General features: G+C 71.9%; 50 protein-coding genes and 2 pseudogenes (1 of these 52 cut by a window edge). 15 read left to right on the forward strand and 37 right to left on the reverse strand.

All coding sequences use genetic code 11. The features are described from left to right. Window positions 1-62 precede the first annotated feature (62 nt). Complete coding sequence (gene ribD, locus HPY23_RS06130) at window positions 63-1,148, forward strand: bifunctional diaminohydroxyphosphoribosylaminopyrimidine deaminase/5-amino-6-(5-phosphoribosylamino)uracil reductase RibD (protein WP_060849574.1); 1,086 nt, start codon at window positions 63-65, stop codon at window positions 1,146-1,148. After that, window positions 1,149-1,811: a riboflavin synthase gene (locus HPY23_RS06135; protein WP_060848753.1), complete on the forward strand. Its 663-nt coding sequence runs from the start codon at window positions 1,149-1,151 to the stop codon at window positions 1,809-1,811. It begins immediately after the preceding gene. Window positions 1,812-1,826: 15 nt separating this feature from the next. On the opposite strand, the gene HPY23_RS06140 is transcribed toward HPY23_RS06135, so the two are convergent. The 6 genes from HPY23_RS06140 to HPY23_RS06165 form a co-directional block, all read right to left on the reverse strand. Continuing rightward, window positions 1,827-2,183 carry a type 2 periplasmic-binding domain-containing protein gene (locus tag HPY23_RS06140; RefSeq protein ID WP_200601979.1) on the reverse strand — a complete coding sequence of 119 codons (357 nt, stop codon included), beginning with the start codon at window positions 2,181-2,183 and terminating at the stop codon, window positions 1,827-1,829. Between the two features lie 146 nt (window positions 2,184-2,329). Then, entirely contained in the window at window positions 2,330-3,337 is a 1,008-nt protein-coding gene (locus tag HPY23_RS06145) for a TRAP transporter substrate-binding protein (protein WP_091884455.1), read from the reverse strand. 115 nt (window positions 3,338-3,452) lie between these two features. After that, window positions 3,453-4,298, reverse strand: coding sequence for an HTD2 family dehydratase (locus tag HPY23_RS06150; RefSeq protein WP_091884453.1), 846 nt, complete (start codon window positions 4,296-4,298; stop codon window positions 3,453-3,455). A gap of 111 nt (window positions 4,299-4,409) precedes the next feature. After that, window positions 4,410-5,381, reverse strand: coding sequence for a cation diffusion facilitator family transporter (locus HPY23_RS06155; RefSeq protein WP_091884449.1), 972 nt, complete (start codon window positions 5,379-5,381; stop codon window positions 4,410-4,412). Between the two features lie 109 nt (window positions 5,382-5,490). Continuing rightward, window positions 5,491-6,309 carry an alpha/beta hydrolase gene (locus HPY23_RS06160; RefSeq protein ID WP_091884446.1) on the reverse strand — a complete coding sequence of 273 codons (819 nt, stop codon included), beginning with the start codon at window positions 6,307-6,309 and terminating at the stop codon, window positions 5,491-5,493. A 260-nt stretch (window positions 6,310-6,569) separates the two neighbouring features. Further along, the gene (locus HPY23_RS06165; RefSeq protein ID WP_091884444.1) at window positions 6,570-7,922 is read right to left on the reverse strand and encodes a dicarboxylate/amino acid:cation symporter; all 1,353 of its coding nucleotides are present in this window, start codon (window positions 7,920-7,922) and stop codon (window positions 6,570-6,572) included. Window positions 7,923-8,262: 340 nt separating this feature from the next. On the opposite strand from HPY23_RS06165, the gene HPY23_RS06170 reads away from it, so the two are divergent. Further along, window positions 8,263-10,143 carry a sensor histidine kinase gene (locus HPY23_RS06170; RefSeq protein ID WP_091884674.1) on the forward strand — a complete coding sequence of 627 codons (1,881 nt, stop codon included), beginning with the start codon at window positions 8,263-8,265 and terminating at the stop codon, window positions 10,141-10,143. Further along, entirely contained in the window at window positions 10,140-11,480 is a 1,341-nt protein-coding gene (locus tag HPY23_RS06175; RefSeq protein ID WP_091884441.1) for a sigma-54-dependent transcriptional regulator, read from the forward strand. Before HPY23_RS06170 ends, HPY23_RS06175 begins: the two co-directional genes overlap by 4 nt. Here the strand turns inward: HPY23_RS06175 and HPY23_RS06180 are convergent. From HPY23_RS06180 to HPY23_RS06220, 9 genes are all read right to left on the reverse strand, one after another. Further along, the gene (locus HPY23_RS06180) at window positions 11,371-12,243 is read right to left on the reverse strand and encodes a class I SAM-dependent methyltransferase (RefSeq protein WP_200601429.1); all 873 of its coding nucleotides are present in this window, start codon (window positions 12,241-12,243) and stop codon (window positions 11,371-11,373) included. The genes HPY23_RS06175 and HPY23_RS06180 overlap by 110 nt on opposite strands. A 131-nt stretch (window positions 12,244-12,374) precedes the next feature. Then, complete coding sequence (locus tag HPY23_RS06185; RefSeq protein WP_244537520.1) at window positions 12,375-13,001, reverse strand: AraC family ligand binding domain-containing protein; 627 nt, start codon at window positions 12,999-13,001, stop codon at window positions 12,375-12,377. A 237-nt stretch (window positions 13,002-13,238) separates the two neighbouring features. Beyond that, on the reverse strand, window positions 13,239-14,150 hold the full coding sequence (locus HPY23_RS06190) for an outer membrane protein (RefSeq protein WP_060848760.1): 912 nt from the start codon (window positions 14,148-14,150) through the stop codon (window positions 13,239-13,241). A 202-nt stretch (window positions 14,151-14,352) separates the two neighbouring features. Then, window positions 14,353-15,678 (reverse strand): bifunctional folylpolyglutamate synthase/dihydrofolate synthase, encoded by a 1,326-nt coding sequence (locus HPY23_RS06195; protein ID WP_091884434.1) that lies wholly within the window; start codon window positions 15,676-15,678, stop codon window positions 14,353-14,355. Window positions 15,679-15,828: 150 nt separating this feature from the next. Beyond that, entirely contained in the window at window positions 15,829-16,785 is a 957-nt protein-coding gene (gene accD / locus HPY23_RS06200) for an acetyl-CoA carboxylase, carboxyltransferase subunit beta (protein ID WP_091884432.1), read from the reverse strand. A 50-nt stretch (window positions 16,786-16,835) separates the two neighbouring features. Next, the gene (gene trpA, locus HPY23_RS06205) at window positions 16,836-17,666 is read right to left on the reverse strand and encodes a tryptophan synthase subunit alpha (protein ID WP_091884429.1); all 831 of its coding nucleotides are present in this window, start codon (window positions 17,664-17,666) and stop codon (window positions 16,836-16,838) included. Between the two features lie 163 nt (window positions 17,667-17,829). Next, window positions 17,830-18,282, reverse strand: a complete 453-nt coding sequence (locus HPY23_RS06210) for a GNAT family N-acetyltransferase (RefSeq protein ID WP_210344265.1) — start codon at window positions 18,280-18,282, stop codon at window positions 17,830-17,832. Window positions 18,283-18,646: 364 nt separating this feature from the next. Next, window positions 18,647-19,582 carry an ABC transporter ATP-binding protein gene (locus HPY23_RS06215; RefSeq protein ID WP_091884426.1) on the reverse strand — a complete coding sequence of 312 codons (936 nt, stop codon included), beginning with the start codon at window positions 19,580-19,582 and terminating at the stop codon, window positions 18,647-18,649. A gap of 20 nt (window positions 19,583-19,602) precedes the next feature. Next, window positions 19,603-19,911, reverse strand: coding sequence for a hypothetical protein (locus HPY23_RS06220; RefSeq protein WP_091884423.1), 309 nt, complete (start codon window positions 19,909-19,911; stop codon window positions 19,603-19,605). Window positions 19,912-20,109: 198 nt separating this feature from the next. On the opposite strand from HPY23_RS06220, the gene HPY23_RS06225 reads away from it, so the two are divergent. Further along, a complete protein-coding gene (locus HPY23_RS06225; protein WP_091884420.1) occupies window positions 20,110-20,481 on the forward strand; it encodes a DUF2293 domain-containing protein in 372 nt (123 codons plus the stop codon). 45 nt (window positions 20,482-20,526) lie between these two features. Beyond that, entirely contained in the window at window positions 20,527-22,713 is a 2,187-nt protein-coding gene (locus tag HPY23_RS06230; protein WP_060848767.1) for a primosomal protein N', read from the forward strand. A 217-nt stretch (window positions 22,714-22,930) separates the two neighbouring features. On the opposite strand, the gene HPY23_RS33995 is transcribed toward HPY23_RS06230, so the two are convergent. The 3 genes from HPY23_RS33995 to HPY23_RS06245 all read right to left on the reverse strand — a co-directional run bounded on the left by HPY23_RS33995 (window position 22,931) and on the right by HPY23_RS06245 (window position 26,974). Further along, window positions 22,931-23,170, reverse strand: a complete 240-nt coding sequence (locus HPY23_RS33995) for a nuclear transport factor 2 family protein (RefSeq protein WP_200601427.1) — start codon at window positions 23,168-23,170, stop codon at window positions 22,931-22,933. 83 nt (window positions 23,171-23,253) lie between these two features. Beyond that, entirely contained in the window at window positions 23,254-26,610 is a 3,357-nt protein-coding gene (locus HPY23_RS06240; RefSeq protein WP_091884415.1) for a S41 family peptidase, read from the reverse strand. Between the two features lie 67 nt (window positions 26,611-26,677). After that, a complete protein-coding gene (locus HPY23_RS06245) occupies window positions 26,678-26,974 on the reverse strand; it encodes a hypothetical protein (RefSeq protein WP_060848768.1) in 297 nt (98 codons plus the stop codon). 225 nt (window positions 26,975-27,199) lie between these two features. On the opposite strand from HPY23_RS06245, the gene HPY23_RS06250 reads away from it, so the two are divergent. Beyond that, a complete protein-coding gene (locus tag HPY23_RS06250) occupies window positions 27,200-28,138 on the forward strand; it encodes a pirin family protein (RefSeq protein ID WP_091884412.1) in 939 nt (312 codons plus the stop codon). 25 nt (window positions 28,139-28,163) lie between these two features. On the opposite strand, the gene HPY23_RS06255 is transcribed toward HPY23_RS06250, so the two are convergent. From HPY23_RS06255 to ubiE, 5 genes are all read right to left on the reverse strand, one after another. Next, the gene (locus HPY23_RS06255; protein ID WP_091884409.1) at window positions 28,164-29,345 is read right to left on the reverse strand and encodes a S1C family serine protease; all 1,182 of its coding nucleotides are present in this window, start codon (window positions 29,343-29,345) and stop codon (window positions 28,164-28,166) included. A gap of 31 nt (window positions 29,346-29,376) precedes the next feature. Beyond that, window positions 29,377-29,712, reverse strand: coding sequence for a hypothetical protein (locus HPY23_RS06260; protein ID WP_091884406.1), 336 nt, complete (start codon window positions 29,710-29,712; stop codon window positions 29,377-29,379). 423 nt (window positions 29,713-30,135) lie between these two features. Continuing rightward, entirely contained in the window at window positions 30,136-31,155 is a 1,020-nt protein-coding gene (locus HPY23_RS06265) for a hypothetical protein (RefSeq protein ID WP_091884403.1), read from the reverse strand. A 67-nt stretch (window positions 31,156-31,222) separates the two neighbouring features. Further along, window positions 31,223-32,773: a 2-polyprenylphenol 6-hydroxylase gene (ubiB, locus tag HPY23_RS06270; protein WP_091884400.1), complete on the reverse strand. Its 1,551-nt coding sequence runs from the start codon at window positions 32,771-32,773 to the stop codon at window positions 31,223-31,225. 10 nt (window positions 32,774-32,783) lie between these two features. Beyond that, window positions 32,784-33,542, reverse strand: coding sequence for a bifunctional demethylmenaquinone methyltransferase/2-methoxy-6-polyprenyl-1,4-benzoquinol methylase UbiE (gene ubiE / locus HPY23_RS06275; RefSeq protein ID WP_091884397.1), 759 nt, complete (start codon window positions 33,540-33,542; stop codon window positions 32,784-32,786). Between the two features lie 131 nt (window positions 33,543-33,673). Here ubiE and mutM point away from each other — a divergent pair, with 131 nt between their 5' ends. From mutM to HPY23_RS34005, 4 genes and pseudogenes are all read left to right on the forward strand, one after another. Beyond that, a complete protein-coding gene (mutM, locus tag HPY23_RS06280; RefSeq protein ID WP_091884394.1) occupies window positions 33,674-34,564 on the forward strand; it encodes a bifunctional DNA-formamidopyrimidine glycosylase/DNA-(apurinic or apyrimidinic site) lyase in 891 nt (296 codons plus the stop codon). Between the two features lie 20 nt (window positions 34,565-34,584). Further along, complete coding sequence (gene pip / locus HPY23_RS06285; RefSeq protein WP_091884391.1) at window positions 34,585-35,520, forward strand: prolyl aminopeptidase; 936 nt, start codon at window positions 34,585-34,587, stop codon at window positions 35,518-35,520. Window positions 35,521-36,163: 643 nt separating this feature from the next. Then, window positions 36,164-36,304: pseudogene (locus tag HPY23_RS34000) on the forward strand (hypothetical protein); the annotation flags it as partial. A 103-nt stretch (window positions 36,305-36,407) separates the two neighbouring features. Further along, a complete protein-coding gene (locus HPY23_RS34005; protein ID WP_353890302.1) occupies window positions 36,408-36,845 on the forward strand; it encodes a hypothetical protein in 438 nt (145 codons plus the stop codon). Between the two features lie 63 nt (window positions 36,846-36,908). On the opposite strand, the gene HPY23_RS06295 is transcribed toward HPY23_RS34005, so the two are convergent. From HPY23_RS06295 to HPY23_RS06320, 6 genes are all read right to left on the reverse strand, one after another. After that, on the reverse strand, window positions 36,909-37,358 hold the full coding sequence (locus HPY23_RS06295; protein ID WP_091884387.1) for a Zn-ribbon domain-containing OB-fold protein: 450 nt from the start codon (window positions 37,356-37,358) through the stop codon (window positions 36,909-36,911). 4 nt (window positions 37,359-37,362) lie between these two features. Continuing rightward, entirely contained in the window at window positions 37,363-38,529 is a 1,167-nt protein-coding gene (locus HPY23_RS06300; RefSeq protein ID WP_091884385.1) for a thiolase domain-containing protein, read from the reverse strand. Window positions 38,530-38,531: 2 nt separating this feature from the next. Next, window positions 38,532-39,446 carry an SDR family NAD(P)-dependent oxidoreductase gene (locus tag HPY23_RS06305; RefSeq protein WP_091884382.1) on the reverse strand — a complete coding sequence of 305 codons (915 nt, stop codon included), beginning with the start codon at window positions 39,444-39,446 and terminating at the stop codon, window positions 38,532-38,534. A gap of 16 nt (window positions 39,447-39,462) precedes the next feature. Then, entirely contained in the window at window positions 39,463-39,726 is a 264-nt protein-coding gene (locus HPY23_RS06310) for a hypothetical protein (RefSeq protein ID WP_139234915.1), read from the reverse strand. Beyond that, a complete protein-coding gene (locus HPY23_RS06315; RefSeq protein WP_329618835.1) occupies window positions 39,726-41,276 on the reverse strand; it encodes an acetyl-CoA acetyltransferase in 1,551 nt (516 codons plus the stop codon). Before HPY23_RS06315 ends, HPY23_RS06310 begins: the two co-directional genes overlap by 1 nt. 431 nt (window positions 41,277-41,707) lie before the next feature. After that, window positions 41,708-43,336: a long-chain-fatty-acid--CoA ligase gene (locus tag HPY23_RS06320; RefSeq protein ID WP_091884377.1), complete on the reverse strand. Its 1,629-nt coding sequence runs from the start codon at window positions 43,334-43,336 to the stop codon at window positions 41,708-41,710. A 192-nt stretch (window positions 43,337-43,528) separates the two neighbouring features. Between HPY23_RS06320 and HPY23_RS06325 the strand changes: the two genes are divergently transcribed. Then, window positions 43,529-44,017 (forward strand): MarR family winged helix-turn-helix transcriptional regulator, encoded by a 489-nt coding sequence (locus HPY23_RS06325; RefSeq protein WP_060850184.1) that lies wholly within the window; start codon window positions 43,529-43,531, stop codon window positions 44,015-44,017. 167 nt (window positions 44,018-44,184) lie between these two features. Beyond that, window positions 44,185-45,327 carry an aldose epimerase family protein gene (locus tag HPY23_RS06330; RefSeq protein WP_091884666.1) on the forward strand — a complete coding sequence of 381 codons (1,143 nt, stop codon included), beginning with the start codon at window positions 44,185-44,187 and terminating at the stop codon, window positions 45,325-45,327. 108 nt (window positions 45,328-45,435) lie between these two features. Here HPY23_RS06330 and HPY23_RS32870 read toward each other — a convergent pair. The 3 genes and pseudogenes from HPY23_RS32870 to HPY23_RS06340 form a co-directional block, all read right to left on the reverse strand. Next, a pseudogene (locus tag HPY23_RS32870) lies at window positions 45,436-45,837 on the reverse strand (FadR/GntR family transcriptional regulator); the annotation flags it as partial. 18 nt (window positions 45,838-45,855) lie between these two features. Further along, window positions 45,856-46,158, reverse strand: coding sequence for a FadR/GntR family transcriptional regulator (locus tag HPY23_RS32875; protein ID WP_244537519.1), 303 nt, complete (start codon window positions 46,156-46,158; stop codon window positions 45,856-45,858). Next, window positions 46,155-46,691, reverse strand: a complete 537-nt coding sequence (locus HPY23_RS06340) for a hypothetical protein (protein WP_060850186.1) — start codon at window positions 46,689-46,691, stop codon at window positions 46,155-46,157. The genes HPY23_RS32875 and HPY23_RS06340 overlap by 4 nt, the downstream gene beginning before the upstream one ends. Window positions 46,692-46,845: 154 nt before the next feature. Between HPY23_RS06340 and HPY23_RS06345 the strand changes: the two genes are divergently transcribed. Next, complete coding sequence (locus tag HPY23_RS06345) at window positions 46,846-48,228, forward strand: aminotransferase (RefSeq protein ID WP_091884374.1); 1,383 nt, start codon at window positions 46,846-46,848, stop codon at window positions 48,226-48,228. Window positions 48,229-48,677: 449 nt separating this feature from the next. Next, window positions 48,678-50,138 carry a methyl-accepting chemotaxis protein gene (locus tag HPY23_RS06350; RefSeq protein ID WP_091884371.1) on the forward strand — a complete coding sequence of 487 codons (1,461 nt, stop codon included), beginning with the start codon at window positions 48,678-48,680 and terminating at the stop codon, window positions 50,136-50,138. Window positions 50,139-50,303: 165 nt separating this feature from the next. Here the strand turns inward: HPY23_RS06350 and HPY23_RS06355 are convergent, their stop codons facing one another. The 5 genes from HPY23_RS06355 to rfbC all read right to left on the reverse strand — a co-directional run. Further along, on the reverse strand, window positions 50,304-51,836 hold the full coding sequence (locus HPY23_RS06355; protein ID WP_060850189.1) for an acyl-CoA carboxylase subunit beta: 1,533 nt from the start codon (window positions 51,834-51,836) through the stop codon (window positions 50,304-50,306). 346 nt (window positions 51,837-52,182) lie between these two features. After that, window positions 52,183-53,073, reverse strand: coding sequence for a glucose-1-phosphate thymidylyltransferase RfbA (gene rfbA, locus HPY23_RS06360; RefSeq protein ID WP_200601425.1), 891 nt, complete (start codon window positions 53,071-53,073; stop codon window positions 52,183-52,185). A 13-nt stretch (window positions 53,074-53,086) separates the two neighbouring features. Then, window positions 53,087-53,986, reverse strand: coding sequence for a dTDP-4-dehydrorhamnose reductase (gene rfbD / locus HPY23_RS06365; protein WP_091884366.1), 900 nt, complete (start codon window positions 53,984-53,986; stop codon window positions 53,087-53,089). A 4-nt stretch (window positions 53,987-53,990) separates the two neighbouring features. Then, entirely contained in the window at window positions 53,991-55,043 is a 1,053-nt protein-coding gene (rfbB, locus tag HPY23_RS06370) for a dTDP-glucose 4,6-dehydratase (protein ID WP_091884364.1), read from the reverse strand. Window positions 55,044-55,091: 48 nt separating this feature from the next. Further along, on the reverse strand, window positions 55,092-55,261 hold the 3' portion of the coding sequence (gene rfbC, locus HPY23_RS06375) for a dTDP-4-dehydrorhamnose 3,5-epimerase (RefSeq protein ID WP_091884361.1). It continues 385 nt past the right edge of the window; only the last 170 of its 555 coding nucleotides appear in the window; the start codon falls outside the window, past its right edge — the gene reads right to left on this strand; its stop codon occupies window positions 55,092-55,094.

Consider the following 55,261-nt stretch of genomic DNA (forward strand, 5'->3'; position numbering starts at 1 on the left):
CCCCGGAGCCGCGCGCCGTGAGCGCGCCGGACCCGACGCGCGAGGAGGCCGACCGGCGCTACATGCGCCTCGCCCTCGCCCTCGGCCGGCGCCATCTCGGCCGCGCTTGGCCGAACCCGTCGGTCGGGGCCGTGCTGGTCGGCGGTCCCCCGGGCGCCGAGCGGATCCTCGCCCAGGGCGTGACGCAGGCCGGCGGCCGCCCGCATGCCGAGCGCGTCGCGATCGCGGCGGCCGGCGAGGCCGCCCGCGGCGCCACCCTCTACGTCACCCTCGAGCCGTGCTCGCATCACGGCCGCACTTCGCCTTGCGCCGACGCCACCATCGAGGCGGGGATCGCCCGGGTGGTGAGCGCGATGGACGATCCCGATTCGCGGGTCGCCGGGCGCGGCCACGCCCGGCTGGCACAGGCGGGAATTGCGGTTTCGGTCGGGCTGCTCGGGGCCGAGGCGGCGCGCGACCAGCGCGGTCACGTCAGCCGGGTCGTCCGCGGCCGGCCGGCGCTCTTCCTCAAGCTCGCCCGTACGGCGGACGGCTACGCGGCGGGCGGGGAGGGGCGGCTGATGATCAGCGGTCCCCGCGCTACCGCGGAGATCCACCTGCAGCGGGCCCATTGCGACGCCATCATGGTCGGCGTCGGTACGGTGCTCGCCGACGATCCCCAGCTCACCGTGCGCCTGCCCGGGATGGCGGACCGCTCGCCACTGCGCATCGTCCTCGACCCCGCCCTGCGCACGCCGCCGAGCGCCGGCCTGGTGCGCACCAGCGCGGTCGTCCCGACCCTGATCCTGTGCGGTCCCGATGCCCCCGCCCTGGCGGAGGGCGCCCTCGTCGCCGCGGGCGCGGAGGTCGAGCGGGTGCCGGTGACGCCGGACGGCCGCATCGACCTGCCGGAGGCGATGCGGATCCTGGGCGCCCTCGGGCTGACCCGGATCTGCTCGGAGGGCGGGCCGACGCTCGCCGAGGCGCTCGCGCGCGAGAACCTCGTCGACGAGTGCCTCCTCGTCACCGGCGACCGCGCCCTCGGGCAGCCCGGCCTGCCGGCGGTCGGTCCGCACCTCGCCGCGCGCCTCGCCTCGCCGGACTTCCCGGTCGCCGAGGAGTACCGGATCGGCACCGATCTCTTCACCTGCCACGCACGGAGCCCCTAGATGTTCACCGGCCTCGTCTCGGATGTCGGCCGCGTGGCCGCGGTGTCCGGCGATTCGAAACTCAAGCGCATCGCCATCGACTGCGCCTACGACCCAGCCGGCATCCTGATCGGCGCCTCGATCGCCTGTGCGGGCCCCTGCCTCACTGCCGTCACGGTGACGCCGCGCGAGGGCGGCTGCACCTTCGAGGTCGACGCCGCCGCCGAGACCCTGGCGCGCACCACCGTCGGCACGTGGGCCCCGGGCATGCGGGTGAACCTGGAGCGCTCGCTCAAGATCGGCGACGAGCTCGGCGGCCACCTCGTCACCGGCCATGTCGATGGGCTGGCCGAGATCGTCGCCCGCGAGCCGGTGACCGGCCAGGCCGGCGACGCGTCCGGGGCGGGGGACAGTTGGGCGCCGAGCGAGCGCTTCGTGCTGCGGGCCCCGGCGGCGCTCGCCCGCTTCATCGCCGAGAAGGGGTCCGTCTGCCTCGACGGCACCTCGCTCACGGTCAACGGCGTCGCGGGCGACACCTTCACGGTGCTGCTGATCCCCCACACCCTCGCGGTCACCACCTGGGGCGAGCGCCGTGTCGGCGACCGGCTCAACCTCGAGGTCGACCTGATCGCCCGCTACGCGGCCCGGCTGACGGAGGCGCGGGCGGCGGTCGAGCCGGGCTGACCTCGGGCACGGGGTCTACGGGCCGCGCCATTCGCAGGCCGCGCCTGATTCGCTGCGGGTCACGAAGGACAGCGCGCCGCCTGTCGGCGAGGTGCTCGGCGGCGATGAAGTCCGGCCGCTCGGCGCTGCCGAGGCCGTCGAGCGGCCGGACTTCATCGCTGCCATCGGCGCGTCGGCATTGGTGACGCACACGCGACCCGACGGGACGATTGTCGCGTGCGCGCCGCCGGGACCGTCGAAATGCCGGACGCCCCGCAGCGCCCGGTAGGCGTCGCCGAGGCAGTGCCCGGGATCGAGATCGTCCGGGTGGGACGGCCGGCAATGGCAGGCGAGATCGGCGGGCGAAGCCACGACCGGGGCCGCGACGGGCATGCCCCGGCGCGAGACCAGCGCCAGATCCGGTGGCCCCGCGACCCGCAGCGCGGCGTCGAAGCCGGCGCCAGCGGGGTCCACCGCTGCCGCACCGCGCTCGACGACCGCCTGACGGGAACCATGAGGCGTGGTGTCGTGACGGGCGGCTACTGCGTCCCGCCCTTCGCCTCCTTCTGGAACTCGTCGATCACGTCCTTGCCGACGCGCTTGGCCATGTCGGCGGTGACCGGTTCCAGGGCCGCCTTCCAGGCCGCCTTCTCGTCGGGGGTGAGGGTGACGAAGGTGGTCTTGCCCGACTTCTTCATCTCCTCAAGCGCATCGGCATTGTCCTTGTCGGCGACCTGGTTGGCGTAGACGGTCGCCTCCGTCATCGCCTTGTCGAGCTCGGTGCGGATCTCGGCCGGCAGGCCGTCCCAGAACTTCTTGTTGGTGATCACCGCGTAGCCGATATAGCCGTGATCGGACAGGGTGATGAACTTCTGCACCTCGTGGTGTTTCTGGGTGAACATGTTCGAGGGGGTGTTCTCCGAGCCGTCGACGACGCCGGTCTGCATGCCCTGGTAGACCTCCGAGAAGGCCATCACCTGCGGGAGCGCGCCGAGCGCGCGGAACTGCGCCTCCAGCACCTTCGAGGACTGGATCCGCATCTTCAGGCCGCGGAAATCGGCCGGCATCCGCAACGGCTTGTTGGCGCTCATCACCTTGAAGCCGTTGTCCCAATAGGCGAGCCCGGTGATGCCCTTCGACTGCAGCTTGTCGAACAGCCGCTTGCCGAGCGCCCCGTCGGTGACACGGCGCAGGGCCGCCTTGTCGGGCAGGATGTAGGGCAGGTCGAAGACCTCGAATTCCTTGGCGCCGAGCGGGCCGAACTTCGCCAGCGACGGCGCCAGCATCTGCACCGCGCCGAGCTGCAGCGCCTCGACCTCCTCCTTGTCCTTGAACAGCTGCGAGTTCGGGTAGACCTCCACCTTCACCTTGCCGCCGGTATACTTTTCCGCCAGCTCCTTGAACTTGTCGGCGCCGCGGCCCTTCGGCGTGTCGGGCGCCACGACGTGGCTGAACTTGATCACGATCGGCGCCTGGGCCAGGGCGGCGCCCGACAGGAGCAGCAGGGCGGTGCCGGCCGCGAGCGCGCGGCGGGTCAGGGTCGGCATGGCGTTTCCTCGTCTTCGCGGTCTGTTTCGCGTTCTGGTTTGGTCGCGAGGCTGACAGTTCGGGCCCCGCGGCGCAATGCGCCGATCGCCTAACTCCCAGCCTCCGCCTCCATCCTCAGCCCTCGGCTTCCGCCTCCATGCACACCGCGCCGTCGACGGCGGTCCAGCCCTGGAACGCCTCGCCCTGGCCCTCGCGTCGCCCCGCCACCGCGAAGCGCGAGCCGGCGATCATCGGCGCGACGCCGCGGTAGCGGAACCGCGCCGGCACCCGGCCGAGGCGCAAAGCCGCGAGGTTGAGGAGCAGGCTCGCCTGCATCGGCCCGTGCACGACGAGGCCGGGATAGCCCTCGACCTGCGTGGCGTAGGGATGGTCGTAGTGGAAGCGATGACCGTTGAAGGTCATCGCGGAGTAGCGAAACAGCAGCACGGAATTCGCCTCGACCGACCAGGCTGCCTCGTCCTCGGCGGGAACGGGTTTCGCCGTCGGCGCGGCGTCGCCCGGACGGCTCGCCTCGCGGTAGACGATGTCCTGCCGGTCGCGGATCGCGAGGCCGCGCGCGGTCTCGTACTCGTGCCGCACGGTGACGAAGCACAGCGTACCGGTACGCCCGTGCTTCACCGCCACGTCCGAGACCGTCTCGCGCCGCACCACCCGGTCGCCGACCCGCAGCGGCGCCAGGGTCTCGATCTCGCCGCCGGCCCACATCCGCCGCGGCAGCGGCACCGGCGGCAGGAACCCGCCCTTCGCCGCGTGGCCGTCGGGCCCGAGCGCGTCGGCCGCCGGGGTCTCGGGGGCGAGGCACCAGTGCAGCGCCAGCGGCGCCTCGCCCGACGCCACCGGAGCGAGGTGGGGGGCGAGCGTCGCCCGGTACTCGGCGACGAGGCGCGGCGTCACGATGTCCTCGACCTCCCGGCCGCGCCCGATCCAGCCGCGCAGATGGTCGATATCGATCTCGGGCATCCGGCACTCTCCCGTCGTCGCCCGCCGTCCCGGGCCTGTTAGCCCTTATAGCGACGGCTCTTCGCGCCCGCACACCTGCCGTCTGAACCCCGTCCCGGGCCGGTGCGCCGCCTACACCACGTGGTCCGGCGCCAGCGCGCAGGCCGGTCCCCCGGCCAGCTCCACCTGGAGGGTGACGTGGGCGATGCCGAAGCGGCCGCGCAGGGTGGCGGCGCAGTCGTTGAGGAAGGCGTTGCCGGGGTGGCCCTCCGGCATCACCAGATGGGCGGTGAGCGCCGTCTCGGTGGTGCTCATCGGCCAGACGTGGAGGTCGTGGACTTCCGTCACGCCCGGCCGCTCGGCGAGGCAGCGGCGCACGTCCGCCGGGTCGATGCCCGGGGGCACGGCGTCGAGCGAGAGCACGACGCTGTCGCGCAGGAGGCCCCAGGTCCCGGCGACGATCACCGCCACGATGACGAGGCTGGTCAGCGGGTCGACCCAGGTCCAGCCGGTCCACAGGATGACGAGGCCCGCCACCACCACGCCGGCCGACACCGCGGCGTCGGCCAGCATGTGCAGGTAGGCGCCGCGGATGTTGAGGTCGCCCTTGCGGCCCGAGGCGAACAGCCAGGCGGTGACGCCGTTCACCGCGATGCCGATCAGCGCGACGATGGTCACGGTGAGGCCCGGGACCGGGGCGGGCTCCTGGAAGCGCTGCACCGCCTCCCAGGCGATGGCGCCGACCGCGACCAGCAGGAACACCGCGTTGAACAGGGCGGCGAGGATCGAGGACGAGCGCAGCCCGTAGGTGAACCGCGCCGTCGGCCGGCGCTGGCCGAGCGTCGCCGCCGCCCAGGCGACGATGAGGCCGAGCACGTCCGACAGGTTGTGGCCGGCATCGGCGAGCAGCGCCACCGAATCGGTGAGGAAGCCGTAGGCCCCCTCGATCAGCACGAACCCGGTGTTGAGCGCGATGCCGATCGCGAAGGCGCGGCCGAAGCTCGCCGGGGCGTGGACGTGGCCGGGGCCGTGGCGGTGCCCTGCGTGATCGTGGCCGTGATCGTGGTCGCCATGATCGTGCGCGTGGTCGTGGTGCTGGCCCATGCCCGGTTCCTGTTCCTCGCCCGGGCCGCCCTCGGGGCCCGCGCGGTCGTCGCGGCGCCGTTAGCTTTAGGGCGGGAAGGGCGGAGCGGCGAGCCCCGCCCGGGCAGGGTCACCCGGTCGCCAGCCGCAAGGCCGCCTCGGTCAGAGCCCCGTCCGGCCGGGCCATCTGGTCGAGCACCGTGAAGTGGTCGTCGCCGGCAAGCGGCAGGAGGTCGCCGGGGAGGCCGGTCCCGGCCCAGGCCGCCTGGTAGACGTGCGACTGCCGGCACAGCTCCGGCAGCTCGCCGGCGCCGTAGGCCACCGTGAGCGGACCGGCGCGACGCGGCAGGTGCCGGATCGGCGAGAGCGCCGCGACCTCGTCCGCGGTGAGGCGGAGCCCGTCGTCGAGCGTCGTGCGCCGGATCGGCGCGAGGTCGAAGACGCCGGAGACCGCCAGCCCCGCATCGACCTCCGGGCAGGCCATGGCGAGCGCCGCGAGGTGGCCGCCGGCCGACCAGCCCGAGACGACGAGGCGCGGCGGGCCCGCATGGGCGCGCAGGGCGGAGAGCGCCGCCGGGATCTCGGCGCAGAGCGCCGTCATCGTCGCCTCCGGGCAGAGGGTGTAGCCGATTGTCGCGACATCGAGGCCGCGGGCGAGCGGCCCCTCGGCCAGTGCCGCGAAGCCGGCCTTGTCGTTGCGCTGCCAGTAGCCGCCGTGGATGAAGGCGAGGAGCGGCGCTCCCGGCCGGCCGCAGCGGAAGAGGTCGAACCGCTGGCGCTCGCCCGCGCCGTACGGGATGTCGAGCTCGCCGGACCGCGCCGCGCGGAAGGCCGCGCTGCGCGTGCGCAGGGAGGCCATGAAGGCACTGCTGCCGGCCACCGCGCCGGAATTGTCGTAGGCCTTGCTCAAGGTCGCGCGGTCCATCCCGCGCCAGTCGCCGCCCGCCATCGTCGCCCTCCGAGAGAATCTCGAAACTCATCGAACGAGAAGAACACGTGTCTTTTCCCCACCCAGGACCTAATCTTGAGGTGCCGGTCCATCAACGATGGACCGACCTCGAAGGAGGTCGTGGGTGGGAGGACGCGCGTCGTTCCGGTCGGACAAGCTCTCGGCATGACGATACCCGGAAACGCGAAGGGGCGGCCCCGCGCCGCGCGCAGGGCCGCCCCCATCCGGAATCCGGGGTCGTGAGACCCCGGGATCGTGCGTTACTCGGCCGGCTGCAGGGTCGGCTGCAGGGGCGGGAGGACCTCCAGCGGCATCGGGTTGCCGTCGAGGGCGGCCTTCAGGCGGTCCATGTCGACCTCACCCTCCCAGCGGGCGACCACGATGCAGGCCACCGCGTTGCCGATGAAGTTGGTGAGCGCGCGGCATTCCGACATGAAGCGGTCGATGCCGAGGATCAGCGCCATGCCGACGACCGGCACGGAGGGAACCACCGCCAGCGTCGCGGCCAGCGTGATGAAGCCCGAGCCGGTGACGCCGGCCGCGCCCTTCGAGGAGAGCATCGCGACGAGGAGCAGCAGGGCCTGCTCGCCGTAGGAGAGGGGGGTGTCCGTCGCCTGGGCGATGAACAGGGCCGCCATGGTCATGTAGATGTTGGTGCCGTCGAGGTTGAACGAGTAGCCGGTCGGGACCACCAGGCCGACGACGGGCTTCGAGCAGCCGGCACGCTCCATCTTCTCGAGCAGCGAGGGCAGGGCCGACTCGGAGGACGAAGTGCCCAGCACGAGCAGCAGCTCCTCCTTGATGTAGCGGATCAGCTTGACGATCGAGAAGCCGTTGTAGCGGGCGACGAGACCGAGGACGCCGAAGACGAAGATCGCCGAGGTCAGGTAGAAGGCGCCGACCAGGTAGGCGAGGTTGGCGAGCGAGGCGATGCCGTACTTGCCGATGGTGAAGGCCATCGCGCCGAAGGCGCCGATCGGGGCGACCTTCATGATGATGTGGACGACGCCGAAGATCGCCTCGGACAGGATCTTGATGAAGTCGAGCACCGGCTTGCCGCGCTCGCCCAGGAAGGCGAGGCCGAAGCCGAACAGCACCGAGAAGAACAGAACCTGCAGGATCTCGCCGCCCGAGAACGCACCCACCGCCGTCGACGGGATGATGTTCATCAGGAAGTCGGTGATCGTCTGCGTCTTCGCCTTGTCGGCGTACATCGCGATCTGCTTGGGATCGAGCGACTTCGGATCGATGTGCATCCCCGCGCCCGGCTGGACGAGGTTGGCAATGACCAGGCCGACGATCAGCGCGAGCGTCGAGAATGTGAGGAAGTAGATCAGCGCCTTGCCGCCGACCCGGCCGACCTTCTCGAGGTTGGTCATGCCGGCGATGCCGGAGACCACGGTGAGGAAGATCACCGGGGCGATGATCATCTTGACGAGCTTGATGAAGGCGTCACCGAGCGGCTTCATGTCGGCGCCGAGCTGCGGGTAGAAGTGCCCGAGCGCGATGCCGATCGCGACGGCGACCAGGACCTGGAAGTACAGGGTCTTGTAGAGCGGCTTGGGGGCCGGCGGCGCGTGCGGCGCGGTCAGCGGGGACGGGATCGTAGCCATCGGACGTTCTCCCTATAATGGCTCGTTGAAAGGACGGGCGTTGGCGGCGGACCGCGGGATGCTCTTGCTGTTGCGCCTTGCGGCGGGTCTCTGGCCTTGCGGCGGGAACTTCGGCCTGGCGACAGGCCTGCCGCGCACCGGAAGGCTGCGGACGGACACACAATGGCAACCGGCGTGCCAGCCGGCGAAAAGCCGAAATTTTTTGTTAAACCCAACAGAATAAAAGAGTTTTCATGACACAGGGGGAAACCGCCCGCCGCACCGGTCCGGCGCGCCGCAACGGCGGGATGGAAACCGTGCGGAAATCCGCAACCGTCCGGGCGTGCCGCGCGGGGCGGCCGTGACCGGCTGGCGCGCCCTGCCGCGCTCGCCGGCGCTGCCCTGGCTCCTGGGGCTCGCCGCGGTGCTGGCCGCCGCGGTGCTGGCCGGCCGCCACGCCGAGCGGGCGGCGCTCGCGGACGTGCGGCGCTCGGCCACCGCGACGCTCGCGCTCCACGTCGCCGCCTTCCGCACCGAGATGCAGAAGCAGGGTTCGCTGCCGCTCGCGCTCGCCAGCGACCCGGAGATCGCCGCGGTGGTCGGCGCCTCGCCCGACCCGGCCCTCGTCGCCCGGGTCGACGACCGCCTCGCCGAGATCGCCCGGGCGTCGGGCGCGGCGGTCGTCTACGTCATCCGCCGGGACGGGCGGGCGGTCGCGGCGAGCAATGCCGGCGAGCCGGGCAGCTTCGTCGGGGCGATGTACGCCTTCCGGCCCTACTTCCAGCAGGCGCTCGCCGAGGGGGCCGGGCGCCAGTTCGCCCTCGGCACCGTCAGCGGCCGGCCCGGCCTCTATCTCAGCCGCCGGGTCGCCGGGCCCGGCGGGCAGACCGGGGTGGTGGTGGTCAAGGTCGAGTTCGACGCCATCGAGGCCGCCTGGCGAAAAGGGGCCGAGACCGGCGGCGAGACCGTGATGGTGACCGATCCCCGCGGCATCGTGCTGGTGGCGAGCGAGCCGGCCTGGCGCTTCGGAGCCCTGCGGCCGGTGCCCGACGACGAGCGCCGGCTGATCCGCGAGCGGCTGGAATTCGGCGAGGCGCCGCTCCAGGCGCTGCCGCTGCACCCGGCGGCCAACGGGACCCTGGTGCGGGTCGGCCACGGGGCCGAGCCGGCGCGCCTCGCCATGCCCCTCGACGCCGCGATCCCGGGCACCACCTGGCGACTCCACACCCTGACGCGGATCGGCGTGGCGGTGGCCCGCGAGCGGATCCAGGCCCAGGTCATCGCCGGCCTGATGGTCGGCCTCGCCTGCCTCGGCCTCGCCGAGATCGTCGGGCGCCGCCGGCGCCTGCGGGCGAGCCTCGCCGAGGCGGCGGCGCGGCGCACCGAGCTGGAGGCGCGGGTCCGCGAGCGGACCCGGGCGCTGACGGAGGCCAACCAGAAGCTCAAGGGCGAGATCGCCGAGCGCCGGCGGGCGGAGGCCGAGCGCCAGCGCCTCGGGCGCGAGCTCGCCCATGCGGGCCGCCTCGCCGCGCTCGGCCAGTTCGCCGCCAGCATGGCGCACGAGATCAACCAGCCGCTCGCGGCGATCCGCTCCTACGCCGACAATGCCGGCATCCTGATCCAGCGCGAGCGTCTGCCGGAGGCGAGCGAGAACCTCGCGGCGGTGGGCCGCCTGACCGAGCGCATCGCCGGCCTGACCCGCCAGCTCAAGGGCTTCGCCCGCAAGGCCTCGGGCCGGCGCGATCCGGTCGCGCTCGCCGGCGTGGTTCGGTCGAGCCTCGAGGTGGTGGATGGGCGGCTCGCCGGCATCGCCCTCGACCTCGCGCTGCCCGAACCCTCGCCCTATGTGCTGGGGGAGGGGCCGCGGGTGGAGCAGGTCGTCGTCAACCTGGTGCAGAACGCCCTCGACGCGGTCGCGGGCGTCGCCGATCCCCGCGTCACCGTGACGGTGCGGGTCGCGGGGGAGCGCGCGGTGCTGGAGGTGGGCGACAACGGCGGCGGCCTGCCCGACGGAGGCGCCCAGGTGTTCGACGCCTTCTTCACCACCAAGACCGGCGGCCTCGGCCTCGGCCTCGCCATCTCGCGCGGCATCGTCGAGGATTACGGCGGCAGCCTCTCGGCCGGCGCCTCGCCGCAGGGCGGGGCGCTGTTCCGGGTCGAGCTGCCGCTGGCCCCCACCCCGCCCGCCGGATCCGGGACGCCCGGACCCCGCAAACCCGCAACCGAGGGAACCGCCGCATGAGCGTGCCGTCCGACCGCGTGGTCTTCGTCGACGACGAGGAGGAGGTGCGCCGGGCCAACGGCCAGAGCCTCGACCTCGCGGGCTTTTCCGTCGAAACCCATGGCGACGCCGAATCGGCCCTGCGGGCGGTCCTCGCCGATCCGCCGGGGGTCGTCGTCACCGACGTGCGCCTGCCGGGCCTCGACGGGCTCGGGCTGTTCTCCGCCCTGCAGGAGGCCGATCCCGAGCTGCCGGTGATCCTGATCACCGGCCACGGCGACATCACCATGGCGGTGCGGGCGATGCGGGCCGGCGCCTACGACTTCCTGGCCAAGCCCTACCCGGCCGAGACGCTGGTCGCCTCGGTGCGGCGCGCGCTGGAGCGCCGCAAGCTGGTGATCGAGAACCGCTCCCTGCGTTCCCGCCTCGATGCCGCGGTGGCGGAGGACCCGGCCTTCCTCGGCGTCTCGCCGGCGATCACCCGCCTGCGCCAGTTCGTGCGCGAGGTGGCCGAGGCCGACGTCGACGTGATGGTGCTGGGCGAGACCGGCTCGGGCAAGGAGGTGGTGGCGAGCGCGCTCCACCGCTGGAGCCGGCGCGCCAAGGGCAACTTCGTCGCGATGAATTGCGGCGCGCTCCCCGACACCGTGGTCGAGAGCGAATTGTTCGGCCACGAGGCCGGCGCCTTCACGGGTGCGCTCAAGAAGCGGGTCGGGCGCATCGCGCATGCGGACGGCGGCACGCTGTTCCTCGACGAGATCGAGAGCATGGCGCTGACCATCCAGGTCAAGCTCCTGCGGGTGCTGCAGGAGCGGGTGGTGGAGCCGCTCGGCACCAACGCGGTCCAGCCCGTCGACATGCGGGTGGTGGCCGCGACCAAGATCGACCTCGGTCAAGCGGCTGCGCAAGGGACGTTCCGGGACGACCTCTACTACCGCCTGAACGTCGTCTCGGTGGCGATCCCGCCGTTGCGCGAGCGGCGCGAGGACGTGGCGTTGCTGTTCGAGCACTTCCTGCGCAAGGCCGCCGCCCGCTTCAACCGCGAGCCGCCGCCGGTCACCCCGTCGATCCGCGAGCACCTGAGCCGGCACGACTGGCCCGGCAACGTGCGCGAGCTCGGCCATTTCGCCGAGCGCTGCGCGCTCGGCCTCACCCCGGCCGGTCCGGCCCAGGCCGAGCCGGCGAAGGCGGCGACGCTCGCCGAGCAGATGGACCGCCACGAGCGCGGCCTGATCCGCGACGAGCTGATCATGGCCGGCGGCGATGTCCGGGTGGCGGCCGAGGCGCTCGGGACACCCCGAAAGACCCTCTACGACAAGATCGCCCGCCACGGCCTCGACCCGAACGACTATCGCTGAGGCTCAACCTCAGCTCGGCGGCACGAGAGCCGTGGCCTCGAAGAAGGTATAGGCGACGCTGCCCTCCGGCCCCGCCTCGCGGTCGAGCGCGGCGAGGCCCGCATCGAAGGCCGGCCCGGATCGCCTCCTCGCGGATGCCCGCGACCATCGCCGCGAAGGTGCGACGCACGAAGCCCGCGGCAAGGTCCGGCCGACTGCCATCGGCGTAGATTGGGCGCGGCCGGACCTCGATCTCCGGATCGCAGCCCGCCCTGCGTTGCAGCGCCACCTGGCATGCAATGGCGGCCCGCGCCGCCGTGTCCTCCGGATGCAGCAGGACCGATCCGTGATCGCCCTCGATCACCGTCAGGCTCCCGCCCGGCCGCACCACGCGGCGCAACTCGGCCAGGACCGCCGGGGGATCGGGAAGGTGCTCCAGCACGAAGCAGACGAAGGCATGATCGAAGCTCGCCCGCGGGAAGGGCAGGGCCCGGAGATCGGCCTGCCGCAGCGTCGGCACGGGCAGGCCGGCGGCCCGGATTCGCGTCTGCGCCTCCGCGAGAGAGGCCGCGGCGATGTCGACGCAGGTGAGCACCGCGTCGGGATTCTGCCGCAGGAGCGGGATCGTCTGGGCGCCGACGCCGCTGCCCGCCTCCAGCACCGTGCCGCCGGCGGGATAGCGGGCGCCGCGATGCAGCCGCGATTCCAGCGTCGCCGCCCGGTCGCACAGGCGCGCCTGTTCCGTCGCCGCGTAGCCGTGAACGTAGTCGTGGTCCCGTCCCATCCGCATCCTCCCGGTCGGGGACGATCCTCGCCCGGAGCGGCGACGGGGGTCTTGAACGCGATTGCGGCTTCAGGCGAGGGTGGCGCGGCAGCGGGCCGGCGTGACCCCGTACTGGCGGACGAAGGCGCGGGTCATGTGGCTCTGGTCGGCGCAGCCCGCCTCCGCCGCGGCCGCCGCCGGCCCGGATCCGGCCCGGATCCGGCCGCGAGGAGGCGGCGCGCCAGGCGGACGCGCTGCTGGCCCAGGTAGGCGTGCGGCGTCGTCCCCACCGCCCGGGCAGAGCCGCAAAGGAACTGGAAGCGGCTGACCCCCGACAGCCCGGCGAGTTCGGCGAGGGGCACGGGTCTCTTCGGGCGCCTCCTCCAGCCGTCGCAGCGCCCGGGCGGCGGCGGACCGCGGCGTGGAGCCGGGCGGCTGCCGAAGCGGGCAAACAGCGGTACGAGGACCCGGACGAGTTCCTGCTCGACCGCGAGGGGATCGGGCCGGTCCATCGCGAACAGTCCGAAGAGCCCGGTGACGCCCCTTGCGAGGGCTGGATCGCGGAGCGCCGGGCGGGCGAATTCGACACCCTTGCGTCGCTCGTCCGGGAGAAGGTCGGCGAGGCGGGACGGGTCGAGATAGGCCATCCGCAAGGCCCGGACGGCCGAGCGGACCGGCAAGCCGTCGTGGATCTCGCCCGGGTTGACGGTGATGATGTCGCCAGCCACCGCCTCGACGGCGCCGAGGCCGCTCCAGGAGCGGTGAGCGCCGGTCGCCACGACGCCGAAGCCGAAATGGTCGTGAGCGTGGCGCGGAAAGGCGCGGTCGGACGAGACCGAGACTGCCTCGAGGCCGGGCAGGCCGCTGCGGTGTTGCCGCGCCCTGTGCCGCTCGTCCTGCCTGCCGGCTTCCCCACCCGCGATCCGCCGGCAGAGTTATCCGCCGCCGGTGCCCAAACGCGAAGAGCCCGGCCGTGAGGCCGGGCTCCGCTCCGTCCGAGGACGGAAAGTCGGGTCTTAGTACGAGCCGAACTTGTAGTTCAGGCCGGCGCGGACGACCGCGAACTCGGTCTCGCGACGGTAGAGGTTGGCCGGACCGACCGACACGACGCCCGGCGAGAACACCGAGTACTGCGTGCCGTTGACGGTCTGGGCGAACACACCGTTGTTGCGGTTGCCCTGATCCAGGTTCACGTACAGGCCTTCGACCTTGAGGGTCACGGCCGACGAACGGAAGAAGTTCAGGAACGAGTCGGTGGGCAGAGCGTACTCGACGCCGCCGCCGACGGCCCAGCCGGTCTGGAAGGTGTCGCGCGAGCTGTTCGGCAGGCCGAAGTCGCGACCGCCACCCGAGCCGTAGGCGAAACCGCCGGTGGCGTACACGAGGGTGCGGTCCCAGGCGTAGCCGAGGCGGCCGCGCACGGTGCCGAAGAAGTCCAGGCCCGAGATGCCGTTCGGGTTGAAGACCAGGGTGCCCGGGTTGATGGCGCCGCCGGCGACGGTGGCGAAGGCGTACTGGTTGCGGCTGCGACCGAAGTCGACGTACTGGGCGTCGGCCTCGATGCCCACGACCACGCCCGAGCCCGGGGTGAACTGGTAGTTGTAGCCGATCTGGCCGCCGCCGACGAAGCCGTCGTTGCTGTTGCGGTTGCCGAAGGCGAGCACGCCGGTGGTCGGGGCGCCGGCGGCGGTCACGAACACGCTGCTGGCGGCGTTGACGCCGGCCGGCACGCCGACGACGGTGGGGGCGCGGGTGTCAGCGGTGTTGAAGCCGTAACCGGCGTTGAAACCGGCGTAGAAGCCGGTCCAGGTGAAGACCGGCACCGGGGTGAAGACCGGCGGCGGGGCGACGCGGCGCGGCAGGTCCGCGGCCGAAGCGGCGGCGGTCAGCGCGGTGAAGGCAGCGAAAGCACTCAGGAGTTTCTTCATGATGGTCCCCAGCAGGTTCCCCTATCGAAACCAAGCTAGACCATTTCCGTGGCGCGCGATGTAGCAGTTAGGTCACATCGGGGAGGCAACGACACGGCCGACGGCCGGGCTTCCGCGGGAAATGTCAAGCCTGCCGGCAAACGATCCAAGGGATCCACCGGGCGGCGGTGGCGCGGATGCGGGCAGGGACGAAGGTCCGGCATCACACCGGCGGCGTGCCGTTGGCGGCGAGCACCGCCCCGGCGAGGTAGAGCGAGCCGCAGATCAGCACCCGGGGCGGGCGCTCCCAGGCCCGGTCGCCGAGCGAGGCGAGCGCCGCCTCGAGGCTCGGGGCCGTCGCGGCCGTGAGGCCGGCCCGGCCGGCGATCTCCGCCACCTCCTCGGGCGGCCGCGCCGCCATTTGGCTGGCGAGGGGCACCGCCACCAGGAAGCGGGCGAGCCCGCTGAAATTGGCCAGGAACCCTTCCGCGTCCTTGGTGCCGAGCAGCGCCGAGACGAGGACCAGGGGCGCGTCGCCCCGCTCCTGCAGGTCGGCCATCGCGGCGGCGAGGATGCGCCCGCCATCGACGTTGTGGCCGCCGTCGAGCCAGAGTTCCGAGCCCGGCGGCAGCAGGCCGGCGAGACGGCCCTGGCGCAGGCGCTGGAGCCGGCCCGGCCACTCGACGGCGGAAAGCCCGGCCTCGAACGCCTCGGTGCCGATGTCGCCGAAGCCCGCGGCGCGCAAGGCCGCGATCGCCGTACCGGCATTGACGATCTGGTGGCGCCCGGCGAGCTTCGGCCGCGGCAGGTCGAGGAGCCCGTCCTCGTCCTGGTAGACCAGCCGGCCGCGCTCCTCGTGGGCGGAGAAATCCTGGTTGCCGACGAGGATCGGCGTGGCGCCGACCGCCTCGGCCCGGGCGCAGAGCACCGCGTCGGCCTGGGCGTAGTCCTGCGGGGCGATCACCGCCGGGCAGCCGCGCTTGAAGATGCCGGCCTTCTCGCCCGCCACCGCCTCGACGGTGTCGCCGAGATACTCGGCATGGTCGCGGCCGATCGGCGTCACCACGGCGCAGGCCGGCCGGTCGATGACGTTGGTGGCGTCGACTCGGCCGCCGAGCCCGACCTCGAGCAGCAGCACGTCGGCGGGCGCCTCGGAGAACAGCAGCAGGGCCGCCGCGGTGGTGATCTCGAACACCGTGATGGGGGCGCCGGCATTCACCGCCTCGCAGCGGGCGAAGGCTTCGGCCAGCCGGTCCTCGGGCACGAAGCGGCCGCCGCCGACGGCGCCGAGCCGGATGCGCTCGTGGAAGCGCACGAGGTGGGGCGAGGTGTAGACGTGGGCCGAGAGGCCGCCGGCCTCCAGGATCGCCCGCATGGTGGCGATGGTCGAGCCCTTGCCGTTGGTGCCGGCGACGTGGATCACCGGCGGCAGCCGCCGCTCCGGGTGGCCCAGCGCCGCGAGCAGGCGCTCGATCCGTCCGAGCGACAAATCGATGGTGCGCGGATGCAGGGCCAGGAAGCGCGCCATCAAGGCGTCGGAGGATTCCATCGGGGTGTTCCGCGGGGTCTTCCATCCGGCCCGCCGCCGGTGCGGCGGGCGCGGGAGGGGATCATACGACGACCGGGCGAGCGGACGGCAAGGCCGAGATCGGCCCCCGCGCGGCATATAGCGGGAGCGCGATCCGGGGATGGGCCCGGATCAGGCCGGGACGGCGCGGGATTCGGGCTTCGGCTCGGCCTTCGACTCGGGCCTGGCCTCGGCCTTCGGCTCGGGCACCGCCTCGGCCGGGGCCGCGACCGGGACCTGCATCAGGAGCCCGCACAGGCCCGCGATGGTCGTCTTCATCTCGCGGCGGTGGACGACCTGGTCCACCATGCCGTGCTCCTTCAGGTACTCGGCGCGCTGGAAGCCGTCGGGCAGCTTCTCGCGGATGGTCTGCTCGATCACCCGCGGGCCGGCAAAGCCGATGAGCGCACCCGGCTCGGCGAGGTGGACATCGCCGAGCATGGCGTAGGAGGCGGTGACGCCGCCGGTGGTCGGGTTGGTCAGCACCACGACGTAGGGCAGGCGGGCGTTGTTCAGCCGGCGCACCGCCACCGTGGTGCGGGGCATCTGCATCAGCGACAGGATGCCCTCCTGCATCCGCGCCCCGCCCGAGGCCGCGAACAGCACGTAGGGCGTGCGCTTCTCGAGCGCCGTCTCGGCGCCGCGCACGAAGGCCTCGCCGGCCGCCATGCCGAGCGAGCCGCCCATGAAGCCGAAATCCTGCACCGCCAGCGTCATCGGCAGGCCGGCGACGCGGCCGTACCCGACCTTGAAGGCGTCGGTCATGCCGGTCTTGGCCCGGGCGTCCTTCAGCCGGTCGGCGTAGCGCTTCTCGTCGCGGAACTTCAGCGGATCGGCCGGCGCGTCGGGCAGCGGCACGTCGAGCCACGTGCCCTGGTCGAACATCAGCTTCAGGCGCTGCTGGGCGGTGATGCGCAGGTGGTGCTCCGAGCCGGGAATCACCCAGCCGTTGGCCTCCACCTCCTTGTGGAAGACCATCTGGCCGGTCTCCGGGCATTTCACCCAGAGGTTCTCCGGCGTCTCGCGCTTGAACAGCGTCTTGATCTTCGGGCGCACGACCTCGGAGATCCAGTTCATCGCCTCGACCATGATCGCTCCTCGGTCGTCGGAATCGTATCGGTTCTAGATGGGGACGCGGCTCAGCCGGCGCGACCGGCGCGCACCCCGGCCGCGAGTTCGCGCACCAGCGCCGTCACCGCCTCGACCGCGGCCGCGCCACCCCGGCCCTCACCGTCGAGGGTGCGGGCGAGCGTGTCGACGATCGCCGAGCCCACCACCACGCCATCGGCATAGCGGGCGATCGAGGCGGCGTGCTCGCCGGTCTTGACGCCGAAGCCGACCACCACCGGCAGGTCGGTGTGGCGGCGGATGCGCTCGACCGCGCCGCCGACCACGCCGAAATCCGGGGTCGCGGTGCCGGTGATGCCGGTGATCGAGACGTAGTAGACGAAGCCCGAGGTGTTCGCGAGCACGGCGGGCAGGCGCGCCTCGTCGGTGGTCGGCGTGGCGAGCCGGATGAAGGCGAGGCCGGCCTCGAGCGTCGGAAGACAGAGCTCGTCGTCCTCCTCCGGCGGCAGGTCGACGACGATCAGCCCGTCGATGCCGGCCGCCTTGGCCTCGTCGAGAAAGCGGGCGACGCCGTAGATGTAGATCGGGTTGTAGTAGCCCATCAGGATCACCGGCGTACCGGCATTCTCGGCCCGGAAGCGGCGCACCAGCTCCAGGGTGCCGGCGAGCGTCTGGCCGATCTTCAGGGCGCGCAGGCCCGCCGCCTGGATCGCCGGGCCGTCCGCCATCGGGTCGGTGAACGGCAGGCCGAACTCGACGATGTCGGCGCCGGCCTCCGGCAGGGCGCGCAGCACCTGAAGCGAGGTATCGGGGTCGGGATCGCCCGCCATCACGTAGGTGACGAGGGCGGCGCGGTTCTCCGCACGGCAGCGGGCGAAGGTATCGGCGAGACGGGTGGTCATGCGATCTCTCAGGCCTCCGGGAGCGGCGGCCAGCGTGTCGATCACGCGCGGGCTCGGGGCGGGGCGAAGCCGTCGCGCTACACCATTGGGGAGCCGAGGTGAAGCCGGCCCGGCGCGGCGGCGCGGCCGCGTGGGCCGTCGGGCCACCCGGCGCGGGCGTGCCTCACGCGAGGGCCAGGCGATAAAACCGGGTGTCGATGGCCATTCTGGGAAAGGCGGATGGCAGCGTATCCGCCGCGACGGCATGAAAGCCGTTCTTGTCGTAGAAGCGGTGCGCGGCCAGGAACTTCTCGGTCGTGCCGAGATAGATCTCGCGCAGGCCTTGCACCCTGGCGTCATCGATCAAGCGATGCAGCAGGGCCTGGGCGACGCCGTGCTCGCGCCCGCGAAAATCGGACTCCACGAACATCTTGCGAAGGGCGCCCTGCCGCGCACCGATATCCTTCAGGCCGAGGGTACCAACGAGCCGGCCGTCGATCTCCGCGACCAGGAAGGCCCCGCGCCCGACCTGATAGAAGCCTGGGATATCGTGCAGATCGGGCTGGTCGTCTTCGGTGATCGCGAACCCGAACTCGTCCCGCTGGATCGGGAGGATGATCCCGATGACGGCCCGCATGTCCTCGGGACTGAAGTTGCGAATCCGAAGCGCGTTCACGATTGCGAAATCTCCTCTGTGTCGATCGGGCCGGAGGAGCGTCGTCTTCCGCAGGGAATGGATGGACGTCCTGAGCTCGCGAACCGCTTGAGCATAGGACCTACGCAGCGTCAAAGCCTATTCGACACACGCCATGGTTCAGCGGATGATGTTGCCTCCACGCGCAACCCCATCCTGAGTTGTTAGTCGATTGAAAATCGACTGACCTCGAAGGAGGGCTCGTGTGGGACAAAATCCCCTGCTCAAGTCAAGCGGGCTCGCACACGGTCGCCGTTCGCGCCGCAAGTCTTTTATACCCCGCGCGACGCCGCATCGTCCCCCTCATTCAGGAGGCGTGGCGGGCCGCGGCGATGCGCAGGGATGCGAGCGTGACGCTTCCGTCCTCGGCGAGACCGATGCGCTCCGCCTCGCCCGCGAGCAGCAGCCCGAGGGCATCCTTGAGAGTTGCCCCGCCGGGCAGGCGTGGGGCGCCGTCCGGCACCCGTTCCGCCAGCCGGGCCGTCGTCGCCGGGATCAGGGAGAGGCGCCGCAGCCACCGATCGGCGCCCATGAAGCGCTCCGCGAAGGCGTCGGCGGGCGCGGCGAGGAGTGTTTCCGGGGGAGCGACCTGGACGAGGCGCCCCTCGCGCATCAGCGCCACCGTGTCGCCCATCCGCACCGCCTCGTCGAGGTCGTGGGTGACCATCAGCACGGTCTTCTTCAGGCGGGCCAGGATGCCCCGGACCTCGTCCTGTAGGCGGGCGCGGGCCACGGGATCGACGGCGCCGAAGGGCTCGTCCATCAGCAGCACCGGCGGGTCGGCGGCGAGCGCCCGGGCGACGCCGACGCGCTGGCGCTGGCCGCCCGAGAGCGCGTCGGGCCGCCGGTCGCGGACCTCGCCGGGATCGAGGCCGACGAGGTCGAGCATCGCGTCGACCCGCCCGGCGATCCGCCGGCGGTCCCAGCCGAGGAGGCCCGGCACCGTCGCGACGTTCTGGGCGACCGTGCGGTGGGGAAACAGCCCGACACCCTGGAGCACGTAGCCGATGCGCCGGCGTAAGGAGATCGGGTCGTGCCCGGCGACGTCCCGGCCTTCGACCAGCACCCGGCCGGCGCTCGGCGTCACCAGGCGGTTGACCATCTGCAGGGCGGTCGACTTGCCGCAGCCCGACGGGCCGATCAGCACGCAGGTGGTGCCGGCCTCGACCGTGAGGTCGACATCGTCGAGCGCCGGCCGGGACTGCCCGGGATAGGTCTTGGCCGCGCCCTCGAAGCGGATCATCGGGGTGATCGCCGGATTCTTCAGCAGCCGTGGCAGATCGACCCGAGGGTGCGCTTCATCCGGGCGTCCCAGGCCTTGTCGCGGGCGGCGGTCGCGGCCTGCGCCTTGCGGGAAGCTTCCGCCATGTCGGGCTTCGCGCCCTCGGGCTTCACCGCCGCCTGGGCGGCGTCGCCCCGGCGGGGCTGGCGCCGGCCGTTCGCGGGAGCCGGGTTCGCCGCGGGCGCGGTCACGCCGAGGGGGGCCGCGCCGGCCGGGGCGGGGGCCTCGGTCTGGGCCGCGGCGGTGCCGGCGGCGAGGGCGAGAAGGGTGCTGGCGAGCAGGAGGCGCATGGCGGGGTCTCGGAGCCGCCCGCCGCGTCGCGGGAGGCTGGGACAAGGAACGGGCGTTGCACCTTATGCGGTTTCCGCGGCGCGCGACACCGGCGCCGATCGGCGCATCCGCGTGCCCTGTTCGCAGCGTGGCCGCCGGGGGTGACAGGGCGGGCCCGCTCCGGCAGGGTCACCCTCCCGCCCGCGCCGGAGGCCCCGATGACCCGCCGCCCCGATCCCGCGCCCCGCGCGCTGCCCACGCGCCGCGAGGCGGTGGCGGCGGCGCTCGTCCGCCTGGCGCCCCGGGTGCCGGACTTCGAATCGGAGGCGATCGTCGACCGGGCGCTGGCCAGCACCGGCCTGCGCAATGCCGCGCCCGAGACCGCCGCCTGGCTCGGCCTGGTGTCGTATGCACGCCACGTCTTCACCGAGTACGATTCCCTCCTTGAGGAGGGCTACGACCAAGACAGCGCCCGCCACTTCGTCCTCGACGACCTCAACGCCGTGCTGGCCGAGTGGGGCGTGCGGCGGCGGATCGGGGAGGACGAGGACACCGCAGGATCCGGAACCTCTGGGGGCGAGCCGGCGTGACCGTTCCTATATGACGAGGCAGCCCCGCCCGACCTTCGAAGCCCGATGACCGCCCCGATCGCCGACGTCCTGATCCCGCTCGCCCTCGACCAGGCCTACAGCTACGCCGTGCCGCCCGACCTCACCCTCCAGGAGGGCGACGTGGTGCAGGTACCGCTCGGCCCGCGGGAGACCGTGGGCGTGGTCTGGTCCCTGCGCGACGGGGCCGGCTCGAACCTGCGCCGCGTCAGCGGGCGGGTCGGCGTCGAGGGGTTGAGCCCGGCGCTGCGCCGCCTCGTCGAGTGGATCGCCCGCTACACCCTGGCGCCGAAGGGCCTGGCGCTCGCCATGACCCTGCGCCTGCCGGAGGAGGGCCGCACCGAGACCGCCAAGGTCGGCGTGCGGGCGACCGGGATGCCGCCGAGCCGGATGACCCCGGCCCGGGGCAAGGTGGTGGCGGTGGCGGCCGACGGCGCGGTGCGCGGCAAGCGCGCGCTGAGCCTGGAAGCCGGCGTCAGCGCCAGCGTGGTCGACGGGTTGATCGACGACGGGGTGCTCGAGACCGTGGCGCTCGCCCCCGACCGGGTCGCCGAGCCGCCGAACCCCGACCATCCGCACGATCCCCTCTCGGGGCCCCAGGCCGAGGCCGCCCGGGCGCTGATCGCGACGCTCACCGCGCCGCCGGTGGATGGCGGTGCGGCGGGCGAGGGCGGGGTGACGCTGCTCGAGGGCGTGACCGGCTCGGGCAAGACGGAAGTGTATTTCGAGGTCGTGGCCGAAGCCCTGCGCCGGGGCGTGCAGTCGCTCGTGCTAATGCCCGAGATCGCGCTCACCGCCCAGTTCCTCGACCGCTTCGCCAAGCGCTTCGGCGTGCGTCCCGCCGCGTGGCATTCCGGTGTCGGCGGGCGCCGTCGCGAGAAGATCCGGGCGGGCGTGTCGTCGGGCGAGGTGCAGGTGGTGGTCGGCGCCCGCTCGGCCCTCTTCCTGCCGTTCCGCACCCTCGGCCTCATCGTGGTCGACGAGGAGCACGAGGGCGCCTACAAGCAGGACGACGGGGTGTGCTACCACGCCCGCGACATGGCGGTGGTGCGCGGCAAGCTCGAACACGCCGCCGTGGTGCTGGCCTCGGCGACGCCCGCGATCGAGACCCGGGTCAATGCCGAGCGCGGCCGCTACCGCCGGGTGGTGATGCCCGAGCGCTTCGGCGGCCGGCGCCTGCCGGAGATCCAGGCCATCGACATGCGGCGCGAGAAGGTGCCGCGCGGACACTACCTGTCCCCGAGCCTCGTCTCCGCCATCGCCGAGACCAATGCCCGGGGCGAGCAGGCGCTGCTCTTCCTCAACAGGCGCGGCTACGCGCCGCTGACGCTCTGCCGCGCCTGCGGCCACCGCTACCAATGCCCGAACTGCTCGACCTGGCTCGTCGAGCACCGCTTCCGCCGGGCGCTCGTCTGCCATCATTGCGGGCACGCCGAGCGCCGGCCCGAGGCCTGCACCGAGTGCGGCACCTTCGACAACCTGACGGCCTGCGGTCCGGGCGTCGAGCGCATCGCCGAGGAGGTCGCCGCCACCTTCCCGGACAAGCGGGTGATCGTGCTCTCGAGCGACTTTCCCGGCGGGGCCGAGCGACTGCGGGCCGAGCTCCAGACCGTGGCGGAGGGCGGCTGCGACATCGTGGTGGGCACCCAGCTCGTCGCGAAGGGACACAACTTTCCTCACCTGACGCTGGTGGGCGTGCTCGACGCCGATATCGGGCTCACCTCCGGCGATCCCCGCGCCGCGGAGCGCACTTTCCAGCTGCTGCAGCAGGTGACGGGCCGCGCCGGGCGCGGCGAGAAGCCGGGCCGGGCGCTGGTCCAGACCTACCAGCCCGAGCACCCGGTGATCTCGGCGCTGATCTCGGGCGACGCCGAGCGCTTCTATTCCGAGGAGACCGCCGCCCGCGAGGTCGCCGGCCTGCCGCCCTTCGGCCGGCTCGCGGCTCTGGTCATTTCCTGCACCGACCGCGAGGCGGCCGAGGCCCATGGCCGTGCGCTCGCCCGCGTCGCCGAGCCGCCGCCCGGCGTGATGGTGCTCGGCCCCGCCGAGGCGCCGCTGGCGCTCGTGCGCGGCCGCTACCGCTTCCGCCTCCTGGTCAAGACCGAGCGCGAGATCGACCTCCAGGGTTATCTTCGCGACTGGCTCGCCCGGGGGCCGAAGGTGCGGGGGAATCTCAGGGTCGGGATCGACGTCGATCCGCAGAGTTTTCTGTAGCGTGGAAACCCAAACACTCTGACCGCGCGGAGGACCGCTTGGGGTGTGGGCAGACGTTAGATTTTGGCAACGGTTGGCGTTCCCTGATGGAATGCCATCTGCCAGTTGCCGTCGATCAGCTTCCAAACTGAACTGCGCAGCGTGTGCAGGTCCGGCACTCCTTCCTCCTTCCGAACGGTTCTATAGGTTAAAAGCACGACGCCCGTAGAGAGGGGCCTCAGCTCGTATCCGTAGGCGGTCGCTCCGATCGCTCGCGGCCCTGCTCCGTGGCCAGTCTGCGAACAATTTCATCTCTCCCGTATGCCTCACCAGATCTTCCAAATTCAAGAAGATCATCTGCCAGGAGTGCGGCCACCTTATCCGGCGAGCTACGAATGGCGGGATCATGCAGACGTTCTTCCAAGCCCCTCACGAGATCCAGTTCGCCGGGCGAAGCCATCCTGATCTCCACTACCATCTTGGCTCAGCTGATTCGTATTGTCCGCAAGAGATCGAAGTTAGCTACTCATATCGCCAGACCGGCCCGATTCTGGCCCTGGGTCATCCCGGCGCCGCCCCCGACGGCCGGCAGGCCCCGCCCGTCCCGCCGAGCAGCCGGTCCACCGCCGCGTCGAGCTGCGGGTCGCGGCCCTCCGCCCAGGCGGCGGGGTCGGAGGGGACCGCGAGGTCGGGCAGCACGTCGGTGTTTTCCAGCCGCGTGCCGTCGATGCGATGGAGCGGAACCTGCGGCAGCCCGTAGGTGAGGCGCGGCACGATCGGGGAGGGTACCCACCAGACGAAGGTGCCGGTGCCGGCCACCGGCTCGCCGACGAGCGGGCCGATGCCGAGGTCGCGATAGCCCTGCGGGAAGATCGAGGCGTCGGAGTAGCTCGCGCCGTTCATCAGCACGGCGGAGGGGCGGCTCCAGCGGTCGCGCGGGTCGCTCTGGACCGGGCCCGTCCGGGGCGCGAAGGTGAGATAGGGCCGGCCCGAGAGCATCGTCAGCAACTGATTGTGCAGGTTGCCGCCGCCGTTGAAGCGCACGTCGACCACCAGCCCCTCGGCGCGGCCGAAGCGCCCGAAGACCTCCGCGAAGGTGCTGCGGTAGGAAGCGGCGTTCATCGCCCGGACGTGGACGTAGCCGAGGCGGCCGCAGGAGCGCGCCGCCACCGCGTCCCGGCGCCGGCGCCGCCAGCGCTCGAAGGCGAGGTCGCGCTCCCGCTCCAGGCTCACCGGCACCCGGCGCTCGCGAAACGCGGTCCCGTCCGGCTTGGCGAATGCCACCTCGATCCGCCGGTCCCTGGCTCCGCGCAGGAGGCGGCGCAGCCCGCCGTCGTCGGGCACGGCCTCGCCGTCGATCGCCGTGATCACGTCGCCGGGGGCGAGCCGGGTGTCGCCGGCGTCGAACGGGCCGGCGGGCAGGATCGCGGCGACGCGCATGCCGGGGCCGGCAAAGGTCTCGTCGTAGTAGAGGCCGAGGGAGGCGGTCTGCTCGCCCGTCGGCACGCTCGGGGCGACGAAGGCCCGGGTATGCGAGGCATCGAGTTCGCCCGCCATCTCGGACAGGAGCTCGGCGAGGTCGCGGGCGTCGGCCAGCGCCGGCAGGAAGCGGGCGTAGCGGGTCCGCACCGCATCCCAGTCGACCCCGTGCATGCCGGGATCGAGGAACTTCGCCCGCGTCAGGCGCCAATACTGATCGAAGCCCGCCGCGAGGCGCGCCGCCGGGTCGTGGCTCGCATCGGCCTCGACCCGGACGTGGTGCGGGGTGCCCTTGGCGAGGTCGATCTCGGTGAAGCCGGTCCCGGAGAGGACCACGAGAATCTTCTGGTCGCGGCTCAGCCGCACCGGCGTGAAAGCCTTGTAGGCCAGGTCCGAGAAGACCGTGCGCCGGGTACCCCGGCGCAGGTCGCGGATGGTGCCGGTCAGGGCGTAACCCTCGCCCTTCGGCCGCTCGGTGCACTCGACGACGAGCAGGCTCGTCCCGTCGCGCAGCATCGCGGCGAGAACCACGTCGACATGGCCCTGCGACAGCCGGTGCTGCCGGTCCTCGAGGCCGTTCGGGTCGAAGGGCTGGGGTGGGGCGGCCGGCCGCGCGGCGGCCCGCTGCGGCGGCCCCCAGGGCTCGGCGCTTCTGGTCTCGGTGGTGTCGGGCTCCGTTCCCCGGGGCGGGTCGACCGTGCGGGGCGCCTCGGGCTCGACCGGCACGCGCAGGCGCGCCTCGTAGGCGTCCCGGGCCCGGCGCGAGGCGAAGACCGCGTCGATGTCGGCCGGCTCGGTGGCGCCGGAGGCGGAGTGGAGGTCCTCCGGCTCGCTGCGCCAGACCAGCATGCCGCCGTCCGGGCTCCAGCGCGCCTCGCCCTGGCCCTCGCCCGCCGGCGCCACCCGCTCGGCCGGTCGCGAGCCGTCCGCCGGCACCACCGCGACGTTGTCGGTGAAGCCCCGGTCGAGCTGGACCGGCAGCGCCAGCCAGTGCCCGTCCGGCGACCAGGACAGCCACCACGACGCGTCGCGATAGGGGTAGAACCGGCCCGGCGGCACCACCTCGCGGTCGGCACCGGTCGCGGGATCGAGGACGTGGACCGCGCCGCGGTCGTGGATGTAGGCGAGCCGCCGTCCGTCCGGCGACCAGGTCGGCAGGAAGGCGTCGCCCGGCGGGGTCGGCAGCGCCCGCTCGATCAGGCGGGTCGCCTGAGCAAAGCCCCGCTCGTCGGGATCGGCCGGCACCGCCTCGTAGAGGCCCCACCGCCCGTCGCGCTCGGCCGCGTAGGCGAGGCGCCGGCCGTCGGGCGAGAAGGCGGGGTTGCGCTCCTCGCCCGCCGTGCGGGTGATCCGCTTGACCGACTTGCCGTCGCGGGCGGCGACGTAGATCTCGCCCTGCGCCACCAGGGCGACCTCGTGACCCGACGGCGACAGGGCCAGGTCGGCGAAGTCGGAGGTGCGGGCCGCCACCTCGTCGGCGAATGTCGCCTCCGGCGCCGTGATCGGCACGGGCTCGGGGCTCTCGCCCCCCGCCCGCAGGCGATAGACCCGCCCGTCGCGGGCGAAGGCGAGGTCGCCGGTGCGGGAGGCGGAGAGGAAGCGCACCGGCGCGCCGTCGAAGCGCGTGACTTGGCGCGGCACCCGGTCGGCCAGGGACAGGCGCCAGACGTTGAGCGAGCCGGACGTCTCGCTCAGATAGGCGATCTCGCCGCCCGGCAGCCAGACCGCGCCGCGGCTCTCGCGCGTACCGACGGTCAGCCGCTCGTGGCGGCCGGTGGCCGCATCGTAGAGCCAGACCTGGCGCACCGCCTGCGAGACCTGGTGCTGGCGGAAGCGCTGCTCGATATTGGGGCTGGTGTAGAGGAGGCGCCGCCCCTCCGGATCCCAGGTTGCGTCGAGGGCAGCGTTGGGCAGGACGAGCGTCTCGCGCCCGCCCGCGAGCGGCACGGCGTAGACCTGGTTCGCGAGTTCGGAGCGGAGCGGGGGCGCGAAGGTGCGGGTGGCATCGCCGAGGCGCGCGGAGGCGAACAGCACCGAGCGCCCGTCGGGCGTCACGCTCATCGGCCGCTCGTCGAGGGAGTACCAGGTCAGGCGCCGGGCCTCGCCGCCGGCCGCCGGAACACCGTAGAGGTTGAGGGCGCCGGACCGATCGGAGGCGAAGGCGAGGCTCCGCCCATCGGGCGCCCACACCGGCGTCTCCGCGTGGGCGCCGGCCTCGGTCAGGGCCCGGGCCTCGCCGCCCGCCGCCGGAACGGTCCAGATCCGACCGCGATACCGGAACGCGATGCGGCTTGCGTCCGAAGACAGGGCAGGCTCGCGCAGCCAGAGCGGCGGTGGCTCCTCCCGGGGCTTCTCCCCCGGTCCTTGCCCGCGGACTTGCCCGCGGACCTGCGCCGCCGTGCACAGGAGGAGGAGCGCGGTGACGAGGAGCCTGCGCATGGCGGACCGTCGGGCGAGAGGCGTCGTGGTGCCCCAGCGTAATCCCGGGGCCCGCCCCGTGTCGAGCTTACGCGACCTGCTGCGGCGCCAGGGCCCCGGTGCGGCCGTGCGCGCCGGCGAACAGCTCGTTGAGCTCGCCGCCGACGGTGCGGGCGATGCGGGTCGAGGCGGTGCCTTCGGTCCGATCCGCCACGATGGCGCGCAGCGCGTCGGCGGTGCGCTTCTCGACGGCGTAGAACAGGGTCTCGGCCGCCTTGGCGTTGGCGCTGAGCAGCACCGCGGCGAGGTCGTGGTACGCCTCCTTCAGGAGGTAATGGGCCAGGCGCTCGGCGGCCTGCTCCTCCGTCAGTGCTTCGTCGCCCATGGCCCGCCTTCCCTTCACCGGAGCGCGCAGCGTGCCGGAGCTGGATTGCGCGAAGCTTGCGCCCGATGGAACCCCTGTCCGGCCCATGGCTGCAAATCGAAACGATGCGTTTCGATCGTTTCTGTTTTCAGGCCGATCCGGTGGAGCCAGGATGCTGGCTCACGGGACGGCCTGCCGGAGGGCGACATAAACTCTCGCGGGCCCCCTCTGGAAGGAGCAGATGCGATGAGCTGGCACGGTGCCGACGACCCCGTCCCGGGCGATGCCTTCAGCTGCGACGCGATCCGGACCCTGATCGTGCCGCGCTCGCGCGACCTCGGCTCGTTCGCGGTGCGGCGGGCGCTGCCCTCGACCGAGTGCCGGATGGTCGGCCCGTTCGTGTTCTTCGACCAGATGGGCCCGTCCGAGTTCCTGCTCGGCCAGGGCATGGACGTGCGGCCCCACCCGCATATCGGGCTGTCGACCGTCACCTACCTGTTCGACGGCGAGATCATGCACCGCGACAGCCTCGGCACCGAGCTGCCGATCCGCCCGGGCGAGCTGAACTGGATGACGGCGGGACGCGGCATCACCCATTCGGAGCGCACCGGCACCGCCCTGCGCCGGACGGGTTCGCGGCTGTTCGGCCTCCAGAGCTGGGTCGCCCTGTCGGCACGGGACGAGGAGACCGCCCCGGCCTTCGAGCATTACGACGCCGCCGCCCTGCCGGTCGTCTCCGCCGAGGGCAAGACCGTGCGGCTGATCGCCGGCGAGGCCTACGGCGCGCGTTCGCCGGTCCGGACCTCGAGCCCGATGGTCTATGCCGACGTGGCGCTCGAGGCCGGGGCCGTCCTGCCGCTCGATGCCGACTACGACGAGCGGGCGATCTACACGGTGTCGGGGGCGATCGAGATCGCCGGCGACGGCTTCGGCCCGGGCCAGCTCCTGGTCTTCCGCCCCGGCGACCGGATCAGCGTGCGGGCGACGGAAAAGTCCCGCTTCATGGTGCTGGGCGGCGAGCCGATGGACGGTCCCCGCCACCTGTGGTGGAACTTCGTTTCCTCGCGGCCCGAGCGGATCGCCCAGGCCAAGGAGGATTGGCGCCAGGGCCGGTTCGACACGGTGCCGGACGACGCCGAGTTCATCCCGCTGCCCGAGGACCCGCCGCCGGTCCGCTATCCGTGAGCCAGGCGGGACGCCCGCGGACGGCTCACTCGCACACGACCTGCACGGTGAAGTCCCGTGCCTTCTCGGCCAGCGCCGCGCCGTCGAGCGCGTCGGCGGTGCGCACGGTGATCGGCGCCTCGACGCCGTTCGCCTCGAGGAAGCTCAGGGCGATCGCCGACTTGATGGCGAAGTTCACGTTCTGCGGCACGTCGCCGGAGGCGAAGGCGACCTGCTTCGACTGCACCACCCCGACGACGTTGCCGTACTGGTCGAGGATCGGGCCGCCGCTGTTGCCCTGGTGGACCGGCGCCGAGATCTGGATCTTGCGGGTGTCGTCGCCCGAGCCCGCCACCGCCGTCACGTTGCCGATGGTGAAGTTGCCCGTCGAGGCCAGGATGCTGCTCTGGGGAAAGCCGTAGACGTAGACGCTCTCGCCCAGGCGCGCGCGCACCGAGAGCGGCGGCACGGTCTTGGGCGGCACGTCGGTGGCGAGGACCGCGAGGTCGTTGGCCGCGTCACCGGCCACGAGCCGCGCCTTGAGGATGCCGGAGCCGGGCTGGCGGACCTGGATGTCGGTGCAGCCGGCGACGACGTGGTGGTTTGTCAAAAGGTGGCCGCGCTCCGAGACGTAGAAGCCGGTGCCGGTGCTGACCATGCCGGCCTTGCGCGGCGCGTCGGGACCCGGCTTCGGGTCGGGCCCTGCCTTGGCGGTGGCGGTCACCGCCTCCTTCTGGCAGCTCAGCACGGCGTCGAAGGCCTCGGTCGAGCCGACGAGGGAGAGCGTCGCGATCTGCCGGCCCTGGAACCGCACCGCGATGCTGCCGGACCGCGACAGGTCGGCGACGAAACGCTCCTTGAGGCCCGCCTGGAACAGGCCCCGGGCCTCGTCGCGCTCGAAGCCCGTGAAGGTACCGTGCCAGCGCTCGCGGCCGGCGAGCATGTGAAGCTCGTACTGGCCGCCGACCTCGAGCGAGCGCCATTTCGGGTTGGTGAGGGCGAGGTAGGAGGTCCCCCGCGTCCCGCCGATGCCGAACCACAGGGTGGTGCCGTCGCCGTAGCTCGCGGCGGCCAGGCACCCGCCGAGGCTCTCGCTGTAGCCGATCGACCACCCCGCCACCTTGCCGAAGCTCTTGTCGACCGTCAGCCGCGGCGGGGCCGGGGAGGCCGCCGCCGGGAAGGCGGTCACGGCCGCGGCGAGGAAGGCGAGGGCGATCGGACGAAGCATGGGGCGGGGATCCGGCGTGAGAGGGGGCGCGTCAGCGGGCTTGGTTGACGACGGTCACGCCGCTGCGGGGCGAGGCGAAGGGATCGCCCGAGGCGTTCACCGCCTGCACCCGGGCCGGGCCGGCGGCCGGGTAGGCGGGGCGGGGACGGACGTAGCGCACGACGCGCGTCCGCCGACGCGGCGCGTAGACGACCACCGGACGCTGGCGGGCCGCCTGCGCGGCGATCGAGCCGGCGATCATGCCGCCGATGACACCGCCGGCGAGGCCGCCGAGCACGGAGCCGGCGCTCTGCGCCCGCGACGGTGCTGCCCCGGCCAGCGCGAAGGCGCCCGCGAGGCAGGCCACGACCAGACAATGCTTCATCATGAACAGAACCTTCCCGGACGAGACTTGCGGACGACTTTGGAACGCGGCAAGCTTAAGCGTGGAAGGCGACGCCTGGAAAGAGGCCGGACCGGATATTTTACCCCACAGGTTGCCGTCGAGGCGAGAGAGTCAACGAAAGGCTGCGAGATCCCGGTAAATCCGGTTGGCGCCGGCACGCGCAGCGCCAGATCTCCCCCCGACGTTTCGATATCACACGTATGTTGTGCTGTGATTCGTAAAATAATAATTCACTCTATGTCTATATTTCAATTGCTAATCAGAAAATGCAATGTTTTGAAATCAATTAGAAACTGTAAAAATATCAAATAATCATCATCTCTACATCGATCATGAGATGAAACGCTCGATATGTGGCTGAGCCCGGTATTCTTCCACAGTCGGCTCCACCCTCTGCCCGCCGGCTCATCGGCCCGGTTCGGCGTAGCGTCGTACGAGGTCGTGCAAGGCCGGTGCGGGCGGACCGTAGCTGACGAGCGCCACGTCGAGATCGCCGTCGCCTGCGAGCCGGAGCGCCCGCAGCAGGGCGGCGTCGATCCAGTCGTCGGCGTTGCCGAAGGCGCCGCCGCCGAGGCGCGTCAGCAGCACGCGGCCGGACGCGCCGCGGGCCGCGTTCAGCAGCCCGGCGAGCAGCGTCCCCTCGTAGGCGGCTTCCAGCACCAGGCGGGCGAACGGCGCCCAGTCCGCCTGCGGCAGGCCCGCATAGGCGACCGGCAGCGCCGAGCAGAAGACCTGGCTGACGAGCGGATGGGGCGACGGTCCGTCGGTGACCGCGACATCCGTGTGAAGGCCGAGCCGCAGACGGCCGCGCAGGTCGTCCCGGGCGTCCTCGCCCGCCCCGTCCAGATACGCGGCGATGGCTGCGAGCCCTGCCCGCGTCGGCAGCGCGTAGCCGTTGCGCATGGCCCACAACGCGGTTCGCACGGTCCCGAGGCTTCGCGCGAGGGCGTCGCCGAGATCGGCGAGGCCGTCGAGCTGCCGCCCGGCGGTCTGGCCGAGGCCGCCTTCCACGGGCACGAGGTAGTTGCGGTAGATCGTGGCCGCTCCCGCCGCCATGGCACAGGCCGGGCCCTGGGTGCGGTCGCCGGCGTAGCGGGCGACACCGTCCTCCGGAGTGACGCCGGGGCCGACCATCTCCAGCATGTTGAACTGCGAGGCGACCTGGAACAGCGCGCCCCGGTTCCCGGGCAGGCGGTGCAGGGCCCGCACGTCGCCCTCGACGAGGCTCAGCCGCGTCCGACCCGCCCGCTTCACGCCGGAAGCCGCCGCGCGCAGCTCCGCCACCGAGGGCAGCGTCAGCGTACCGACCGCGAAGCGATCGCCGCTCCCCTCCCGCACGAGGCAGCCGTTCTCCACGCGCAGCCGTCGCTGCGTCGGCGCATGCTCCGTCTCGCGAAAGCCGGTCAGCCGCTCGAACCAGTCCATTGCGCCGCTCCGGTTTCCACCCGTCGCTCGCTGTAGCACGGGCTCGCGCCGGCCCCGCGGCGCCCGGTCACCTCACGGCGATCGCCAGCAGCGACCCGGCGATCACCCACAGGGCAAGCGTCGACCACACCATCCGCTTGGTCTCGACGCGGATGCGGCGCTCGACGCGCGTCACCTCGCGCAGGCCCTCCTCGTCGAGGCGCACCAGCACGCGCTTGGCGCGTTGCGCGAGGTCCGGCACGTCGGCCACCACGTCGGCGAGGGTCAGCACCGCCCGGCGGGCCTGGTCGGCGCGGCCGATCGGGCCGAGGTTGCGAGTGAGCCAGGCGCGCACCACCGGCTCGGCGGTGGTCCACATGTCGAGGCGCGGATCGAGCGAGCGGGCGACGCCCTCGACCACCACCATGGTCTTCTGGAGCATCACCAGTTCGGTGCGGGTGCTCATGTCGAAGAGCGCCGTGACGTCGAAGAGCAGCGTCAGGACCTTCGCCATCGAGATCTCGTCGGCCCGGCGCTGGTGGATCGGCTCGCCGATCGCCCGGATCGCCTGCGCGAAATCGTCGACGGAGTGGTGCGAGGGGACGTAGCCGGCCTCGAAATGCACCTCCGCCACCCGGCGGTAGTCGCGCAGGATGAAACCGAGCAGGATTTCGGCGAGGAAGCGGCGCTCCTTCAGCCCGAGCCGGCCCATGATGCCGAAATCGACCGCGACGAGCCGCCCGGCCGGATCGACGAACAGGTTTCCGGGATGCATGTCGGCGTGGAAGAAGCCGTCCCGGATCGCATGGCGCAGGAAGGACTGGATCACGGTCCGGCCGAGGGCCGCCACGTCGTGGCCGGCCTCGACGATCGCCGCCCGGTCGTTGAGGCGGATGCCGTCGATCCACTCGCTCGCCAGCACGTCGCGCCCGGTCAGCTCCCAGACCGGCTGCGGCACCCGGAACTCGGGGTCGTCCTTGATGTTCTCGGCGAGTTCCGAGAGGGCCGCGGCCTCGAGCCTGAGGTCCATCTCCATCGCGACGGAGCGGGCGAGCGTCTCCACCACCTCGCGCGGGCGCAGGCGCTCGGCCTCGGGGCGCAGGGCCTCGACGATCCGGGCCATGAACCGCATCGCCTGGATGTCGCGGGCGAAGCGCTCGCGCACGCCCGGCCGCATGATCTTGACGGCGATCACCCGCTCGGTGCCGTCGGGCTCGCGCAGGTGCGCCCGGTGGACCTGGGCGATCGAGGCGGCGGCGATCGGCGCGCTGAACGCGGTGAACAGCTCCGAGACCGGCTTGCCGAGGGTCGATTCGAGGATGCCGACCGCGACCTCCTGCGGGAAGGGCGGTACCCGGTCCTGCAGGCGCTCCAGGTCGCGGGCCGCCGCCATGCCGACGATGTCGGGGCGCGTCGCCAGGAACTGGCCGAACTTGACGTAGGAGGGCCCGAGGCGGGTCAGCGCCGCGGGCAGGCGGCCGGCGCCGAGGCCCGGGCGCTCGAGCTTGCGGCCGAGCCGCAGGACGACGCGCAGGTGCGGCGGCAGGGCGGCTTCGTCGACGAAGGAGAGGCCGCCCTCGCGGGCCATCACCCAGCCGACATGGACGCCCCGCGCGAGGTGGGCGACGAGGCTCAGCACGACGGGTGCCTCACGCGAGCTTCCAGCCGGAATGAATGGCGCAGATGCCGCCCGAGAGCGGCCGGTGGGTGACGTGGCCGAAGCCCGCCTGCTCGATCATGCGCGAGAAGCTGCCGGGGGTCGGGAAGCGACGGATCGACTCGACGAGGTACTGGTAGGATTCCTTGTCGCCGGCCACCATCGCGCCGATGCGCGGGATGACCTTGAACGAGTAGGCCTCGTAGATCTTATCGAGGCCCGGCACGTCGACGTGGGAGAATTCGAGGCACAGGAAACGCCCGCCGACCTTGAGCACCCGATGGGCCTCGGCCAGGGCGTTCTCGATCCGCGGCACGTTCCGGATGCCGAAGGCGATGGTGTAGGCGTCGAAGGTGTCGGAGGGCAGGGGCAGCGACTCGGCGTTGCCGGCCACGAAGTCGATGCGCGAGCCGTAACGGTGGCCGGCCCGCTCGCGGCCGACGCCGAGCATCGCCTCGTTGATGTCGAGCACCGTCACCTTGGTGTCGGGCCCGCCGGCTTGAAGCGTGCGGAACGCGATGTCGCCGGTGCCGCCGGCCACATCGAGCAGCCGGAACGGCCGGGTGCGCGAGGGGCGCACGCTCGACACGAAGGCGCTCTTCCAGGCCCGATGCAGGCCGCCCGACATCAGGTCGTTCATCAGGTCGTAGCGCTTGGCCACCGAGCGGAAGACCTCGTTGACGCGGTCCTGCTTCTCCGCGAGCCTGACGCGCTCGAAGCCGAAATCGGTGCTGGTCTCGTCGCCGGCCATGCCTTCAGGTCCCCTGTCGTGGCGGCCTGCATAGCGAAGCCGGGGGGAAAGCACCATCTGGGCAAGCATGTTCGCCGGGTGCGCTTCGTCGCGCTCAAGGTCGCACCATTGCCCTTCGCCACGGACGAGAGATGCCCGAACTGCCCGAAGTCGAGACCGTGCGCCGCGGTTTGGCGCCCGCGATGGTCGGCGCCCGCTTCACCGACGTGGTGCTGAACCGGCCCAACCTGCGCTTTCCCTTCCCGCCGCGTTTCGCCGCCCGGGTGAAGGGGCAGGAGGTCACGGCCATGTCGCGGCGCGCCAAGTACCTCGTCGCCGAGCTCTCGTCCGGCGAGGCGCTGATCATGCATCTCGGCATGAGCGGACGCTTCGACGTGCACCTGCCCGACGGGCGCTCCGTCTCGCCCGGCGATTTCTATCTGGAAGGCGCGCAAGGCCAGTCGAAGCACGACCACGTCGATTTCCGCCTCTCGAACGGGGCGCGGGTCGTCTACAACGACGCCCGCCGCTTCGGCTTCATGGACCTGGTGCCGTCCGCGGAGCTGTCCACCTGCCGCCACTTCGCCGGCATGGGCATCGAGCCGCTCGGCAACGAGCTCTCGGGCGAGACGATCGCGCGGCTCTTTTGGGGCAAGCGCACGCCGCTCAAGGCCGCGCTCCTCGACCAGCGGCTGATCGCGGGCTTAGGCAACATCTACGTCTGCGAGGCCTTGCACCGGGCCAAGCTCCACCCGGAGGCGCCCGCCGGGTCGCTCGCGGATGCCGCCGGCCGTCCGACCGCCAAGGCCAAGCGCCTCGCGGTCGTGATCCGCGACGTGCTGACCGAGGCGGTGGCGGCGGGCGGCTCCACCTTGCGCGACTACGTCCACACCGACGGCAGCCAGGGCGCCTTCCAGCACGCCTTCCGGGTCTACGACCGGGAGGGGCTGGCCTGCCCGGCGAAGGGATGCCGCGGGGTGGTGCGGCGGCTGGTGCAGTCGGGACGCTCGACGTTCTTCTGCGAGACGTGCCAGCCGGGGTAAAGGCCGGGAATCCCTGCCAAATGTCCGATCTCCTCGATCATGGTCTCCTTCCCGTCGCCGGCGGTGCCCGGATCTACTGGGAGACCTCGGGCGCGCCGGACGGCATTCCGGCGCTCTTCCTGCACGGTGGGCCGGGGAGCGGGCTCGGAAGCGGCGGGTACCGCCGTCACTTCGACCAAGAGCGCTATCGCCTCGTCGGCATCGACCAGCGGGGCTGCGGCCGTAGCCGGCCGCTCGTGACTGCGGACCTCGGCGGACTCTCGGGCAATACCACGACGGCGCTGATCGCCGATATCGAGGCGGTGAGGGCGCATCTCGATATCGAACGCTGGCTGGTCTCGGGCATCTCGTGGGGCACCACCCTGGCGCTCGCCTATGCGCAACGTCATCCGGACCGGGTGAGCTCGCTCGTGCTGGCCGCCGTCACCACCACCAGCCGGGACGAGGTCGCGTGGATCACCGAGGGCGTCGGGCGCATCTTTCCCGAAGCCTGGCAGGCCTTCGCGGAGGCCTCCGGCCGGCGCGGAAGCGAACGGATCGTCGAGGCCTATGCCCGGCGCCTCGCGGGCGACGACGCGGTGGACCGCCGACGCGCCGCCCGCGATTGGCTGGCTTGGGAAGCGGCCCACGTCTCCCTCGATGCACCACCAACCGGACGACCCGACGACCCTGACCGGGACGCGGTATTCGCGACGCTGGTGACCCATTATTGGGCGAATGACGGCTTTCTGCGCGACTCCGACGCGATCTCGGCGCGAATGGACCGCCTGCGGGCGATCCCGGGCGTCTTGATCCACGGACGCCGCGACGTCAGCGGGCCGGCCGTCACCGCGTGGCAGCTTCACCGGCTCTGGCCGGGAAGCCGGCTCTGCATCGTCGAGGGCGAAGGTCATGGCGGGCCCGGGATAAATGCTTGGATACGGGGGTCGACGGATGCGTTGACGGGGGCGGGGTGAGGAGGACCCCGCGATCGGAGATGCCGGGGACGAGGCGGCGGCGAGGGGCGGCCTTGCCGGTAGCGGTGCAGGCGGCCCACGTCTTCTGGCGGACCTCCACGTGCCACCGAGCCGCACGACGATATCGCCGCTTGTCTCCAGCATAAGCTGACCGGTCGCCGACGCGTCGGACGCCGCGAGGCTACCCGCACGGCAGCTCACGCAACCGAGGTGGAGCCCGAAAAGGCGAAGCGGTAGGGATCAGCCGCGTTGCGGCGCCTGCCAAGCGTGCGAGAGGATCCTGCAAGGCTCTTAGGCGGGCGAATCGCATAAGGTAGGTTATGGAACTGCCATACAGCCGGGTAATAGCTGGCGCGTCGCCTCGGCAGCGGGACGCCTGCCTCATTCCCGGCCCAGGGCGACGAAGGCATCGGGGATCTCGGCTGCAGCTGTCTGCAGCGGCGCGACATTGCGCTGGGACGGCTCGAGGGGCAGCGCGTCGCCCTGCGGCGGAGTTCCCGCTCGGTCGCCGGCTTGCTGCAGGACGGGGCCGATCCTGCGCTTCAGGCCGCAATGGTCGAGGATTTCGGTGCCCTCGTCGAGCAGGCAGTCCCAACGATCCCCCGTGACCTGATCAACGGGGGGCCGCCGACGCTTCAGGCCCGTGCGTGCTGGCCCTCACGACCCTGCAGGCGCCGTCCATCTCGCGCCGCCGCGGCACGCGCGAGATGCTGCGGTCAACGGACCGGCGATCGGGGCAGGCAGCGACCTCGCCTGCATATGCGACCTGCGCATCTGCGCCGACACGGTGCGCTTCGCCGAGAGCTTCGTGAAGATCGGCATCATCCCGGGCGACGGCGGTGCCTGGCTGCTTGCCGCGGATCGAGGGCTGGTCGAAGGCCTGCGAGATGGCGCTGACCGGCGACGCCGTCTCGGCGCAGGAGGCGCTCGCCTGCGGGCTCGTCTCGCAGGTCGTGCCCGGGCCCGAGCTGATGGCGCGAGCCGGCGGCTGGCGGAGCGGATCGCGTCGACCCGCCCCAGGCGGTCCGGGCGACGAAGCGCCTGCTGCGCGAGGGGCGCCAGGCCAGCCTGGCGACCCTCCTCCAGCTCTCGGCCACGGCGCAGGCCATCGCCCATACCAGCGAGGAGCACCGCGAGGCCCTGGCCCGGGCCCTGGCGCGGCCCTGAGCATCCCGGCGCCGACGTGGTCGTCGGTTCGGCAGGAAAGCCGGCGCGCAAGCGGCGGGGGCCTTCGCCGCGTGGGCGCGGCGGGGGCTTCGATCGTCGAGCTGGCTTCTGGACGCCGCCGCTCGCGGCGCGCGTTTAGGCCGTCCGCATCGCCGTGATCTGCCCGCCGTCCTCCCCGGTCACCCGGGAGGCCCGGGCCACGCGCTTCTTCGTCTCCGCCGTCACTCCCCTGCGGCCGGCTCCCGCAGATCGTCCATCGCGACAGGCCGAAAGCACGGCACCGGCGTGCCGTCGCGCGAGCGTACGAAGACGAGCTGCACCGGTCGTCCGACCGCCAGGGCGCCTGGCTCGCAATCGACGAGGCTCGTCAGCATCGTCGGCCCCTCCGCCAGGGTGACGTAGGCGATGGTGCGGGGCGGGTCCTCGCGGGCGAGCAGCGTGTAGCCGTAGATAGTGCCTTGCCCCGAGGCCTCCTCCCAGGCGGTCTCGCCGAGGCAGAACGGGCAGAGCGCGCGCGGGTACCAGTGCGCCTTGCCGCAGGCGGTGCAGCGGCGCAGCAGAAACCGGCCCTCGCGCGCCGCCGCCACGAAGGGCGCGGATTCGGGGCTCGGCGGCGCGTCGGGCCAGTCGCCGTCTCGCAAGGGGATGCGGGTCGAGGAAGTCCCGGTCATCGTCTCACTCCCGTCCCAGCACCAGGGTCGCGGCACCGTGGCGGCTGCCGAGCAGGCCGCCGATCCCGGTCGCGACGGCCAGCTCGCAGTTCCCCACCTGCACCGCCGGATGGGCTTCGCCCCGCAGCTGGCGCACCGCCTCGATCACCTTGGTGATCCCGCCCCGGTTGGCCGGGTGGTTGTTGCACAGGCCGCCGCCGTCGGTGTTGAACGGCAGCCGGCCCGTGCCGGAGATCAGGTTGCCGTCGGCGACGAAGCGACCGCCCTGCCCCTTCGCGCAGAAGCCCAGATCCTCGATCTGCATCAGGACCGTGATGGTGAAGCTGTCGTAGATCGAGGCGTACTTGATGTCCGCGGGGCTCACGCCGGCTTCCGCGAAGGCCGCCGGCCCCGACAGGCGGGCCGCCGACCAGGTCAGGTCGACCTCGCCGCCGCGCTGGCCCTTGTACGCCTCCCCGGCCCCCATCACCCGCACCAGCGGGCGCTTCAGGCTGCGGGCGATCTCGGGCCGCGCCACCACCAGCGCCCCGCCGCCGTCGCTGACGACGCAGCAATCGAGCCGGTGCAGCGGATCGGCGACCATCGGCGAGGCCAGCACGTCCTCGACGCTCACCACGTCGCGCAGCATCGCGTGCGGATTGTGCTGCGCGTGATGCGAGGCCGCGACCTTGATCCAGGCGAGCTGCTCGGGCGTCGTCCCGAATTCGTGCCCGTGCCGCTGGGCGCACATCGCGTAGAGGTTGACCGTGGTCGGGCCGAACGGCGTTTCCCACGGGCTGTCCGGCGCGTCGGCGATGACGGGGCGCGCCGCGGTGCCGGAATGGCCGGCGCTGCGGGGCCGGCCGGCGAGCGTGATCAGCGCGACGCTGCACTTCCCCGTCGCGATGGCCTGCGCCGCATGCGCGACGTGGGCGATGTAGGAGGCACCGCCGATGTCCGTGCTGTCGAGGTGGCGCAGCGTGAGGTTCAGGTAGTCGGCCATCGCCAGCGGCCCGAGGCCCGGCGCGTCCCCGGCGCAGAAATAGCCGTCGACGTCGTCCTTCGAGAGGCCGGCATCGGCGAGCGCGCCGGCGGCGGCTTCGGCGTGGAGCTGGGCCACGGACTTGTCCGGGGCCTTGCGGGTCGGGTGCTCGTAGGCCCCGACGATGTGGGCGCGTCCGTTGATCGTCATGGTCACACCGGGTCCCAGGAGAACACGTCGGGGCTGCGATCGAGGGGGGCGAAGTGGCCCGACAGCGCCGGCATCCCGTGCTCGGCGAGGGTCTCGGGCGTCCAGCCCTCGGAGCGATGCACCCCGCGCACCGGGCGGGGATGGTTGAAGACGAACACCTCGTTGTGGCGCGCGGCGAAGATCTGGCCGGTGACGTGGGCGGCCGCGTCCGAGGCGAGGAAGACCGCGAGCGGCGCGTTCTTCTCCGGCCCCATCGCCTGGAGCTTGGCGACGCGGGCCTTCTGCGCGTCGGTCTCGGCCGGGATCGAGCTCGTCATCCGGCTCCAGGCGAAGGGCGCGATGCAGTTCGAGCGCACGCCGAACCGCCCCATGTCGAGGGCGATCGACTTCGACAGGGCGGCGATGCCGAGCTTGGCGGCCGAATAGTTCGCCTGGCCGAGATTGCCGATCAGGCCCGAGGTCGAGGTCATGTGGACGTAGGCGCCGGCACTCTGGCGCCGGAAGACGTCGGCGGCGGCGCGGGAGACGAAGAAGCTGCCGTTGAGGTGGACGTTGATGACCGAGAGCCACTCCTCCGGGGTCATCTTGTGGAAGATCTGGTCGCGCAGGATGCCGGCATTGTTGACCACGACGTCGAGGCGTCCGAAGGCGTCGAGCGCGGTCGCGACCATGCGCTGCGCGGCCTCCCAATCGGCCACGCTGTCCGTGCTGACCACCGCCCTGCCCCCGCGCTGCTCGATGATGGCGCGGGTCTGCTCGCCGGGCGTCGCCGAGGTCTCGCCGAGGCCGCTCAAAGACGCGCCGACGTCGTTGACCACCACCCGGGCACCGGCGAGCGCCATGGCGAGCGCGATCTCCCGCCCGATGCCGCCCCCCGCCCCGGTGACGAGCGCGACTTTTCCCTCCAGCATGCCCATGCGGTCTCTCCCTTGCCTATCGTCCGGTCCAGCGCGGCGGGCGCGTCTCGATGACGGCGCGGGGCCCTTCGCGACAATCCTCGGAGGTCTGCCCCCGGGCGCGGGCGGACGCGCTCGCGGGGCGCGAGGCGGCCTCTCCGGCATCGGGGGCGAGGCGCGCGACCGCCGGGCTCTCGCGCATGGCGAGTGCCGGATCGACGGCGTTGCGCGCCGGCGGGCGGTTGAGGGTCACGACCGCGACGTGATCGCCGATGCGGTCGAGAAGGAAGGGATCCGGCATCAGGCGGCCTCCCATTCGAGGAGTCCGTCGCGCCCTCGGCGCAGGGGGCCGCCGAGGCCGACGGGCGAGCGGTCGAGATCGATCAGCGCCGCCAGGGTGGCGCGGTCGGCGGCCGGCACCCGGGCGAGCAGGCGCGTTTGGCCCTGACGCAGCACCACGACGCCCCGCTCGGGGGCGCCCTCGCGGTCGAACAGCACCGTATGGGTCTCGATCACGGCGCGGCCCGCGGCCTCTTCCACCACCGGCGGCACCGGCCCGCGGCGGCGATCCGCCTCGTCCTGGACGGATACCAGCGCGTCGTCGGGCCCGTCGAACCGGCCGCCCAGCACCAGGGCGTGGTGCTTGGTGACGAACTCGCCCTGGCCGTAGAGCAGTCCGGCGCGGCCGGGCGCGTCGCGCAGGCGGCGGACCATCGCGCAGGCGGCATGCGCCATGTAGCCGTTGAGCGGCGCGCCGAAGAAGGTCAGCCCGCCCGCCACCGTCGACACTGCGTCCGCGGGCAGGCCGAGACGGCGGCGCGCCATCTTGGGCACGCACGGAAAGCAGCTGTAGAGCTCGATCGCCGTGAGATCAGAGGCCGCGAGCCCGGCCCGGCGGAGCGTCGCCTCCAGCACCGCGTCCTGCGCCGGGGCGTGGTCGAAGCGGTCGCGCGACAGCCAGTCCCGCGGCTCGCTCGCGGCCGCGCCGGGGCCGATCGGGACCAGACGGTGCTCCGGGATACCGGCGGCGCGGGCGAGGCCGAGACTCGTCACGATCAGGGCCGCGGCCTGGTTCACCACGGGGTTGGCGACCATCAGCTTGGTGTAGGGCCAGGCGATCGGCCGGTTGGCGGGCGTGGGCGTGGCGATCTCGTCGGGGGCGAAGGACCGGCGCAGCCAGCCGTGGGGGTTCTCGGCGGCGACCCGGGACATGCCGGCCCACAGAGCCGCCGATTCGTCGCGGCCCCGGCGCGGGGTCTGACCCCAGGCGGCCTGGAGCGCGATCTCGTACAGGGGGTAGACGACGACCGGTTGCGACAGGCCGTGGCGCAGGGCCTGGGGATGGAGGTAGTCGCGCGCCCGCGGGTTGGTCCAGGCGGGGTCCGGCACGGTCCAGGGTGGGGTAGCATCCCGGGCGGGATCGAGGCCGGCGCGCCGCGCCGCGCCCGCGCTGTGCTCGGCTTCGCCGCTGCACAGGGCCGCCACCGCGACCTCGCCACGTGCGATCCGCCGCGCCGCCTCGTGCAGGAAGCGCACAGGCGTCTCGCCGCCGACCGGGCCGTAGGCGAGGTGCGCCGGGCGGTGGTCGAGGAGCGCGGCGACGCGGGCCGGCAGGTCGGCATAGGGCCAGGACACCGCGTTGACGACGTCGAGGGAGGCGATCCGCGGAAGCCAGCCGCCGCCGGCATCGCCGTCTGCCCGGCGCAGGGCCTCGGCCATCAGGGCGGCGGGCTCGGGGCCGATCGGGCCGCGATCCGCCGCGTCGGCCCGGTCCGTGATCTCGCCGATGCCGACGATGACCGGGATGCGGGCCGGGTCGGTCATGGCGTGCCCGCCGGCCGAGAGCCGCACCGGCCCAAACCCTCCCGTGCCGCGATCGGGGCTCCCCGGGAGAACCGCCGGGCCGGAGGCAAGCCATGCCGTGCCGGAGAGGGTCCGGCCGGCGTCCGGTCGTCGACACGCGACCGACCGGCCGGGGCATGCAGCCCTGCGACATCTCCTTCGCCCGGCGGCTGGCAGGGCTCGATCGGCACGGAGTCGCCCGGAGCACCGTCCGCCCCGGCGCCGACGCCTGCGGCACGCGCGTCTCGTCCTGCGATCACCCGCTCACCCCGATCTTCGCCCGGTTCACGCCGGACGCCGGCCTGCGCGACCCGATCCCGCGCACCGAGTCGCGGCGGTGTCGGACGACGCGCCGGCCAGCCCTCCCTGCGCGGGAGGGGCGGGATGGCACGAGACCCCGCGCATCGACGCCGCGTGGGCCGCGGGCGCCCGCCCCGCCCTCACGCCGCCCCGGGCAGCCGGTAGTCCCGGAACTGGTCGCGGAGCGCCGTCTTCTGGATCTTGCCGGTGGCGGTGTGGGGGATGGCGTGCACCACCACCACGTCGTCGGGCATCCACCACTTGGCGATGCGCGGCGCCATGAAGGCTAGGATGTCGGCCTTGTCGGGGGTCCGGCCCTCCTTGGGCACCACGATGAGGAGCGGACGCTCGTCCCATTTCGGGTGCTGGACGCCGATTACCGCGGCCTCGGCCACGTCGGGATGTCCGACCGCCAGGTTCTCCAGGTCGATCGAGGAGATCCACTCGCCGCCGGACTTGATCACGTCCTTCGAGCGGTCGGTGATCGCCATGTAGCCGTGCTCGTCGATGGTGGCGACGTCGCCGGTGTCGAAGAAGCCGCGATCGTCGAGGATCGGCTCGTCGGAGCGGAAATAGGCCTTCGCCACCGCGAAGCCCGCCACCTTGAGGCGCCCGAAGGTGGTGCCGTCCCAGGGCAGGTCGCGATTGTCGTCGTCGGTGAGCCGGAACTCGACGCCGAAGGGGGCGTAGCCCTGCTTCATCTTGAGGTCGAGGCGGGCCTCGCCCTGAAGGTGAGCCACCTCGGGCTTGAGCGAGCAGTACGAGCCGATCGGGCTCATCTCGGTCATGCCCCAGGCATGGTCGACGGTGACGCCGAAATCGCGCTCGAAACGCTCGGTCATCGCCCGCGGGCAGGCCGAGCCGCCGATCACGACGCGCTTGAGGTGGGTGAGGCGGCTGCCCGTCGCGTCGAGGTGCTGGAGCAGGCCGAGCCAGACAGTCGGCACCGCCGCCGTCACGGTGACGCCGGTGCTCTCCAGGATGTCGAGCACCGAGGCGCCGTCGAGCTTCGGGCCCGGCATGACGAGGCCGGCCCCCGACATCGGCGCCGCGAAGGTGAAGCCCCAGGCGTTGGCGTGGAACAGCGGCACCACCGGCATCGCCATGTCGTTGGGCGAGAGCGCGATGTAGGCCGGGTTGTTGACGGTGAGGGCGAGCAGCACGTTCGAGCGGTGCGAGTAGAGCACGCCCTTCGGCAGGCCGGTGGTGCCCGACGTGTAGCAGAGGCCGGCGGCCGTGTTCTCGTCGAAGGTCGCCCAGGCGAAGTCGTCGTCGGCCTCGGCGAGCCAGTCCTCGTAGGCGACCGCATTGCGCAAGGATGTCGGCGGCATGTGGGCGCCGTCGGTGAGCACGACGTAGCGCTCGATCGTCGGCAGCTTGTCGGCCAGACGCTCGACGAGGGGCAGGAAGGTCAGGTCGAGGAGGAGGATCCGGTCCTCGGCGTGGTTGACGATGTAGGCGATCTGCTCCTCGAACAGCCGCGGGTTGACCGTGTGGTAGATCGCACCGACGCCGGTGATGCCGTACCAGGCCTCGAGGTGGCGCCAGGTGTTCCAGGCCAGCGTCGCGACCCGGTCGCCGAGCCCGATGCCGTCGGCCGTGAGGCGCTTCGAGAGACGCAAGGCCCGCTGCCGGATCGTGGCGTAGTCGGTCCGGTGCATCGGCCCCTCGACCGAGCGCGAGATCACCGGGCGGGCGCTGTGCTGGAGCGCGGCATAGTCGATGACGCGGTGGATCAGCAGGGGCCAGTCCTGCATCAGGCCGAGCATGGCGTGTCTTCCTTCCCGTGATGGAGCGCGGTCGCGGCCGCGCCCTCGATCGCCGGGGCCTCGCGGGCCGCGGTCGTGGATGAGGAGCTTACGGCAGCGGTGCGGAAGCGGCTAGAGCGGCGCCCGCGCGCATCCGGGGGATCGGCGGCCGCGGTGGATGGCGCCGAGATGGTTCCGATGTAAACTATCCCGATGACCGCGTTCTCCCCCGCCCGCGCCCCTGCCGCCGTCCCGGCCGACGACCCCGCCGGGGCCGACCCGCTGCGGGTCTGGTTCCGCTTCATTCGCCTGCACCGGCGCGTCTCGGCCGCGGTGGCGGCGGAACTGAAGGCGGTCGGCCTCTCGATCCCGCAATTCGACGCGCTCTCGACCCTGTCGGAGCGCGAGGGCCTGACCCAGCAGGAGCTGGCCGAGCGACTCTACGTCACCAAGGGCAACGTCTCGGGGCTGATCGACCGGCTGGTCGAGGCCGGCCTCGTCGAACGCCGGCCGATCCCCGGCGACCGGCGCTCCCACGCCCTGCACCTCACCGAGGCCGGCCTGGCGCTCGCGCGCTCCGGCATCGCGGCCCAGCGCGCCTACGTGACCCGCACCCTCGGCGGCCTGCCCCCCGGCGACGTGGCGGAGCTGGAACGGGTGGTGCTCGCCTGGCGCGACGCCGCCCGGGCCGACGGGGGCTGATACGCGTTACGCTCGAGCGCTTCGCGACGCGGAACGCGGCGTCGCTGCCTGACCTCCCGCAAGGGCATTGCCACCGTACCGCGATTTGTATGAATCTATGGCGACCGGCGCGGGAAAGGCGCCGGATCGGCCGCCCGCGAGAGGCGGCAGCCATGGAGGGAACGCGGATGCGTGGATCGATCACGGCGCTGGCATGCGCCTGCGCCCTGCCGGCCGGCCTCGCGACGGCCCAGGCCGGTGACGCCAAGCGGTCGCCGTTCGGGACGCTGCCCGACGGACGCGCGGTCGAGGAGGTGACGCTCGCCAATGGCGGCCTCACCGCCCGGATCCTGACCTGGGGCGCCCTCCTGCGCACCCTCGAGGTGCCGGACCGGACCGGCCGGGCCGCCGACGTGGTCCTCGGCTACACGGACCTGGCGGGCTACCTCAAGGCGCCGAACTATTTCGGGGTCAGCGTCGGGCGCTACGCCAACCGCATCCGGGCCGGCCGCTTCACCCTCGACGGCCGGGACTACACGCTCGCCCGCAACGACGGCCCGAACGCGCTGCATGGCGGCCGCGAGGGCTTCGACAAGCGGCTCTGGACGATCACCGCGGTCAGGGAGGGCGCCACCCCGTCGGTCACGCTGCACTACGTCAGCGCCGACGGCGAGGAGGGCTATCCCGGTGCCCTGACGGCGAACGTCACCTACGCGCTCGACGCCGGCTGCACCCTGACGGTCGAGTACACGGCCACCACGACCAAGCCGACCATCGTCAACCTGACCAACCACAGCTTCTTCAACCTCGCAGGCGAGGGCTCGGGGCGGACGATCCTCGACCACATCCTGACGATCCCGGCCGAGCGCTACACCCCGGTCGACGAGACCCTGATCCCGACCGGCGAGATCGCTCCGGTCGCCGGCACGCCGTTCGACTTCCGCAAGGCCACGCCGATCGGCGCGCGCATCCGCGACGGGCGCGACCCGCAGATCGTGCGCGGGCGCGGCTACGACCACAACTTCGTGGTGACGCCGGCCCCGACCCCGGACGCCCACCTCGTCGCCCACGTCGAGGACCCGGCCTCGGGCCGGGTGATGGAGGTCGCGAGCAACCAGCCCGGGGTGCAGTTCTACGCCGGCAACTTCCTCGATGCGACGGCGGTGGGCAAGTCGGGCCTGTCCTACAGGCAGTCGGACGCGCTGGCGCTGGAGCCGCAGGTGTTTCCCGACACGCCCAACCAGCCCGCCTTCGGCACCGCCCGGCTGGATCCGGGGGCGACATACCGGAACGTCATCACCTACCGGTTCTCGGCCGGGGCGGCGAAGTAGCGGGGCCCTCGACGGCGGCCTCGTCCCGGGGCCGCCGGCGGGCCGGTGCGGCTCGGGTCGCGCCCCCATCGCCAGCGCCGTGTCCGCCAGGGCGAACCGGATCAGCCCAGTCATCCGGGCTCGCGCCAGGGCGGCATCCCCGGAGACGATCGCCTCGTGGAGGGCGCGGTGCTCCGGCAGGGGGTCGCGCGGCAGGGCGCGGCGGCGCTGCTTGTGGATCGTGGTCCAGGTGACGGAGGCGGCGATCGAACTCGACAGGCCGATCAGCGGGGCGTTGCCGGTCGCCTCCAGGATGGCGTGATGGAAGGCCTGGTCGGCGGCGCGGCCGGCCGGGACGGCGGGGCCGTGGGGCGCCATCCCGTCGAGGGCGGCGCCCATCGGGGCGAGGTCGCGCTCGGAGCGCCGCAGGGCCGCCAGCTCCGCCGCCGCGGGCTCGACGATCCGGCGCAGCTCGAACAGGTCGCGGATGAAGGCCTCGCCCGGCTCTGCCTCGAAGGCCCAGGCCAGGATGTCGGGATCGTGGAGGTTTCAGCGGCCCCGCGCGCTCACCCGCGTGCCGGTCTTGGGCCGGCTCTCCACCAGCCCCTTGGCGCTCAGCGTGCGGATCGCCTCCCGGTAGGCGGTGCGCGAGACAGCGAGGCTCCCGGCGGCGATCTCCCCGGGCAGGACGGTGCCGGGCGGGTGGCGGCCGGACAGGATCGCGATGCCGAGATCCCAGGCCACCGTGCCGTTGAGGCGGCGCGAGGCGGAGGCGAGCGGCAGGACGAGGGTCTCGCGCGGCGGCGCTCCGGCCCCCTCCCCGCTCTCCGGCGGCGTCCCGCCCGCCGTCACGTCACGGTCCGCTTCTCCACGTCGAGGACGACGCCGTCCGGCGTCATCCGCTCGCGGGCGACGAGCCGGTCCCCCGGCAGGAAGACGCCGAGCGGCACGTCGCGGTCCGGCAGCACCACGGTGGCGCTGCGGTTGACGAAGACGAGCACGTGCCGGCGCTGCGGCAGCGAGGCGACCGCCCAGCGCTTGAGCTGGGCGTAATAGGGCTCGCGCCGCCACACCGCCGGCTGGCTCGGATCGACCTGGACGTGCAGGAAGCGCGTCGTCGGATCGATGCTGAGCACCATCTTGGCCTTGTCGGGCTTCCATTCCGGGCCGATCCAGCCCTCGGTCATCCACAGGCAGTGGAAGGCGCGGCAATGGCCGGGCCGGGTCTCGTGGATGCCGCAGCCGCGGCCCGGCTTGGCGTGGCGGCACCATTCCCCGGCCACGCTCTCGACCGCCGGCACGTCGTAGACCTTGCAGCACAGGGTGCAGGCGCCGCAGGCGCGGCCGGGCGCGGGCGTCGAGACGAGTTCGGCGGGGTCGAGCATGCGCGTCGGTCTGACCTGGATTGTGCGGAGGTGCCGCGAGGGCGGCCCGGGTTGTGCGTCGGCATCGCGCCGCTAGTGTGACGGCGCAAGCGAATTCTGCTCGGCCAGTCGGGGGCTGCTCCAGGCCCCCGCATGAAGGAAAGCGACAGAGACGATGCTCTCGAACCTCGCCACCCGCGACGTCGAAACCCTGATCCATCCCTACACGAACCTGGCGGCCTTCCGGCAGACCGGCCCGCTGGTGCTGGAGCGCGGCCACGGCGTCTGGGTCTATGATACCGACGGACGGCCCTACCTCGAGGGCATGGCGGGCCTGTGGTGCACGGCGCTCGGCTATTCCAACGAGGAACTGGTCGAGGCCGCCCGCGAGCAGATGTCGCGGCTGCCCTTCACCCACCTGTTCTCGGGCCGCAGCCACGATCCGGCGATCGAGCTCGCCGAGACCCTCAAGGAGCTGGCGCCGATCCCGGTCTCGAAGGTGTTCTTCACCTCCTCGGGCTCGGAGGCCAACGACACCCAGGTCAAGCTGACCTGGTACCTCAACAACGCGCTCGGCCGGCCGCAGAAGAAGAAGATCATCGGCCGGCACAAGGGCTATCACGGCGTCACCGTGGCGTCGGCCTCGATGACGGGCCTCACCGCCAACCATGCCGACTGGGACCTGCCGCTGCCGGGCTTCCTGCACGCCGCCTGCCCGCACCATTACCGCGGTGCGGAGGCCGGCGAGACCGAGGAGGCCTACTCGGCGCGGCTCGCCACGGAACTGGAGGAGATGATCCTGCGCGAGGGGCCCGAGACGGTCGCGGCCTTCATCGCCGAGCCGGTGATGGGCGCGGGCGGCGCCATCGTGCCGCCGAAGGGCTATTTTGCCGCCATCGAGCCGGTGCTCGCCCGCTACGACGTGCGGTTCATCGCCGACGAGGTGATCTGCGGCTTCGGGCGCCTCGGCACCTGGTTCGGCTCCGAGGCCCTGGGCATGAAGCCCCACAGCCTGTCCTTCGCCAAGGCGCTGACCTCGGCCTACATGCCGCTCGGCGGCGTCACGGTCGACGAGACGCTGTACCAGGCGATGCAGGACCAGAGCCGCAAGATCGGCACGTTCGGCCACGGCACCACCTATTCGGGCCACCCGGTGGCGAGCGCGGTGGCGCTCAAGACCATCGAGATCTACCGGCGCGACAAGATCATCGAGGGCGCGGCCGAGAAGGCGCCGCACTTCCAGCGCCGCCTCTCGGCGCTCGAGGAGCACCCGCTCGTCGGCGAGGCCAAGGGAATGGGCCTGATCGGCGGCCTCGAGATCGTCGCCGACAAGGCGACGAAGCGCCAGTACGACCCGAAGGCGGGCGTCGCCGCCCGCTGCGTCGCCTTCGCCCAGGAGGAGGGGCTGATCGTGCGCTTCCTCACCGGCGACCGCGTCGCGGTCTGCCCGCCCCTGGTGATCCGCCCGGACGAGATCGACACCCTGTTCGACCGCCTCGGCACCGCCCTCGACCGCACCCAGGCCTGGATCCGCGAGCAGGGCCTGACGGCGGCCTGATCCGGGGAGCCCCGGCGGGGGCGGCCCAGGGCCGCTCCGCCTAATCCCCGGTCCGGCACCGCGTTCGGCGCCGGGCCGGGGAGCGTTTCAGGACCGGTCGTTCGCGGCGAAACGGTACCCGTTGCATCGCCCGAACATGCCCGGGACCCCGGTCCGGCCAAGTCCCGAGGCCGGCCGGGTTCCTGCGCGTAGGGCGTGCAGGCGCATCAAGAACTCGACGTTACCGTTAGACCAGCCCGGACAATGGAACCGGACGGCTTCGGCGGTCGTCGGCGCCTCGCCGTAAGTGCTTGGCATGTGGCGACAATCCCCGGTGGCGACACTGTCGGCTGACATGTCCGGCGATCGCCGCGATTCGCGCGCCATCAATCATGATTGATAATCTTAAGCAGGGATTCACTCTTGGCGGTCAGGTTTTGAGCGAAATTTGGTCAACGGGGACCTTCGCCATGTTTCGCAAACGGCCGGATAACATGTCCGAAGCGACACTGACTGCGCTCGACAAGTCGCTGGCCGTCATCGAATTCGATATGGACGGCATCGTGACCCGGGCCAACGCGAAGTTCCTCGAACTGATGGGATTCCGAGCGGACGAGATCGTCGGTCGGCACCACCGGATGTTCCTCGACGAGGCGACGATCGGGTCGGCCGAGTACGCGAAGTTCTGGGAGACCTTGCGCGCCGGGCAGTTCTTCGCCAACGAATTCCTGCGGTTCGGCAAGAACGGCAAGCGCGTCTGGCTCGAGGCGACCTACAACCCGGTCCTCGGCGCCGCGGGCAAGCCGGTCAAGGTGGTGAAGCTCGCCGCCGACATCACCGAGAAGAAGAACGAGATCAGCCGCCTCCTGACGATGATCGAGGGGATGCCGGTCGCGGTGATGACCGCCGACCCGCACAACGAATTCCGCATCAACTACATGAACGACGCGTCGCGGCGCACCCTCGGCCCGCTGGCACAGTACCTCCCGGTCGCGACGGACCTGATGGTCGGCACCTCGATCGACGTCTTCCACAAGGATCCGACGCATCAGCGCCGGATGCTGTCGGATGCGAGCCGCCTGCCGCACCGAACCCGAATCAAGCTCGGACCCGAACTGCTCGACCTGCAGGTCTCGGCGATCATGGGACCGGACGGCGCCTATATCGGGCCGATGCTGACCTGGGCGGTGGTGACCGCGCAGGCGACCATGGCCTCGGACGTGTCGCAGGTCGTGAACGCCATGAGCTCGGCCGTCGAGGAGATGCAGCGTTCCGCCAACGGCCTCGGCCAGTCGGCCGATGAGGCACGCGAGCGCGCCGCCACGGTCGCGGCGGGCTCGGAGGAGATGACCGCCTCGATCCGGGAGATCTCGGGCCAGGTCGGCCGCGTTTCCGAGCGCGCCCAGCAGATCGCCGCCCAGGCCGAGGCGACGGACGCCACGGTGCGCAGCCTCTCGGCCAAGGCCCGCGAGGTCGATTCGGTCGTCGGCATGATCAGCACCATCGCCGACCAGACCAACCTGCTGGCGCTGAACGCCACGATCGAGGCGGCCCGGGCCGGGGCGGCGGGGCGCGGCTTCGCGGTCGTTGCCGCAGAGGTCAAGGAACTCGCCGGGCAGACCGCCAAGGCCACCGGCGAGATCACCCAGCGCATCGGCGACATCCAGGGGGCGACCGGCGAGGCGGTGGCGGCGATCGCCACGATCAGCAACGCGGTGGCGGAGCTGTCGCGGCTGACGCTCGCCATCGCCAGCGCCGTCGAGGAGCAGGCCGCCTCGACCCAGGAGGTGTCGTCGAACATCCTGGCGGTGTCGGACGCCGCGAACGCCACAGGCCGGATCGCCGAGAACGTCCGGGCGGTGTCGCAGAGCCTCGCCGGCCATTCGAGCGGCCTGACCGGGAGCGTGGAGAAGTTCCTGAAGGCGGGGTAAGACGCCGCCCGATCCTGAGATCGGAGCGTCGCCGACATTTCTCATCCCACCCGCGGCCTCATCCTGAGGTCGCGGGTAGGAAAGCCGTTAAGATGGCTCCCTGCGCGGGTATACTGGTCCCGCACCAGGCGAAGGGAACGGATTTCCCCGTTCCCTTCCCGCCCCTCACAGCGGGATGTTGTCGTGCTTCTTCCAGGGCTGCTCGCTCTCCTTGGTACGGAGCATGGCGAGGGCCCGGGCGATGCGGCGGCGGGTCGAGTGCGGCATGATCACCTCGTCGATGTAGCCGCGCTCGGCGGCCACGAAGGGCGACATGAAGCGCTCCTCGTACTCGGAGGTGCGGGCCGCGATCTTCTCCGGGTCGCCGAGGTCCTGGCGGAAGATGATCTCGACCGCGCCCTTGGCGCCCATCACGGCGATCTGGGCGGTCGGCCAGGCGTAGTTCACGTCGCCGCCGACGTGCTTGGAGGCCATCACGTCGTAGGCGCCGCCGAAGGCCTTGCGGGTGATGACGGTGACGAGCGGCACCGTCGCCTGGCTGTAGGCGAACAGGAGCTTCGCGCCGTGCTTGATCAGGCCGCCGTATTCCTGCGCGGTGCCCGGCAGGAAGCCCGGCACGTCGACGAAGGTCACGATCGGGATCGAGAACGCGTCGCAGAAGCGCACGAAGCGGGCGGCCTTGCGCGAGGCGTCCGAATCGAGCACGCCGGCCAGCACCATCGGCTGGTTGGCCACGAAGCCGACGGTGCGGCCCTCGACCCGGGCAAAGCCCGTGATGATGTTGCGGGCATACGCCGCCTGGATCTCGAAGAAGTCGCCCTCGTCGACCACCCGCCGGATCAGCTCGCCCATGTCGTAGGGCTTGTTCGGGTTGTCGGGGATCAGGGTGTCGAGGCTGCGGTCGAGGCGGGAGGGGTCGTCGAAGCTCTCGATCTCCGGCACGCCGGCCTGGTTGTTGGCCGGCAGGAAGTCCATCAAGCGCCGGATCTGCAGGAGCGCCTCGACGTCGTTCTCGTAGGAGCCGTCGGCGATGGAGGATTTCGAGGTGTGGACCTTGGCGCCGCCGAGCTCCTCCGCCGTCACCACCTCGTTGGTGACGGTCTTCACCACGTCCGGGCCGGTTACGAACATGTAGCTCGTGTCGCGCACCATGAAGATGAAGTCGGTCATCGCCGGCGAGTAGACGTCGCCGCCCGCGCACGGCCCCATGATCACCGAGATCTGCGGGATCACGCCGGACGCCGTGACGTTGCGCTTGAACACCTCGCCGTAGCCGCCGAGTGCGGCCACGCCCTCCTGGATGCGGGCGCCGCCGGCATCGAAGATGCCGATGATCGGGGCGCGCATCTTGAGCGCCATGTCCTGGACCTTGATGATCTTCTGGGCATGCGCCTCGGAGAGCGAGCCGCCGAAGACGGTGAAGTCCTTGGAAAATACGAAGACCGCGCGGCCGTTGATGGTGCCCCAGCCGGTGACGACGCCGTCGCCCGGGATCTTCTGGTTCTCCATGCCGAAGTCGTTCGAGCGGTGCTGCACGAACATGTCGAACTCTTCGAACGACCCGGAATCGAGGAGGAGCTCGATGCGCTCGCGGGCCGTGAGCTTGCCGCGCTTGTGCTGCGCCGCCACCCGGCTCTCGCCGCCGCCGAGCCGGGCCTGCGCGCGCCGCTGGTCCAGCCGATCGAGGATGTCCTTCATGCTGTCGCCCGTCCCTGAAGAAATGTCGTCCGCCCGCCGGAAGGCTTGACCGTGCCTTGCGGCCTTAGCACGCGTCAGGGCGCGGCGAAAACTCGGTCTTTTTGGGCGGGACGGACCGAAAAAACGCGAAGGGCCGCACCCTCCCCGGCGGGACGGCGCGACCCTCGGCCCGCAGGCGGGCTCACGACAGGCTCCTCGAGCGACGCTCGTGTTAGAGCACGGCTCGCTTCAGAGCGGGGCTAGAGCGCTTCACGATCGCGCTGCCATCGGGAAGCTCTCTAAGTCTTTGTTTTGTCGCATTTTCTGCGACGAACCGGTTCTCACTTCGTCGGAAAATGCTCTGGTGTCAGAGCAGCGCTTGGCCCGGCTCCTGCTCGCGGGCGAGGCGCAGCAGGCTCTGGCCGTAATTGGTCTTGGCGAAGAGCTGGCCGCGGGCCACCACCTGCTCGCGGGTGATGAAACCCTGCGTGTAGGCGATCTCCTCCAGGCAGGCGACCTGCATGCCCTGGCGGTGCTGGATGACGCGGACGAACTCGCCGGCCTCGAGCAGGTTGTCGTGCGTCCCGGTGTCGAGCCAGGCATAGCCGCGCGACATGCACTCGACGTGGAGCTGGCCGCGGTCGAGATAGGCCTGGTTGACGTCGGTGATCTCGAGCTCGCCGCGGGGCGAGGGCTTCACCGCGGCGGCGATGTCGAGCACCTGGTTGTCGTAGAAGTAGAGGCCGGTCACCGCCCAGGGCGATTCCGGGTTCTTCGGCTTCTCGACGAGCTTGGTGGCGCGGCCGTCCTTGTCGAGGGTGACGACGCCGTAGGCCTCGGGCTGGTCGACATGGTAGGCGAAGACCGAGGCGCCGGTCTTCCGGGCACGGGCCTTGGCCAGCAGCTCGCGCATGCCGGCACCGAAGAACAGGTTGTCGCCGAGCACCAGCGCGACCGAGTCGTCACCGACGAACTCGCGGCCGATGATGAAGGCCTGGGCCAGGCCGTCCGGCTTCGGCTGCAGCGCGTACGAGATGTTGATCCCGAACTGCTCGCCGGTGCCGAACAGACGCTTGTAGTTGTCGATATGCTCCGGCGACGAGATCAGCAGGATGTCGCGGATGCCGGCCAGCATCAGCACCGACACCGGGTAGTAGATCATCGGCTTGTCGTAGACCGGCAGCAGTTGTTTGTTGATCGCCAGCGTCGCCGGATGCAGCCGCGTGCCGGACCCGCCGGCGAGCACGATGCCCTTCATGACAGAAATCTCCTCAGGCTTGTTTCGTAGCGGGACCGATCAGCTGGTCCAGGATGTCGTCGAGGGCCGCCTGCCACGGCCGCGGCACGAGGCCGAAGGCGGAGGTCAGCGTCTCGGTCGAGAGCTCGGAATTGGCCGGCCGGGTGACCGGGGTCTTGAAGGCGGTGCTCGGGATCGGCTCGACCGACACCGAGCGGGCGCCGCGGGCGGCCGCCCCCGCCATGATGGCGACCGCGAAGTCGTACCAGGTCGTCGCCCCGGCATTGACGCAGTGATAGGTGCCGGCGGGCGCCGCCTCGTCCTCGGCGAAGCGCACCGCGATCGCGACGAGCGCCGCCGCGAGGTCGCCGGCCGAGGTCGGGCAACCGCGCTGGTCGGCGACCACCGTCAGCTTGTCGCGCTCGGCCGAAAGCCGCAGCATCGTCTTGACGAAGTTCGCCCGGTGCGGGCTCACCACCCAGGCCGTGCGCACCACCGCGTGGCGCGGGTTGCCGGTGCGCACCGCCATCTCGCCGGCGGCCTTGCTGGCGCCGTAGACGCTGACCGGATGCACCGGCGCGTCGGTCGGGTAGGCGCCGGCGCCCGAGCCGTCGAAGACGTAGTCGGTCGAGACGTGGATCAGCGGGATGCCGGCCTTGGCAGTCTCCGCCGCGAGGTAGGCGGGAGCCAGCGCGTTGAGCCGCCAGGCGGCGGCCACGTCGCTCTCGGCCTTGTCGACCGCCGTGTAGGCGGCGGTGTTGATCACCGCCGCGTAGGGGCGCTCGGCGACCGCGCGGGCGACCGCCGCCTCGTCGGTGATGTCCAGCGCCTCCCGGGTGGGAGCGTGGACGACCACGCCCTCCCCGAAGGATTGCCGCTGGAGTTCGGTGCCGACCTGCCCGCCGCCGCCGAGGACCAAGATCTCCCGCGTCATCGCCTTACTCCGCGCTCAGGCCGAGGCGCTCGCCGGAATAGCGGCCCTCGCGGATCGGGCGCCACCACGACTCGTTGTCGAGGTACCAGCGCACGGTGTCCTCGAGCGCCTGCTCGAAAGTGCGGCTCGGCTTGTAGCCGACCTCGGCCTCGGCCTTGCTCGGGTCGATGGCGTAGCGCCGGTCGTGGCCCGGGCGGTCGGTGACGAACTTGATCAGGCGCTCGTGCGGGCCGGCCTCGGGACGGAGGCGGTCGAAGATCGCGCAGAGCGTCTTGACCACCTCGAGGTTGTTGCGCACCGAGCGGCCGCCGAGCAGGTAGGTCTCGCCGATCCGGCCCTTCTCCAGCACCGCGACGAGGCCGCGGGCATGGTCCTCGACGTGGATCCAGTCGCGCTCGTTCTGGCCGTCGCCGTAGACCGGCAGGTCCTTGCCGTCGAGGGCGTTGAGAATCATCAGCGGGATCAGCTTCTCGGGGAAGTGCCGCGGCCCGTAGTTGTTCGAGCAGTTGGTCACCAGCACCGGCAGGCCGTAGGTCTCGTGCCAGGCGCGCGCCAGGTGGTCCGACGCCGCCTTCGAGGCCGAATAGGGCGAGCGCGGGTCGTAGCGGCTGTCCTCGGTGAAGAAGGCGCCCGGGGGCAGCGAGCCGTAGACCTCGTCGGTCGAGACGTGGAGGAACCGGAAGGCGGCGCGCTCAGGCCCCTGAAGCGTGTTGTAGTAGGCGCGGGCGGCCTCCAGCATCACCTGGGTGCCGACCACGTTGGTGCGGATGAAGGCGCCCGGCCCGGTGATCGAGCGGTCGACGTGGCTCTCGGCGGCGAGGTGCATCACGGCCTCGGGGCGGAACTCCGCGAAGAGCCCCGACACCTTCTCGTGGTCGCAGATATCGGCCTCGGCGAAGCGGTGCCGGTTGTCGCCCTTGAGCGGCATCAGCGAGATCGGGTTCGCCGCGTAGGTCAGCGCGTCGAGGGTCAGGACCTCGTGGCCGAGCTCCTGGACGAGGTGAAGGACCAGGGCCGAGCCGATGAAGCCGCAGCCGCCCGTGACGAGGATGCGCATGGGGTGGGTGATCTCCAGAGCGAGAGGGTGTGGAAGCGGCGCGAGCCGTCAGAACAGGGGGGCCAGGTCGGCGAAGCGGGGCGCGACCTTGTCCTTGGCGGAGAGCTGGGCCTCGGCCTCGCTCACCGGCCAGTCGATGCCGAGGTCGGGATCGTTCCAGAGCAGGTTGCCGTCGTGCTCGGGGCTGTAGACGCCGCCGGCGACCTTGTAGGCCACCA

This window comes from Methylobacterium ajmalii (genome assembly GCF_016613415.1).
Lineage (GTDB): Bacteria > Pseudomonadota > Alphaproteobacteria > Rhizobiales > Beijerinckiaceae > Methylobacterium > Methylobacterium ajmalii.

Excerpts from the sequence above, each read along its gene's own strand:
- HPY23_RS06195 (WP_091884434.1), bottom strand. The coding sequence starts at position 15,678 with ATGGAATCCTCCGACGCCTTGATGGCGCGCTTCCTGGCCCTGCATCCG.
- HPY23_RS06240 (WP_091884415.1), bottom strand. The coding sequence starts at position 26,610 with ATGCGCAGGCTCCTCGTCACCGCGCTCCTCCTCCTGTGCACGGCGGCG.
- HPY23_RS06310 (WP_139234915.1), bottom strand. The coding sequence starts at position 39,726 with ATGCCGGATCCCTTCCTTCTCGACCGCATCGGCGATCACGTCGCGGTC.
- HPY23_RS06295 (WP_091884387.1), bottom strand. The coding sequence starts at position 37,358 with ATGACCGGGACTTCCTCGACCCGCATCCCCTTGCGAGACGGCGACTGG.
- HPY23_RS06175 (WP_091884441.1), top strand. The coding sequence starts at position 10,140 with ATGAGCGTGCCGTCCGACCGCGTGGTCTTCGTCGACGACGAGGAGGAG.
- ubiE (WP_091884397.1), bottom strand. The coding sequence starts at position 33,542 with ATGGCCGGCGACGAGACCAGCACCGATTTCGGCTTCGAGCGCGTCAGG.
- HPY23_RS06180 (WP_200601429.1), bottom strand. The coding sequence starts at position 12,243 with ATGGGACGGGACCACGACTACGTTCACGGCTACGCGGCGACGGAACAG.
- mutM (WP_091884394.1), top strand. The coding sequence starts at position 33,674 with ATGCCCGAACTGCCCGAAGTCGAGACCGTGCGCCGCGGTTTGGCGCCC.
- HPY23_RS06265 (WP_091884403.1), bottom strand. The coding sequence starts at position 31,155 with ATGGACTGGTTCGAGCGGCTGACCGGCTTTCGCGAGACGGAGCATGCG.
- HPY23_RS06225 (WP_091884420.1), top strand. The coding sequence starts at position 20,110 with ATGACCCGCCGCCCCGATCCCGCGCCCCGCGCGCTGCCCACGCGCCGC.
- HPY23_RS06215 (WP_091884426.1), bottom strand. The coding sequence starts at position 19,582 with ATGATCCGCTTCGAGGGCGCGGCCAAGACCTATCCCGGGCAGTCCCGG.
- HPY23_RS06340 (WP_060850186.1), bottom strand. The coding sequence starts at position 46,691 with ATGCTCGACCCCGCCGAACTCGTCTCGACGCCCGCGCCCGGCCGCGCC.
- HPY23_RS06145 (WP_091884455.1), bottom strand. The coding sequence starts at position 3,337 with ATGCCGACCCTGACCCGCCGCGCGCTCGCGGCCGGCACCGCCCTGCTG.
- HPY23_RS06255 (WP_091884409.1), bottom strand. The coding sequence starts at position 29,345 with ATGCTTCGTCCGATCGCCCTCGCCTTCCTCGCCGCGGCCGTGACCGCC.
- HPY23_RS33995 (WP_200601427.1), bottom strand. The coding sequence starts at position 23,170 with ATGGTAGTGGAGATCAGGATGGCTTCGCCCGGCGAACTGGATCTCGTG.
- HPY23_RS06355 (WP_060850189.1), bottom strand. The coding sequence starts at position 51,836 with ATGAAGGACATCCTCGATCGGCTGGACCAGCGGCGCGCGCAGGCCCGG.
- rfbB (WP_091884364.1), bottom strand. The coding sequence starts at position 55,043 with ATGCGCATCCTCGTCACGGGCGGCTGCGGCTTCATCGGCTCGGCCCTG.
- HPY23_RS06350 (WP_091884371.1), top strand. The coding sequence starts at position 48,678 with ATGTTTCGCAAACGGCCGGATAACATGTCCGAAGCGACACTGACTGCG.
- HPY23_RS34005 (WP_353890302.1), top strand. The coding sequence starts at position 36,408 with ATGGCGCTGACCGGCGACGCCGTCTCGGCGCAGGAGGCGCTCGCCTGC.
- HPY23_RS06300 (WP_091884385.1), bottom strand. The coding sequence starts at position 38,529 with ATGACGATCAACGGACGCGCCCACATCGTCGGGGCCTACGAGCACCCG.
- HPY23_RS06150 (WP_091884453.1), bottom strand. The coding sequence starts at position 4,298 with ATGCCCGAGATCGATATCGACCATCTGCGCGGCTGGATCGGGCGCGGC.
- HPY23_RS06210 (WP_210344265.1), bottom strand. The coding sequence starts at position 18,282 with ATGCGGGCCGTCATCGGGATCATCCTCCCGATCCAGCGGGACGAGTTC.
- HPY23_RS06220 (WP_091884423.1), bottom strand. The coding sequence starts at position 19,911 with ATGCGCCTCCTGCTCGCCAGCACCCTTCTCGCCCTCGCCGCCGGCACC.
- HPY23_RS06320 (WP_091884377.1), bottom strand. The coding sequence starts at position 43,336 with ATGCTCGGCCTGATGCAGGACTGGCCCCTGCTGATCCACCGCGTCATC.
- HPY23_RS06230 (WP_060848767.1), top strand. The coding sequence starts at position 20,527 with ATGACCGCCCCGATCGCCGACGTCCTGATCCCGCTCGCCCTCGACCAG.
- HPY23_RS06260 (WP_091884406.1), bottom strand. The coding sequence starts at position 29,712 with ATGATGAAGCATTGTCTGGTCGTGGCCTGCCTCGCGGGCGCCTTCGCG.
- HPY23_RS06155 (WP_091884449.1), bottom strand. The coding sequence starts at position 5,381 with ATGGGCCAGCACCACGACCACGCGCACGATCATGGCGACCACGATCAC.
- HPY23_RS06250 (WP_091884412.1), top strand. The coding sequence starts at position 27,200 with ATGAGCTGGCACGGTGCCGACGACCCCGTCCCGGGCGATGCCTTCAGC.
- HPY23_RS06325 (WP_060850184.1), top strand. The coding sequence starts at position 43,529 with ATGACCGCGTTCTCCCCCGCCCGCGCCCCTGCCGCCGTCCCGGCCGAC.
- accD (WP_091884432.1), bottom strand. The coding sequence starts at position 16,785 with ATGGTCGAGGCGATGAACTGGATCTCCGAGGTCGTGCGCCCGAAGATC.
- HPY23_RS06305 (WP_091884382.1), bottom strand. The coding sequence starts at position 39,446 with ATGGGCATGCTGGAGGGAAAAGTCGCGCTCGTCACCGGGGCGGGGGGC.
- rfbD (WP_091884366.1), bottom strand. The coding sequence starts at position 53,986 with ATGACGCGGGAGATCTTGGTCCTCGGCGGCGGCGGGCAGGTCGGCACC.
- ribD (WP_060849574.1), top strand. The coding sequence starts at position 63 with ATGCGCCTCGCCCTCGCCCTCGGCCGGCGCCATCTCGGCCGCGCTTGG.
- rfbA (WP_200601425.1), bottom strand. The coding sequence starts at position 53,073 with ATGAAGGGCATCGTGCTCGCCGGCGGGTCCGGCACGCGGCTGCATCCG.
- pip (WP_091884391.1), top strand. The coding sequence starts at position 34,585 with ATGTCCGATCTCCTCGATCATGGTCTCCTTCCCGTCGCCGGCGGTGCC.
- HPY23_RS06330 (WP_091884666.1), top strand. The coding sequence starts at position 44,185 with ATGCGTGGATCGATCACGGCGCTGGCATGCGCCTGCGCCCTGCCGGCC.
- HPY23_RS06135 (WP_060848753.1), top strand. The coding sequence starts at position 1,149 with ATGTTCACCGGCCTCGTCTCGGATGTCGGCCGCGTGGCCGCGGTGTCC.
- HPY23_RS06140 (WP_200601979.1), bottom strand. The coding sequence starts at position 2,183 with ATGCCCGTCGCGGCCCCGGTCGTGGCTTCGCCCGCCGATCTCGCCTGC.
- HPY23_RS06165 (WP_091884444.1), bottom strand. The coding sequence starts at position 7,922 with ATGGCTACGATCCCGTCCCCGCTGACCGCGCCGCACGCGCCGCCGGCC.
- HPY23_RS06245 (WP_060848768.1), bottom strand. The coding sequence starts at position 26,974 with ATGGGCGACGAAGCACTGACGGAGGAGCAGGCCGCCGAGCGCCTGGCC.
- HPY23_RS06190 (WP_060848760.1), bottom strand. The coding sequence starts at position 14,150 with ATGAAGAAACTCCTGAGTGCTTTCGCTGCCTTCACCGCGCTGACCGCC.
- HPY23_RS06345 (WP_091884374.1), top strand. The coding sequence starts at position 46,846 with ATGCTCTCGAACCTCGCCACCCGCGACGTCGAAACCCTGATCCATCCC.
- trpA (WP_091884429.1), bottom strand. The coding sequence starts at position 17,666 with ATGACCACCCGTCTCGCCGATACCTTCGCCCGCTGCCGTGCGGAGAAC.
- HPY23_RS06160 (WP_091884446.1), bottom strand. The coding sequence starts at position 6,309 with ATGGCGGGCGGCGACTGGCGCGGGATGGACCGCGCGACCTTGAGCAAG.